50 protein-coding genes, 2 tRNA genes and 4 pseudogenes (1 of these 56 running past the window's edge) are annotated in these 57,671 nt (G+C 43.8%); 36 read left to right on the forward strand and 20 right to left on the reverse strand.

Annotated features, from left to right (window positions below; all coding sequences use genetic code 11):
• Positions 1-75: 75 nt before the first annotated feature.
• Together gloA and ACED42_RS02855 are read left to right on the forward strand one after the other, a co-directional pair.
• Positions 76-492, forward strand: coding sequence for a lactoylglutathione lyase (gloA, locus tag ACED42_RS02850; RefSeq protein WP_004734046.1), 417 nt, complete (start codon positions 76-78; stop codon positions 490-492).
• Between the two features lie 189 nt (positions 493-681).
• Positions 682-1,116: a DUF2753 domain-containing protein gene (locus ACED42_RS02855; protein ID WP_012603530.1), complete on the forward strand. Its 435-nt coding sequence runs from the start codon at positions 682-684 to the stop codon at positions 1,114-1,116.
• Between the two features lie 98 nt (positions 1,117-1,214).
• On the opposite strand, the gene ACED42_RS02860 is transcribed toward ACED42_RS02855, so the two are convergent.
• Entirely contained in the window at positions 1,215-2,096 is an 882-nt protein-coding gene (locus ACED42_RS02860; protein ID WP_012603529.1) for an OmpA family protein, read from the reverse strand.
• Positions 2,097-2,284: 188 nt separating this feature from the next.
• Here ACED42_RS02860 and rnt point away from each other — a divergent pair, with 188 nt between their 5' ends.
• Both rnt and ACED42_RS02870 read left to right on the forward strand, forming a co-directional pair.
• On the forward strand, positions 2,285-2,929 hold the full coding sequence (gene rnt, locus ACED42_RS02865) for a ribonuclease T (RefSeq protein ID WP_029222960.1): 645 nt from the start codon (positions 2,285-2,287) through the stop codon (positions 2,927-2,929).
• A 65-nt stretch (positions 2,930-2,994) separates the two neighbouring features.
• Positions 2,995-4,320: a Na+/H+ antiporter family protein gene (locus ACED42_RS02870; RefSeq protein WP_017079305.1), complete on the forward strand. Its 1,326-nt coding sequence runs from the start codon at positions 2,995-2,997 to the stop codon at positions 4,318-4,320.
• A 243-nt stretch (positions 4,321-4,563) separates the two neighbouring features.
• Here ACED42_RS02870 and ACED42_RS02875 read toward each other — a convergent pair whose 3' ends face one another.
• Complete coding sequence (locus tag ACED42_RS02875; protein WP_017079304.1) at positions 4,564-5,193, reverse strand: DsbA family protein; 630 nt, start codon at positions 5,191-5,193, stop codon at positions 4,564-4,566.
• Between the two features lie 97 nt (positions 5,194-5,290).
• Entirely contained in the window at positions 5,291-5,629 is a 339-nt protein-coding gene (locus tag ACED42_RS02880; RefSeq protein WP_017076187.1) for a Grx4 family monothiol glutaredoxin, read from the reverse strand.
• A gap of 269 nt (positions 5,630-5,898) precedes the next feature.
• Here ACED42_RS02880 and sodB point away from each other — a divergent pair, with 269 nt between their 5' ends.
• The 3 genes from sodB (at position 5,899) to ACED42_RS02895 (ending at position 8,252) form a co-directional block, all read left to right on the forward strand.
• The gene (gene sodB / locus ACED42_RS02885) at positions 5,899-6,483 is read left to right on the forward strand and encodes a superoxide dismutase [Fe] (protein ID WP_004734050.1); all 585 of its coding nucleotides are present in this window, start codon (positions 5,899-5,901) and stop codon (positions 6,481-6,483) included.
• Positions 6,484-6,786: 303 nt separating this feature from the next.
• Positions 6,787-7,290, forward strand: coding sequence for a VC2046/SO_2500 family protein (locus ACED42_RS02890; protein ID WP_004734051.1), 504 nt, complete (start codon positions 6,787-6,789; stop codon positions 7,288-7,290).
• Between the two features lie 278 nt (positions 7,291-7,568).
• Positions 7,569-8,252, forward strand: a complete 684-nt coding sequence (locus ACED42_RS02895; protein ID WP_371701332.1) for an SDR family oxidoreductase — start codon at positions 7,569-7,571, stop codon at positions 8,250-8,252.
• A gap of 146 nt (positions 8,253-8,398) precedes the next feature.
• Here the strand turns inward: ACED42_RS02895 and adhE are convergent, their stop codons facing one another.
• Complete coding sequence (gene adhE, locus ACED42_RS02900; RefSeq protein ID WP_017098217.1) at positions 8,399-11,107, reverse strand: bifunctional acetaldehyde-CoA/alcohol dehydrogenase; 2,709 nt, start codon at positions 11,105-11,107, stop codon at positions 8,399-8,401.
• 640 nt (positions 11,108-11,747) lie between these two features.
• Between adhE and ACED42_RS02905 the strand changes: the two genes are divergently transcribed.
• Together ACED42_RS02905 and ACED42_RS02910 are read left to right on the forward strand one after the other, a co-directional pair.
• Positions 11,748-12,386, forward strand: coding sequence for a YchE family NAAT transporter (locus tag ACED42_RS02905; protein ID WP_004734056.1), 639 nt, complete (start codon positions 11,748-11,750; stop codon positions 12,384-12,386).
• Between the two features lie 148 nt (positions 12,387-12,534).
• The gene (locus tag ACED42_RS02910; protein WP_032500845.1) at positions 12,535-13,377 is read left to right on the forward strand and encodes an ion transporter; all 843 of its coding nucleotides are present in this window, start codon (positions 12,535-12,537) and stop codon (positions 13,375-13,377) included.
• A gap of 138 nt (positions 13,378-13,515) precedes the next feature.
• Here ACED42_RS02910 and asd read toward each other — a convergent pair whose 3' ends face one another.
• Positions 13,516-14,634: an aspartate-semialdehyde dehydrogenase gene (gene asd, locus ACED42_RS02915; protein ID WP_012603520.1), complete on the reverse strand. Its 1,119-nt coding sequence runs from the start codon at positions 14,632-14,634 to the stop codon at positions 13,516-13,518.
• A 479-nt stretch (positions 14,635-15,113) separates the two neighbouring features.
• On the opposite strand from asd, the pseudogene nhaC reads away from it, so the two are divergent.
• Positions 15,114-16,571, forward strand: a pseudogene (gene nhaC / locus ACED42_RS02920) (Na+/H+ antiporter NhaC); the annotation flags it as partial.
• Between the two features lie 96 nt (positions 16,572-16,667).
• Here the strand turns inward: nhaC and ACED42_RS02925 are convergent.
• The 4 genes and pseudogenes from ACED42_RS02925 to yejK all read right to left on the reverse strand — a co-directional run bounded on the left by ACED42_RS02925 (position 16,668) and on the right by yejK (position 20,394).
• Positions 16,668-17,846: a chemotaxis protein gene (locus tag ACED42_RS02925; protein ID WP_371701333.1), complete on the reverse strand. Its 1,179-nt coding sequence runs from the start codon at positions 17,844-17,846 to the stop codon at positions 16,668-16,670.
• Positions 17,847-17,922: 76 nt separating this feature from the next.
• Positions 17,923-18,288, reverse strand: a pseudogene (locus ACED42_RS02930) (Hpt domain-containing protein); the annotation flags it as partial.
• Positions 18,289-18,510: 222 nt separating this feature from the next.
• Positions 18,511-19,293, reverse strand: a pseudogene (locus tag ACED42_RS02935) (Hpt domain-containing protein); the annotation flags it as partial.
• 96 nt (positions 19,294-19,389) lie between these two features.
• Complete coding sequence (yejK, locus tag ACED42_RS02940; protein WP_009848690.1) at positions 19,390-20,394, reverse strand: nucleoid-associated protein YejK; 1,005 nt, start codon at positions 20,392-20,394, stop codon at positions 19,390-19,392.
• Between the two features lie 84 nt (positions 20,395-20,478).
• On the opposite strand from yejK, the gene ACED42_RS02945 reads away from it, so the two are divergent.
• The 6 genes from ACED42_RS02945 (at position 20,479) to ACED42_RS02970 (ending at position 25,759) form a co-directional block, all read left to right on the forward strand.
• On the forward strand, positions 20,479-20,706 hold the full coding sequence (locus tag ACED42_RS02945; RefSeq protein WP_004734063.1) for a YejL family protein: 228 nt from the start codon (positions 20,479-20,481) through the stop codon (positions 20,704-20,706).
• A 27-nt stretch (positions 20,707-20,733) separates the two neighbouring features.
• Entirely contained in the window at positions 20,734-22,530 is a 1,797-nt protein-coding gene (locus ACED42_RS02950; protein WP_065677925.1) for a DUF3413 domain-containing protein, read from the forward strand.
• Between the two features lie 138 nt (positions 22,531-22,668).
• Positions 22,669-22,759, forward strand: a tRNA-Ser gene (locus tag ACED42_RS02955).
• Positions 22,760-23,173: 414 nt separating this feature from the next.
• Positions 23,174-23,264, forward strand: a tRNA-Ser gene (locus ACED42_RS02960).
• Between the two features lie 85 nt (positions 23,265-23,349).
• The gene (locus tag ACED42_RS02965) at positions 23,350-24,606 is read left to right on the forward strand and encodes a tyrosine-type recombinase/integrase (RefSeq protein ID WP_371701334.1); all 1,257 of its coding nucleotides are present in this window, start codon (positions 23,350-23,352) and stop codon (positions 24,604-24,606) included.
• A 385-nt stretch (positions 24,607-24,991) separates the two neighbouring features.
• Positions 24,992-25,759, forward strand: a complete 768-nt coding sequence (locus tag ACED42_RS02970; RefSeq protein WP_371701336.1) for an alpha/beta hydrolase family protein — start codon at positions 24,992-24,994, stop codon at positions 25,757-25,759.
• Positions 25,760-25,898: 139 nt separating this feature from the next.
• On the opposite strand, the pseudogene ACED42_RS02975 reads toward ACED42_RS02970, so the two are convergent.
• A pseudogene (locus ACED42_RS02975) lies at positions 25,899-26,042 on the reverse strand (IS110 family transposase); the annotation flags it as partial.
• A 153-nt stretch (positions 26,043-26,195) separates the two neighbouring features.
• Here ACED42_RS02975 and ACED42_RS02980 point away from each other — a divergent pair.
• Positions 26,196-26,621 (forward strand): hypothetical protein, encoded by a 426-nt coding sequence (locus ACED42_RS02980; protein WP_371701338.1) that lies wholly within the window; start codon positions 26,196-26,198, stop codon positions 26,619-26,621.
• Positions 26,622-26,997: 376 nt separating this feature from the next.
• On the opposite strand, the gene ACED42_RS02985 is transcribed toward ACED42_RS02980, so the two are convergent.
• The gene (locus ACED42_RS02985; RefSeq protein WP_371701340.1) at positions 26,998-27,918 is read right to left on the reverse strand and encodes a histone deacetylase; all 921 of its coding nucleotides are present in this window, start codon (positions 27,916-27,918) and stop codon (positions 26,998-27,000) included.
• A 111-nt stretch (positions 27,919-28,029) separates the two neighbouring features.
• On the opposite strand from ACED42_RS02985, the gene ACED42_RS02990 reads away from it, so the two are divergent.
• The 3 genes from ACED42_RS02990 to ACED42_RS03000 are packed head-to-tail and all read left to right on the forward strand — an operon-like array spanning position 28,030 to position 29,876.
• Positions 28,030-28,155: a hypothetical protein gene (locus ACED42_RS02990; protein WP_371701342.1), complete on the forward strand. Its 126-nt coding sequence runs from the start codon at positions 28,030-28,032 to the stop codon at positions 28,153-28,155.
• Between the two features lie 25 nt (positions 28,156-28,180).
• Positions 28,181-28,867 (forward strand): SDR family oxidoreductase, encoded by a 687-nt coding sequence (locus ACED42_RS02995; protein ID WP_371701343.1) that lies wholly within the window; start codon positions 28,181-28,183, stop codon positions 28,865-28,867.
• A gap of 7 nt (positions 28,868-28,874) precedes the next feature.
• Complete coding sequence (locus tag ACED42_RS03000; RefSeq protein ID WP_371701345.1) at positions 28,875-29,876, forward strand: DUF3080 domain-containing protein; 1,002 nt, start codon at positions 28,875-28,877, stop codon at positions 29,874-29,876.
• A 39-nt stretch (positions 29,877-29,915) separates the two neighbouring features.
• Here the strand turns inward: ACED42_RS03000 and ACED42_RS03005 are convergent, their stop codons facing one another.
• The 3 genes from ACED42_RS03005 to ACED42_RS03015 form a co-directional block, all read right to left on the reverse strand.
• The gene (locus tag ACED42_RS03005) at positions 29,916-31,907 is read right to left on the reverse strand and encodes a DNA topoisomerase III (RefSeq protein ID WP_371701347.1); all 1,992 of its coding nucleotides are present in this window, start codon (positions 31,905-31,907) and stop codon (positions 29,916-29,918) included.
• 115 nt (positions 31,908-32,022) lie between these two features.
• On the reverse strand, positions 32,023-32,571 hold the full coding sequence (locus tag ACED42_RS03010; protein ID WP_012603510.1) for an NAD(P)H nitroreductase: 549 nt from the start codon (positions 32,569-32,571) through the stop codon (positions 32,023-32,025).
• Positions 32,572-32,770: 199 nt separating this feature from the next.
• Positions 32,771-34,780: an NADPH-dependent 2,4-dienoyl-CoA reductase gene (locus ACED42_RS03015; RefSeq protein ID WP_029224084.1), complete on the reverse strand. Its 2,010-nt coding sequence runs from the start codon at positions 34,778-34,780 to the stop codon at positions 32,771-32,773.
• A 279-nt stretch (positions 34,781-35,059) separates the two neighbouring features.
• Here ACED42_RS03015 and sppA point away from each other — a divergent pair, with 279 nt between their 5' ends.
• The gene (gene sppA, locus ACED42_RS03020; protein WP_371701350.1) at positions 35,060-36,910 is read left to right on the forward strand and encodes a signal peptide peptidase SppA; all 1,851 of its coding nucleotides are present in this window, start codon (positions 35,060-35,062) and stop codon (positions 36,908-36,910) included.
• Positions 36,911-37,028: 118 nt separating this feature from the next.
• The gene (gene ansA / locus ACED42_RS03025) at positions 37,029-38,045 is read left to right on the forward strand and encodes an asparaginase (RefSeq protein WP_012603507.1); all 1,017 of its coding nucleotides are present in this window, start codon (positions 37,029-37,031) and stop codon (positions 38,043-38,045) included.
• Positions 38,046-38,193: 148 nt separating this feature from the next.
• Here the strand turns inward: ansA and ACED42_RS03030 are convergent, their stop codons facing one another.
• A complete protein-coding gene (locus ACED42_RS03030) occupies positions 38,194-38,475 on the reverse strand; it encodes a YeaC family protein (RefSeq protein ID WP_009848655.1) in 282 nt (93 codons plus the stop codon).
• 113 nt (positions 38,476-38,588) lie between these two features.
• On the opposite strand from ACED42_RS03030, the gene ACED42_RS03035 reads away from it, so the two are divergent.
• Positions 38,589-39,395: a DUF2989 domain-containing protein gene (locus ACED42_RS03035; RefSeq protein ID WP_371701384.1), complete on the forward strand. Its 807-nt coding sequence runs from the start codon at positions 38,589-38,591 to the stop codon at positions 39,393-39,395.
• 179 nt (positions 39,396-39,574) lie between these two features.
• On the opposite strand, the gene msrB is transcribed toward ACED42_RS03035, so the two are convergent.
• On the reverse strand, positions 39,575-39,973 hold the full coding sequence (gene msrB, locus ACED42_RS03040) for a peptide-methionine (R)-S-oxide reductase MsrB (protein ID WP_009848657.1): 399 nt from the start codon (positions 39,971-39,973) through the stop codon (positions 39,575-39,577).
• A gap of 358 nt (positions 39,974-40,331) precedes the next feature.
• Between msrB and gap the strand changes: the two genes are divergently transcribed.
• The 11 genes from gap to ACED42_RS03095 all read left to right on the forward strand — a co-directional run bounded on the left by gap (position 40,332) and on the right by ACED42_RS03095 (position 53,428).
• The gene (gene gap / locus ACED42_RS03045; protein WP_009848658.1) at positions 40,332-41,327 is read left to right on the forward strand and encodes a type I glyceraldehyde-3-phosphate dehydrogenase; all 996 of its coding nucleotides are present in this window, start codon (positions 40,332-40,334) and stop codon (positions 41,325-41,327) included.
• A gap of 242 nt (positions 41,328-41,569) precedes the next feature.
• Positions 41,570-42,454: a D-hexose-6-phosphate mutarotase gene (locus ACED42_RS03050; RefSeq protein ID WP_371701352.1), complete on the forward strand. Its 885-nt coding sequence runs from the start codon at positions 41,570-41,572 to the stop codon at positions 42,452-42,454.
• 313 nt (positions 42,455-42,767) lie between these two features.
• Positions 42,768-44,804 carry a methyl-accepting chemotaxis protein gene (locus tag ACED42_RS03055; RefSeq protein WP_371701354.1) on the forward strand — a complete coding sequence of 679 codons (2,037 nt, stop codon included), beginning with the start codon at positions 42,768-42,770 and terminating at the stop codon, positions 44,802-44,804.
• Between the two features lie 192 nt (positions 44,805-44,996).
• A complete protein-coding gene (gene rlmA / locus ACED42_RS03060; protein WP_371701356.1) occupies positions 44,997-45,812 on the forward strand; it encodes a 23S rRNA (guanine(745)-N(1))-methyltransferase in 816 nt (271 codons plus the stop codon).
• 75 nt (positions 45,813-45,887) lie between these two features.
• Positions 45,888-46,847, forward strand: a complete 960-nt coding sequence (locus ACED42_RS03065) for a ChaN family lipoprotein (RefSeq protein WP_371701358.1) — start codon at positions 45,888-45,890, stop codon at positions 46,845-46,847.
• A gap of 274 nt (positions 46,848-47,121) precedes the next feature.
• Entirely contained in the window at positions 47,122-47,475 is a 354-nt protein-coding gene (locus ACED42_RS03070; protein ID WP_371701360.1) for a hypothetical protein, read from the forward strand.
• 128 nt (positions 47,476-47,603) lie between these two features.
• On the forward strand, positions 47,604-49,490 hold the full coding sequence (locus tag ACED42_RS03075) for a BCCT family transporter (RefSeq protein ID WP_065678625.1): 1,887 nt from the start codon (positions 47,604-47,606) through the stop codon (positions 49,488-49,490).
• A 615-nt stretch (positions 49,491-50,105) separates the two neighbouring features.
• Positions 50,106-51,146, forward strand: coding sequence for a hypothetical protein (locus ACED42_RS03080; RefSeq protein WP_102249317.1), 1,041 nt, complete (start codon positions 50,106-50,108; stop codon positions 51,144-51,146).
• A 1-nt stretch (position 51,147) separates the two neighbouring features.
• Positions 51,148-51,576 carry a hypothetical protein gene (locus tag ACED42_RS03085; protein WP_102249316.1) on the forward strand — a complete coding sequence of 143 codons (429 nt, stop codon included), beginning with the start codon at positions 51,148-51,150 and terminating at the stop codon, positions 51,574-51,576.
• Positions 51,573-52,394: a hypothetical protein gene (locus tag ACED42_RS03090; protein ID WP_102249315.1), complete on the forward strand. Its 822-nt coding sequence runs from the start codon at positions 51,573-51,575 to the stop codon at positions 52,392-52,394. Before ACED42_RS03085 ends, ACED42_RS03090 begins: the two co-directional genes overlap by 4 nt.
• A 209-nt stretch (positions 52,395-52,603) precedes the next feature.
• A complete protein-coding gene (locus ACED42_RS03095) occupies positions 52,604-53,428 on the forward strand; it encodes a tyrosine-type recombinase/integrase (RefSeq protein WP_371701363.1) in 825 nt (274 codons plus the stop codon).
• A gap of 104 nt (positions 53,429-53,532) precedes the next feature.
• Here the strand turns inward: ACED42_RS03095 and ACED42_RS03100 are convergent, their stop codons facing one another.
• Positions 53,533-53,973: a YcgN family cysteine cluster protein gene (locus ACED42_RS03100; RefSeq protein WP_371701365.1), complete on the reverse strand. Its 441-nt coding sequence runs from the start codon at positions 53,971-53,973 to the stop codon at positions 53,533-53,535.
• 159 nt (positions 53,974-54,132) lie between these two features.
• Between ACED42_RS03100 and ACED42_RS03105 the strand changes: the two genes are divergently transcribed.
• Both ACED42_RS03105 and aqpZ read left to right on the forward strand, forming a co-directional pair.
• On the forward strand, positions 54,133-54,381 hold the full coding sequence (locus ACED42_RS03105; RefSeq protein WP_371701367.1) for a YkgJ family cysteine cluster protein: 249 nt from the start codon (positions 54,133-54,135) through the stop codon (positions 54,379-54,381).
• A 93-nt stretch (positions 54,382-54,474) separates the two neighbouring features.
• Entirely contained in the window at positions 54,475-55,164 is a 690-nt protein-coding gene (gene aqpZ, locus ACED42_RS03110) for an aquaporin Z (protein WP_371701369.1), read from the forward strand.
• A 95-nt stretch (positions 55,165-55,259) separates the two neighbouring features.
• Here the strand turns inward: aqpZ and recR are convergent, their stop codons facing one another.
• The 3 genes from recR to dnaX form a co-directional block, all read right to left on the reverse strand.
• Positions 55,260-55,859, reverse strand: a complete 600-nt coding sequence (gene recR / locus ACED42_RS03115; protein WP_017079504.1) for a recombination mediator RecR — start codon at positions 55,857-55,859, stop codon at positions 55,260-55,262.
• A gap of 81 nt (positions 55,860-55,940) precedes the next feature.
• A complete protein-coding gene (locus ACED42_RS03120; protein WP_004734156.1) occupies positions 55,941-56,270 on the reverse strand; it encodes a YbaB/EbfC family nucleoid-associated protein in 330 nt (109 codons plus the stop codon).
• 168 nt (positions 56,271-56,438) lie between these two features.
• On the reverse strand, positions 56,439-57,671 hold the 3' portion of the coding sequence (gene dnaX / locus ACED42_RS03125; protein ID WP_371701371.1) for a DNA polymerase III subunit gamma/tau. Its footprint extends 1,044 nt past the window's final position; only the last 1,233 of its 2,277 coding nucleotides appear in the window; its start codon lies beyond the right edge, outside the window; the stop codon is at positions 56,439-56,441.

The following is a 57,671-nucleotide window of genomic DNA, read 5'->3' on the forward strand; positions in this document are numbered from 1 at the left end:
AACAATGCCGCATTTTTCTAGCGGCATAAAACAGAATTACAAAAACGTATACATAATTAAAGCTAGGAGCAAATCATGTCAAACGGCCGTATTTTACACACCATGCTACGCGTTGGTGATCTAGACAAGTCTATCGAGTTCTACACCAATGTAATGGGCATGCAGCTGTTACGTAAGAACGAGAATAAAGAGTACGAATACACACTGGCTTTCGTTGGCTTTGGTGACGAATCTCAAGGCGCTGTGATTGAGCTGACTTACAACTGGGGCACGACTGAATATGACCTTGGCTCAGCTTTTGGTCACGTTGCTATCGGAGTTGATGACATCTACACAACGTGTGACGCGATTAAAGCAGCAGGCGGTAATGTGACACGTGAAGCGGGCCCTGTAAAAGGCGGCTCTACTCACATCGCATTCGTTAAAGATCCTGACGGCTACATGATTGAGCTTATTCAGAACAAACAAGCAAGTGCTGGTCTAGAAGGTTAACCCTTCGTAGCCTCTGCAATATTTGGCTATGGAATAAACACTATAAGCGAGCATAAAGCTCGCTTTTTTTGTAGCTCTATTAATAATCGATATTCTTTACTAATTATTACAACATTCTCACTGATGAAACTTTACATGATAATAATTATCATTTAAATTAAGTCCCCTATTGATTAGTGAGGTAACACAATGATTAGCGAATGGGAAAAACACACGTTACTTGCCGATACGGCATTGCAGCTCGACGATCCTGTACAAAGTATTCTTCACTATCAGCAAGCATTGAGTTTAAGCGAAAAAATTACTGAACGTACCGATATCCAAGCGGACGAGCGCTTACTTATCTCTGTGATTTCTTGTCACAACCTCGCTCAGTTTTGGCGATGGGCCGGCGATACTGAATATGAACTCAAGTATCTCCAATTGGCTTCAGAAAAAGTACTGACACTGATCCCGCAATGTCCCAATACGCAATGTTCAAGCTTCATTGACTCAATTGGTTGCTGTAAGAAAGCCCTTATCGATTTCATGAAACGCCATCCCAACCCTAAAATTGCTTCTATGGTGGAAAAGATCGATACCGCGACCAACTGTGAAATGATCGCACGCTTCCGCTTGAACTAAACAAATTACGTTTAAACAACGACTCAAATTTAAAATATAAAAAAGCCCGTCATCAGTGAAAACGGGCTTTGCCATTTCAAAACGAGCTATTATTCAGCTTACACCTGTGTGCGACCTAAAGAGATAACAACACGTCGGTTTTTGTCTTTACCAATTGGCGAGTTGTTGTCAGCAATTGGACGACGCTTACCATAACCTTGTACTTGAATACGGTCTTCTGGCAAGCCTAGAGATTTAAAGTACTCTCTTAATGATTCCGCTCTGCGCTCTGAAAGATTCTGGCTAATACCTTTGCTATCGACGGAATCGGTGTATGTAGCCACCAGCACAAGGTCGATGTCTTGGTTATAGCGAACATAGTCGGCAATCTGGCTGAGTCTCTTACGTGAAGACTTATTCAACTGATCGCTGTTACGATCGTAGTGCAAGATAGTAAAAGAGATATCTTCGAAGCTGTAAGGCAATAAGTTGGCGATACAGTCACTGAACACATTATACTTTTCTTGGAATAATACCGATGATAGTGCAACTTCGATTCGCTGATCTCGGCTCTGCCACTCTTGATAGCTGAATGTCGGGTAACGCCCTTTCTCCAACTCACTCAAAATACCCCAAGCGGTTTGACCACCAACATAGCCATCAAATTGTTGGAAGAACTTAATGGTCGTCATGCGGTCAGCACTTTCGCCCGGACGCCAAGCTGGTGGCATAGAGATCAAGCTTACATTGCGTGTCGCCCCCATTGGGCGACGCATTTTAAGCTCAAAATCCAAAATGATTTTTTTACTCGCGCGAGATGAAAACTCAGCATCACCAAAGTTGGGGATAGGGTGAACCAAGCGACATTCTAGTGGCGTGTTAGCCACCATCTCCCACGTCGACTGTAGAGGAGATGCTCCGTAACGCTTTTCTTGTGCCAATACCGATGACGACATAAGTAGCGAAAATAGCATTGAACCTGTTATGAGTTGTTTCTTCATAAAGTGGAGTATCTCTTAAGCAATTCGTTTAACAATGCAGCCAATTGCCGCATTTTTCCATCACGTTTGAATATGCAATTATCAAGCCGAAATAGGTTGGCTAATTTATGATTTATTGCCCTTCCCTAGTTTTTATCACTGCTATTATCTGCAATAATGCTGCCTTAATCACACATATTTGGGCTAACATGACTGTAGAAAACGAAGCTCTGACCCTTAAAAAACGCTTTCGTGGCTATTTCCCAGTGGTCATCGACGTGGAAACCGCAGGGTTTAACGCTGAAACCGATGCATTATTAGAAATCTGTGCCATTACACTAAGAATGGATGAGAACGGAGATCTGCACCCTGCATCAACGCTTCATTTTCACATTGAGCCTTTTGAAGGCGCAAATATAGAGCAGGCAGCATTAGACTTTAACGGAATTAAAGACCCATTTAGCCCATTACGTGGTGCTGTGTCGGAACAAGAAGCCCTTAAAGAAATCTACAAGCTAGTGAGAAAAGAACAAAAAGCTTCAGATTGCAGTCGCGCAATCATGGTTGCTCACAACGCTACATTCGATTTGAACTTTGTTAATGCAGCAAGTGAGCGCTGTAAGCTTAAACGCGTCCCTTTCCATCCATTTGCTACTTTTGACACTGCAGCTCTTAGTGGTCTTGCCTACGGTCAAACCGTTTTGGCTAAAGCTTGCCGCACTGCAGGGATGGAATTTGACAACAAAGAAGCACACTCTGCTTTGTATGATACGCAAAAAACCACAGAGTTATTTTGCGGCATTGTAAACAAATGGAAAGCCCTTGGTGGTTGGCCTCTTGTTGACGAAGAATAAAAAATAGAGTCGGTAAACGTTCACTCGTATTGCCTTCATAAAAAACACAACATCCCGAGAATAATATGAATCCTGTTGTAATTTCAGTTTGCATCATGCTTGTTTTAGCTTTGATGCGCGTAAACGTAGTCGTTGCTCTCACGTTCAGCGCAATTATCGGTGGCGTAGCCTCTGGTATGGGCTTGAACGACGCAGTCGCGGCTTTCGAAAGTGGATTAGGTGGTGGTGCAACTATCGCACTTAGCTACGCTATGCTTGGTACATTCGCTGTTGCTATCTCACGTTCTGGTATCACAGACCTGCTTGCTCAAAGCGTCATTAAGCGTATTCACGGTAAAGAGAACAGTGCAGCATCTAATGGTCTAAAATATGGCATCCTAGCGTCTTTGATCCTAGTGACCATGTCTTCGCAAAATGTAATCCCTGTACATATCGCCTTTATCCCAATCTTAATCCCACCTCTATTAGGCGTATTCGCAAAAATGAACCTAGACCGTCGTCTGGTTGCGTGTGTGCTGACTTTTGGTCTGATTACACCTTACATGGTGTTACCGATTGGTTTTGGTGGCATCTTCCTAAACAACATCCTGCTAAAAAACCTTCACGACAACGGTCTTGAAAACGTAGTAGCAAGCCAAGTACCAATGGCGATGTTGTTACCGGCTGCAGGCATGATCTTTGGCCTTCTTACGGCCGTGTTCTTTACTTACCGTAAGCCACGTCAATACAAAGAAACGTCTCATACTGTTGTTTCAACCGAAGTGAAAGAGATCAACAAGAAGCACATCCTAGTGGCTGCTGCGGGTATTGTTGCTGCGCTAACGGTTCAACTATCGACAGGTTCTATGATCATCGGTGCTTTGGCTGGTTTCATGGTATTCACCTTCGGTGGTGTAATCGCTTGGAAAGAGACACACGATGTCTTCACTAAAGGCGTTCACATGATGGCAATGATCGGTTTCATCATGATCGCAGCGGCAGGTTTTGCGGCAGTTATGAAGCAAACAGGTGGCGTTGAATCTCTGGTTGAAGCACTTTCAACCAGCATTGGTGACAACAAACCTCTAGCGGCACTGCTTATGCTAATCGTTGGCCTATTGGTAACAATGGGTATCGGCTCTTCGTTCTCTACGATTCCAATCCTTGCGACTATCTACGTTCCTCTAGCGGCAGCATTTGGTTTCTCACCAATGGCAACGATCGCTTTAGTAGGTACAGCTGCAGCGCTAGGTGATGCGGGCTCTCCTGCTTCTGACTCAACATTAGGTCCAACATCGGGTCTTAATGCTGATGGACAGCATGAGCACGTTTGGGAAACCGTTGTACCGACATTCTTACACTACAACATCCCACTGATCGTATTCGGTTGGGTTGCGGCTATGGTTCTGTAATTGGGTTCTTTAGCTAAGAATCAATACGCAATAAACCGTAAGTAGTAAGCTGTAAGCTGTAAGCTGTAAGCTAAAGAAAGACATTATAAAGACCGCCTTGTGCGGTCTTTTTTGTTCCAGGGATTCATTCCACTCTTCCTTCCCCCTCACTCTCAATGAACCAGCGACGCCAAACAAAAAAAGCTTACTCTGATGAGTAAGCCTTGGACATAATTTACGTTAATACAGACAACTCTCGCAGAATTATGCCGCGGGAGCGTTATTCACCAATACTTCGCGAATAGACTTAAGCGTCGCTTCCGTTGAATGGTAATCCAGTTCTACTGCCGTAAAAATACCATTTACTTCAAGCATTAACGTCGGGTAAGAATGCACACCGATCGCTTCTTTAAAGCCTAACTGGTCATCTAATTCGCTTTCCAATAACTTACTAGAAAGATCATTTTCAAACTGTTGTACATTCATCCCTAGCTCTTCAGCTAACTGCAAATGCGTTTCTTGACTGTGTGGCAACATCGCACGAAGGTAGTAAGCGTGTTGAATTGCTTCAAGCATCGCTTCGTAATGGTCTTGAAAACCAGCAGCGATCACGGCACGACAAGCAGGGTAAGTGCTGCGAACTGGTTGGCATTCAGTCCAGAATTCGTGGTTGAACTCAGTACCCAACTTAGCTTCAATCTGCTTCCAGATAGCTTGCAGTTTACCTTTCATCTCTTCTGACATTGGATCTTCAGAATCAGGGGCCAAACCACCGACTACGTAGTTAAACTCAATACTCGCAGGTAGCTGCTGTTTTAAGAGTTCTAATGTTGGCTTATAACCCCAGCACCAACTGCACATTGGGTCATGCACATAATGAAGTTTTACGTCCATTGTTCATTCCTTATCGAGTCTTTCAAACCATTCAAACAAAAAAGGAGCCTCATTAAGGGCCCCTTCCATTCAATATTTAAGCGCAAAGGCTTAAAGCTTACTCAGCGTCGTCGCCAGCTACTTTAGCAGCCGCTTCTTTAACGATTGGCTGAAGTTCGCCTTTTTGGAACATCTCAAGAATGATGTCACAACCACCGATCAGCTCACCGTCAACCCAAAGTTGTGGGAACGTTGGCCATTGTGCGTAAGCTGGAAGCTCTGCACGGATGTCAGGGTTTTGTAGGATATCTACGTAAGCAAATTTTTCACCACATGCCATTAGAGCTTGAGATGCTTGAGAAGAAAAACCACAGCTTGGCAGCTTAGGAGAACCTTTCATGTAAAGTAGAATGGTGTTTTCTTCAATTTGCTGTTTGATTTTATCGATAGTTTCCATTGCTTCCTCGTTAATGGATTACGGCTTTTATTGCCTTTATTCTACCCCAAACCAAAAGAATAAAAACCATATAAAAAAAGCGGTTTACGAGCTAAGCTAACAATTCACACAAAAGTGATGAATTAAGCTTTTAATAAAGTAAAAACTTGCTAAACTATATCGCAAGTCAGCAAATTGACCATGGTTGGCTGTAAAGCGAACCATGAATAATAATATCACTGGAAGCAATCGAAAGAGTTAACTCTTTCATATCAATGGAGAATTGAGCAATGGCATTTGAACTACCGGCTCTTCCTTACGCGAAAGACGCGCTAGAACCACACATCTCAGCAGAAACGCTAGATTTCCACCACGGTAAGCACCACAACACTTACGTTGTTAAGCTAAACGGTCTTATCCCAGGTACTGAGTTTGAAGGCAAAACACTAGAAGAGATCGTTAAGACTTCTACTGGTGGTGTTTTCAATAACGCTGCTCAAATCTGGAACCACACGTTTTACTGGCACTGTCTTGCTCCTAAAGCAGGCGGCGAACCAACTGGCGCTGTTGCAGAAGCTATCAACGCTGCATTCGGTTCTTTCGAAGAATTCAAAGCGAAATTCACTGATTCAGCAATCAACAACTTCGGTTCTTCTTGGACTTGGTTAGTTAAGAAAGCTGACGGTTCTCTAGACATCGTTAATACTTCTAACGCTGCTACTCCTCTAACAGAAGAAGGTGTTACTCCACTTCTAACTGTTGACCTATGGGAACACGCTTACTACATCGATTTCCGCAATGTTCGCCCTGACTACATGGCTGCATTCTGGAACCTAGTAAACTGGTCTTTCGTAGAAGAGAACCTAGCTAAGTAATTATTACTTACGCTGCGCTATTTATAGCGAGTTATCTATTGAAAGCTCATGCCTCGGCGTGAGCTTTTTTGTATCTGTCGTATTCCACAAAATCTAGACCTTTCTTAGCCTATTAACCAATTAACCAGTTAACCAGTTAACCAGTTAACCAGTTAGCCAGTTAGCCAGTTAGCCAAGAGAGCTTACTTCTCGACCAACTCCTAGCACTCTTCCCCGCCCTGCATAAATTCTCTATTTGCCTGTAATTAAACACTAAAGTTTGCCGACTCCATGCCGTTAAAGGTGTATCCAATGAGAGGCAGCATGCAAATACATACTTTAGACAAAGCAGGAATCATCAACGAACTGAAGTTCGGCATCGGGATCAGCCAAGCGGTTGAGCAAGGTCGCCGTGCAGATTTCGCGTTGCTGTTGTCTATGTTTTCTAATGACGTTCGTGATTGCACGCCGATTGACACCATTGAAGTCACAGAGACAACTGAAGATCGCCTGCGTAAACACTTCGGCGTTGCAGAACCGCAGCAGCTGCGTTCGAACCAATCTTCGTATGAGATTTCAGCTCAGCAATCTAATCATTTTCATCAAGCTAGCCTTGCCAGCGCAAAACTCAGCCATTACTTGAAACCGGAAGCGCTTGCCTTCATGCCTGAAGATACAGCCGACTTACCCGAAGAGGTTTACCAAAACCTTTCTGGTCATGACCGACGTAAATTGGCAAACAAACAGGTACCTGATTTGCCACTTGCTACGCTCTACAATGAACTATCAACTGCCCAGCGTCAGTACCAAATTCAAGCTCAAGTATAGCGGTCACTTACCTTTCCTCTTTTTCGTTCTCTATCCACTGCTATTCTTGATTAGTTCGCGCATTTCAAATCATTCACATGCGTGATATGAACCACCAGCCTTGGGTGAACATGAAATACGAGTTGTCGATTACTACTTGAAGTTACTGCGAAATGTGAGCTGCCACTAAGTTCATAAAAACTTATCAATTGGCACGCCTTAGTTTGAACCTCTTCACACCCATTGTATGAAATTTAACCCATCCTTATCCGACATGGACGATTTATTTAGGTGCTGGGATGGAAATAAAAAGCTCAATCATATTGGTGACATCTGCAGGCTCGCAACTCGGAGGGACGATTGCGAACCACTTTGTTAACCTTGGAGCCACAGTCATCCTTTGTGATAAAGACACGGAAGCACTTCAAGCGACCTATTTACAATGTGCTCGTTTTTCTGACTCGGTTTACCACTACACGCTCAAAAGTAATGACAACCAAGCAATTCTCAGCGTGTTTGATTTTATTCAAACCACCTTCAACACTACGCCCGATGTACTGGTCAATAATTGGATAAGCTCCCCGATGCCAAGCCTAATTGGCGATCAGCCTGTCAGTAGCTTTATCAATGATCTCTCAGCTATGGCATCGACCCTTTTCGCATTTGGGCAAATCAGTGCAGAGAGGTTACGTGAACAGGATAAAGAAGGCGTGATTGTGAATGTAATATCTCATGATGACTTTCATGATGTGTCCGGCTTAGAGAGCGCAAACTCCATGATTACCGGCTTTACCCATAGCTGGGCGAAAGAGCTGACGCCATTTGGTATTCGAGTCGGCGGTGTTGTCCCTGCCGTTCATAACTCCGAAGGCAAACTCAATGGGTGTCACTGGGCACAACTGCAAGACGAACTGACCAGAACAACGGAATACATTGTCTCTAATGATTACTTTAGTGGACGGGTTGTAGCTGCGGAGGTTTAAGCGTCTGCATAGGTGTAAATGGATAATAAAAACAAACCTATTTCAATTCACATAAAAAAAGCCCCAACCTTTCGGTTGGGGCTTTGAATTTCCCGATAGATAAGTATCGTGCTAGCGAAAACCTATCTCAAACTAATGCTTACTTATTATGCGTTAGCTTTTTCTTTTTTAGCTTTTGGTGCTGCTTTTTCTTCAGCTGGCTTTTGGTCAGCTTTCTTCAAAATTACAGTCGTACCTTCAAAAGTTTCACCTTCAACGTATGCTTTACCGAAGTAAGACGTTGTTAGAACTTCTTTAAGCTCAGTGATTAGAGGGTAACGTGGGTTAGCACCTGTACACTGGTCATCGAACGCTTCAACAGCTAGCTCGTCTAGTTTAGCGATGAAGTCAGACTCGTTAACACCCGCAGCCTGGATAGACAGTGGGATGTCTAGGTCAACTTTAAGCTCTTCTAACCAAGTCAGTAGACGTTCAATCTTCTGAGCAGTACGGTCACCAGCTTGGCTTAGGCCTAGGTGGTCAGCAACTTCAGCATAACGACGACGTGCTTGTGGGCGGTCGTACTGAGAGAATGCAGTCTGCTTAGTTGGGTTATCGTTCGCGTTGTAACGTACAACGTTTGAGATAAGTAGTGCGTTTGCAAGACCGTGTGGTAGGTGGAACTCAGCACCAATTTTGTGAGCCATTGAGTGACATACACCTAGGAATGCGTTCGCAAAGGCAATACCAGCAATCGTTGCAGCGTTGTGTACTTTCTCACGAGCGATTGGGTCTGCTGAACCGTTTTTGTAGCTTGATGGTAGGTATTCTTTAAGCATCTTAAGAGCTTGTAGAGCTTGACCATCTGAGTATTCGTTCGCAAGAACTGATACGTAAGCTTCAAGAGCGTGAGTTACTGCATCGTAACCACCGAACGCTGTTAGAGACTTAGGCATGTTCATTACTAGGTTAGCATCAACAACAGCCATGTTTGGCGTGATTTCGTAATCCGCTAGCGGGTACTTAGCACCTGTTTTGTCGTCAGTAACAACCGCGAATGGCGTAACTTCTGAACCCGTACCTGAAGTAGTAGTGATACATACTAGCTCAGCTTTTTTACCCATTTTAGGGAACTTGTAGATACGTTTACGGATATCCATAAAGCGCATTGCTAGTTCTTCGAAGTGAGTTTCTGGGTGCTCGTACATAACCCACATGATCTTAGCAGCATCCATTGGAGAACCGCCACCTAGAGCAAGGATTACGTCAGGTTGGAAGCTCTTCATTGCTTCAGCGCCTTTCTCAACAACAGACAGTGTTGGATCCGCTTCTACATCGAAGAATACTTGAACTTCAATACCTTGCGCTTTCAGAATTTGTACTACATCGTCTGCGTAACCGTTGTTGAATAGGAAACGGTCCGTTACTAGGAATGCGCGTTTCTTACCTTCTAGGTCGCTCATAGCGATTGGAAGGCTGCCACGACGGAAGTAGATAGACTTAGGTAGTTTGTGCCACAACATATTTTCAGCTCGCTTCGCTACAGTTTTCTTGTTGATAAGGTGCTTAGGACCTACGTTCTCAGAGATAGAGTTACCACCCCATGAACCACAACCAAGAGTTAGAGAAGGTGCAACGTTAAAGTTGTACAGGTCACCGATACCACCGTGAGTAGTCGGGATGTTGATTAGGATACGAGCCGTCTTCATCTTGTCACCGAAGTAACGGATGCGATCTGCGTTTACGTCTTGGTTAGTGTAAAGACCAGATGTGTGACCGATACCACCGATTTCAACCATAGTTACTGCTTGAGCAACAGCGTCTTCGAAATCGTCTGCGCGGAATAGACCTAGAGTTGGAGACAGTTTCTCGTGAGCAAATTCGTCATCGTAAGAAACTTTACCAAGGCCTTCACCTACAAGTACTTTTGTATCAGCAGGAACTTTAACACCCGCCATTTCAGCGATTGCAGGAGCAGGTTGACCTACGATTTTAGCGTTTAGGTTGCCGTCGATAAGAAGAACTTTACGTACTTTATCTGCGTCAGCTTTAGATAAAACGTGAGCTTTGTGAGAAGCAAAACGCTCTTTAACTTCGTCATATACTTCGCTAACTACGATTGCAGCTTGCTCAGAAGCACATACAACACCGTTATCGAATGTTTTAGACATAAGGATAGATGCTACTGCACGTTTGATGTCAGCTGTTTCATCGATAACTACAGGAACGTTACCAGCACCAACACCGATAGCAGGCTTACCAGAAGAGTATGCTGCTTTAACCATGCCTGGACCACCAGTAGCAAGGATAAGTGCGATACCGTCGTGCTTCATCAGCGCGTTAGAAAGCTCTACAGATGGTTGGTCGATCCAACCGATGATGTCTTTTGGTGCACCCGCTGCTACAGCTGCGTCTAGAACAAGCTTCGCTGCGTCGTTAGTTGAGTTCTTTGCACGTGGGTGTGGCGAGAAGATGATGCCGTTACGTGTTTTAAGAGAGATTAGAGATTTGAAGATTGCTGTAGAAGTTGGGTTCGTTGTTGGAACGATACCACAGATGATACCTACAGGCTCAGCGATAGTCATTGTGCCTAGGCTTTCATCTTCATCAAGAATGCCACATGTTTTTTCGTCTTTGTATTTGTTGTAGATAAATTCAGATGCAAAGTGGTTTTTGATAACCTTATCTTCAACAATACCCATTCCAGATTCAGCAACTGCTTGTTGTGCAAGTGGGATACGAGCGTGGTTAGCAGCAAGAGAAGCTGCGCGGAAGATTGCGTCTACTTTCTCTTGAGAGAATGTTGCAAACTCTTCTTGTGCTGCTTTAACGCGTGCTACTAGAGCATCAAGTTCCGCTAAGTTAGTTACAGGCATGGTGGATCTCCTAAAATAATAAATATTAAAAACTTTTTATTAATTTCGCTGCTTGCTTTTAACCTCAAACAACAACGTTCTTAGTAAATTGCTTTCAGGACTGAGTATATTATTTCACAGTGTGAAAAAAATTGACCCAGATCAGTTACCCAAAAAGAATTAACCAAAAAGTAGTAAGGCAATCGCAAAAACACACTTAAGATGATGATTTATATAGATTAAAATCACATTTTTCGTTAGTTCAAAAAACAAGCAAACAGACAAACTTTTTCTACATAGAGTCATAAACTGTAAAAAAGTTTCATTTTTAGTCAGTTAAATTACATGTATACAGCTATATTCGTGCTACTGAGAGTATATCCATACCGTTGCACGGGCTAGATTTTGACATAATTTTTATTAAATTCGTGCAGCAGTTAACAGTTACTCGATAATAAATTACAAAATGAAACACTAACAACCAACTCGCAACACCGCCAATACAAAAGTGATATTCAATTAGTTTTTCTAAAAATAATCCCCTATTTCAGGTTAGTTTTTTTCATTCGTGCAAATCCGATTTGTCCCTTACATTACGCGCTCAGACTATTCACCGAATCAAACCTTCAACCTTAAAATTCGCTAACTGGAGATCGCTCTCATGCAAGGCTTAGAACTCGCAATTTTTATGCAATTCTTCCTTGGGCTTGTTGCTGCCGTAAACCCAATCGGCATCATGCCTGTTTTTGTTTCTCTTACTGCACATATGCCACCAGAAGAGAGGAACAGGACCGCATTACAAGCCAACATTGCTGTTGCCGTTATCCTGATTGTGTCGCTTGTCGCGGGGCAAATGCTGCTTGATATGTTTAGCATCTCGCTGGATTCATTTCGTGTTGCAGGTGGTTTGCTATTACTGAGCATCGCATTTTCGATGATGAGCGGTAAGCTCGGTGAAGATAAGCAGAATAAACAAGAGAAATCTGAATACATCAGCAAGGAGCAAATCGGTGTTGTTCCTTTGGCGATGCCGTTAATGGCGGGCCCAGGTGCAATCAGCTCGACCATTGTTTACGGATCTCGTTACCCTGCTGCTATTGATACGGTCGGCATCGGTATTAGTATCATTGCGTTTGCAACCTGCTCTTGGCTCTTGTTCCGTTCAGCGCCGGTTATCGTTCGCTTTTTAGGTCAAACGGGTATCAACGTGATCACGCGTATCATGGGCTTGATTCTTGGCGCATTGGGCATCGAGTTCATCGCCAATGGCCTACGTAATTTGTTCCCAGGTTTGGCATAACGTTTAACGGTAATCCGTTGCTCTATAAAGGGCAACAATATTGCAATATAGATGAGGCGAGTAAAGCAATTGGGCTTTCACTCGCCTCGTTATTATGAAGCTTGTATAATGACTGTTAATGCATTTAACAAAAGATGAATCTCTCCTTATGTCACGCAAGCCACTCAAGCATCATTTGTACGTCATTATCTTTGGTACTCACACGCCAGCCGGACGTGCATTTGATATTTCTCTGATCGTTGCAATCTTGGCTTCGCTATTGGTTCTGATCTTAGAGTCCATCCCTAATGTCATGACCGAATGGTCACAGCAGCTGCGTTATATTGAATACACTTTTACTGCTCTCTTCACTCTTGAGTATTTGTTAAGGCTCTATTGTTCTCCGAAACCAAAATCTTATGCCACCAGCTTTTATGGTGTCGTGGACCTATTGGCGATTCTTCCGACCTACTTAGCGATCATCTTCCCAGGCGCTTCATTTATGGGTGTGGTAAGACTGCTACGTGTGATGCGTATCTTCCGAATCCTAAAACTGGTTCGCTACCTGCAAGATTCAAACATTCTGTTACGTTCACTGTTAATGGCAAGACGAAAGATACTGATCTTTTTCAGCACAGTTGGCATCTTAGTTGTTATCTTCGGCGCGCTTATCTTTGTTATTGAAGGGCCAGAAAATGGCTTTACAAGTATTCCCCACAGTATTTATTGGGCAATCGTAACCATTACGACGGTTGGCTACGGTGACATGATCCCTCAAACCGCGTTAGGGAAAGCGATCGCTTCTCTGACCATGCTATTGGGTTACTCTATTTTAGCGGTACCGACAGGGATTATTACTGCAGAGCTCAGCAATGAGATGAACTCGCACAAAGAGTTGGTAAAGTGTCCGAACTGTAACCGCGCCGGCCATGATTCGGATGCTATGTATTGCAAACACTGTGCGAGTGAATTGGCAGACCCCGACAAGCGTGTCGTTACAGAAGAGAAATAAAAGCAGACTCGAGATGCGAAGAGGTTTAAGGGCAGTTTCGAAGGCCGAATAACGAGATATCAATAAACTAAAAAGGGTTGACGTTTATCGTCAACCCTTTCGGTTTATCAGCTAATAGAATTTAAGCAATCTTGCCGATTACGCTTTCTCAGCAAGGATAATGCGTAAAGTACGGCGTAGTGGTTCTGCAGCACCCCAAAGTAGTTGGTCACCTACCGTGAACGCATTCAGGAAATCGTTACCCATCGACATCTTACGCAGACGACCGACTGGTACAGACATTGTGCCTGTTACTTTCGCTGGTGTTAGCTCCTGCGCAGTGATGTCTCGGTCATTAGGAATCACTTTAACCCAATCATTGTGCGTCGCGATGATCTCTTCGATCTCGTCCATAGGCACATCTTGCTTAAGCTTAATCGTTAGTGCTTGAGCATGACAACGCATTGCACCGATTCGTACACAAGTGCCATCAATTGGGATTGGCTGACCATCTAGGCCAAGAATCTTGTTCGCTTCAACGCCGGCTTTCCACTCTTCTTTGCTTTGACCGTTTTCACGCTTCACATCGATCCAAGGAATCAGTGAGCCCGCAAGCGGAGCACCGAACTGATCGGTTGGAAATGAAGATGAACGAATGGTATCAGCGACTTTCTTATCGATATCAAGAATTGAACTTGAAGGGTTCGCTAACTCAGAACTTACGCTGTCGTTGATCACACCCATTTGTGAGATCAGTTCACGCATGTTCTTAGCGCCCGCACCTGAAGCGGCTTGGTAAGTCATGGCACTCATCCACTCAACCATGCCTTTCTCGTATAGACCACCCAAAGCCATAAGCATTAAGCTCACAGTACAGTTACCGCCTACGAAAGTGTTAGTCCCGCCGTGGATGCCTTGTTGGATTTGAGCCAAGTTAACAGGATCAAGAGTGATGATTGAATCCGCGTCCATACGTAAGGTAGAAGCCGCATCAATCCAGTAGCCTTTCCAACCTGCTTGACGCAGTGCTGGGTATACTTTTGAGGTGTAATCTCCGCCTTGACAGGTAATCACCGCATCAAGCTGTTTTAGGCTATCAATATCAAAAGCGTCTTGAAGTAGACCCGCATCTTTACCACCCAAAACAGGGGCAGGAATACCAATCTGAGACGTACTGTAATAAACAGGTTCAATCAAGTCGAAATCTTTCTCTTCAACCATACGTTGCATCAATACAGAACCAACCATACCGCGCCAACCAACTAGACCTACTCTCATCGCTCACTCTCCATGTATAAATTAAAAATTGCTCTCCCCCATCTATAAGTTTTTCAGAAACAGAACTCAAGTGCTTTTTGTCAAAAAGTGTAACTTTTTCGTTTCTTTTAAGTGAACGCAATGAATCGTGCAGTTATCCCTGTATCGACATTTAATATCCACCTCATTGATAAAACGCCCATTATCCTCAAATTCAAACATTTGCATCGCCAAAGCAGCTTAATCCTACTCGCGTCACAAACAGTAAATCCCTCTTTTTAATCAATACTATCTAGAATAATACTTCACAAAACGAAAACAACGTGCGACAAGTTTCAACATGTAACAACCATGAACTTAACAATATTTCAGATAATGAAACCATAATTGACTGCGTTAACAGTCAAATATCACAACTTGGACGTATTTTTTCGATATAATAAACTAATTACTGTAGTGTCCGTTTTGCACCACACACCAAAACGAAGCACTATAAATGCTCGAAATCACAAGAGGCTTTTATGAAGCAGAGTAAAACTCGCCTACCGAACCTATTGCAGGTATTCATCGCGTTAGGACTATTTCTATCCCTTGCTTTTTCCTTTACTGCAAAACTTGACCTTCCAATTCAACTTGCCTTGTATATTGGCTGGTTCATTATCATGGTTCTCGGTATTCGCCTTGGCCACGAATACAAAGACTTAGAAAAAGCGGCACTCAAAGGAATATCCAATGGCTTAGGCGCGGTTTTAATACTTTTAGCCGTTGGCGCTCTTGTTGGTACTTGGATCTCAGGCGGGATCGTACCTACTATCATTTACTATGGTCTGAAAGCTATCCACCCTTCTATCTTCCTTTTAGCGACCATGATTATCTGTTCTCTAACCGCATTGGCAACTGGTACTTCTTGGGGCGCTGCGGGTACAGCAGGTATCGCGATGATGGGTATTGGCCAAGGCCTAGGTGTTCCAGCACCGATTACTGCAGGTGCAGTGCTGTCAGGTTGTTACTTCGGCGACAAGATGTCTCCACTTTCTGATTCAGTGATTCTGGCTTCTTCAATGTCTGGTGTTGAAGTGGTTGAGCACATCAAGGGCATGCTGCCAGTTGCGTTAATCAGCTACGTGATTACTGGTATCATGTTTACTGCGTTTGGTTTTCACTACGCAGGTAACGTTGACATGAGCCAAGTAGATTCTGTCATTAAAGCAATGGAAGTTCAGTTCTACATCACGCCTTACTCATTTGTCCCAGTACTGATCGTGCTTGGTCTGTTGGCTTTCCGCATGCCTTCATTCCCGGTAATCAGCTTCGGTTCTCTGCTAGGTATTATCTGGGCAGTCATGATCCAAGATATCGATTTCCTAACGGCATTCAATACTGCTTGGGCACCGTTCTCTATCTCCTCTGGCGTAGAGTTTATTGACTCGATTCTTAACCGTGGCGGCATGTCTTCAATGCTTGGTTCGGTAGCGGTAATTGTGTTTGGTTTAGGTTTTGGTGGCTTACTGGATAAAGTGGGCGTATTAGAGACGATTGCTAAGGTGTTCGAGCGCCGAGTAAATAGCGCAGGCTCTCTAGCAACAAGCACGATCGGCACGGCCTTCATGGGTAACGTATTCGGTTCTGCAATGTACGTATCGTTAATCCTAACGCCAAAAATCTGTGCGAAAAACTACGACCGATTAGGTTACCAACGTAAAAATCTATCTCGTAACGCTGAGTTCGGTGGCACGTTAACTTCAGGCATGGTTCCTTGGAGTGACAACGGCATCTACATGGCGAGTATTCTTGGTGTCGCAACGCTCTCTTATGCTCCGTTCATGTGGTTGAGCTTCATCTGTATCCTCGTGACTATCGTAACGTCTTACATGGGTTGGTTCGTTGATAAATGTGAACCAACAGCACCAGCGCTTGAAACTGAAGAAGCCGCTGAACTGAGCAAGCAACAAGCTTAAGCTAAGGCTTTAGTGCGTAAGCACAAAAATGTTGATGATATAAATGCCAAAAGAGCGCTCTAGAGCGCTCTTTTTTGATCTACTTAATTACTGAATTTATTTGCTAGCGGTTCGTTTACCCAACCAATAACCGATGCCTAACGGTGCAAAGAACACCACCAAGATAAACAGGATGAAGTAAATAATCACACCTTTGATCAAGTCCATCAGTTTATCAATAGCGAGTACCACCACCTCTTGAGAGACGCGATCAAGATCTTGTGTAAACAGTTCCCTTTCAGAAGTCACAATGCCTGCAATTTCAATACGCTCTTTCGCAATCATCGCGACCAGAGCTTCTCTCTCTCGTGTCACCATTTTTTCTAAGGCTACACGTTCTTCAGTGAGCATCGCCAATTTTTGATCTGTCTTATCACTTAGGTCGTTGAGCAGAGGCTGCATTTCTGTCGACATAATAGAAGCCAATGTTTGCATGTACTCAGGGTTATTCTCAATGAAGTCCTGCATGCTTGCTGATGTTTGACGAAGGCTTTCCAGCGTCATAGATAGGTCTTCACCCGTTAGCGAGCTATTCATCGCCACCAACTCAGCTTTCCACGTCATCAATTTCGGTGTTTGGTCAGCCATTAGGCTTAAACGGTCTGATGCATCGCCCATCGCCTCCGGCATGGTACCTAGGCTTTGAACGATTTGAGATTCGTCTTTACCAAGGTAACTTAGCCATTCACGGTAAGCGGGTGTGCTTCTGAAGGTAAGATCTTTAAAAGGATTACTCGCGGCAAACTCTTCGACGAACGCTTTGCTGTTCTTGAAATCACTCGAGCTCAATACACCCTTTGCTAGCTTCTCAGCTTCTTGGTCAAGAGAACGAGCAGTCTCTACCGCATTATCCGTCACGAACAGATCCGCGCCATCGCCTTGGCTATAAAACTGATTCATTTGTGTTGTGAAAACCCATGAGTCAATTAATGCTGACATTGGGGAAGTTTGGTACGCCGCTTGTTGTAAGCCCTGCTCAGCATGGATCTTCCAAAGCAACACATAAGATTGATGTAAGGTGTCATCAGCAGGGTAAGATTGCGCAATGAGATCGGCCGAGTCTTCTACTCGTGTAAAAAAAATCTTGGCGTATTCACGCGTCATGATCCGAGCCTGTAACTCTTGCTGAGTAAGAGGCGTCGTTTGACTGTCTAGCTTAACTTCCAAGAGAGAACAACCACTTAGCACAATGCTAAGCACCAACACGATCCAATTTCGACTCGAAACTCGTGACATATAAACCTCTGACAAAGACTAAGGGCGCGGATTGTATGAGCGCTTCGTCAGAGTATTGTCAAAAAACCTGTAAAAGTTAACGTTGGGTATTTAAATAGTCATGAGCAGAATCTACAGAGGCTTTTATCGCTAGCTCTAGTTCAGCTAAATCGTGCTCACTGATGGCTCTGGACTGCTTCATTGTCATTTCAATAGTCGCTGCAATGATCGCTAACCGAGACGCTTTGATGCTGCCAGCCACGCCTTTTAAGCTGTGCACAATGCGAGCAGCAGAGGTTTCATCCTTGGTGAGCAGAGATTTGAATCTGGTGTAGTCATCTGCGTGATCTTCGACAAAGACCCCTAGCAACAATTCAACAGACTCGGTATCGCCATCAAGAGTCTCTAGCATCTCTTCAATATCAATCGCTGGCTTTGAATCCGTAACACTGGCAATGTGCATCTCTGGCTCTTGCACTTGTTCTGGTGTTCGCTGAGTTGGGGGTTGCTGAATAGAGTTTTGCTGAACCGGAACTTGTGGAATAGGTTCTTGCAAAATCGGTTTTTGTGAAATAGCTTGCGGGCTTGTCGTGCAAGCACTCTGCTGAGGTTGAGCCTCTTCCTGACTTGAAGCGATAACTGGTTCCGATCTGAGTTCTTGTCCTACTTCTTTCTTCGATTTTTGGGACCTAACACTCCACAACACTAACGCAATCATTGCCACTAAGCTTAAACCTAGCATGAACAATAATAGGTTGTATTGACGATCATGGAACTCAGCTTCAAGTTTAATGATCTGTTCGTTTACTGAATTCTTCTTAATTTTATCGACTAAATAATTGAGCTGAGCGTAATCACTCAGCAATGCTGAAGCATCAGCCAGTAATTGTTGGAGTGCATCTTGCTCTTCGGATTTTAATGAATAAGATTTTTCAAGAATAGAATCAAAGGCGCGATAAGTTGCTGATGAACTTTGGTTATCGGAATACATCGCTTCAAAAACGACGACACCAAATTCGTTGAGTAGCGGCTTTAACTTAGGGGAAAGTTCAGTATCTGTGCGTAACACTTTGATGTTATCGACGATATATTGCACCTGACTTTCTATCGGAATGAATTCATCAAATTTTTCTAAAAATTGATCGGCAACGTAAAGCAGTTGGTTCACATCAGGGCGAAACAAGGCGTGTTGGAAATCAGATTCTATCTGCAGTCGGATCGAATAAACTAACTGAGCATCGAGTGCTAAATCATTAATACGAGAGACTCGCAGCGGCTCAGAGAAATAAAGCGATTGCCTCAGTTCATTAACGCGAATACCGAGCTCTTCAATTTGAGCGAGCGAGTGAGAGTAAGAACGGCTTAGATTAAGGAGTGCCAGTGAAGGAAGTAGCCACAGAGCCAAGAGTGCAACCAAAAAAGTGGCTGGTCTTTTAAAGCGATTGGGCTTTGCTACTGATTGTTCCATCGATATTCCTTGTTCATGCGAACTCTAAACCATTATGTTGCTAAACATAAACAAGCGACAACAACCGGCTGTCGCTTACTACCTAATAACTTCGGACTATGACTTATTGCGAGTCAGTTGATCACGTAGGTTCGGTGGCGTCCCTTTAATGGTTAGCGTGTCTGTCTCTGGATCGTAGAAGATACGCTCACCTAAAAGCAGACTATCAAAACTAACATTCAAACCGCCACCAGCACCAACAAATTTTGTTAGTTTACGCATAGTTGCGCGGTCTGCAGGGAAGCTGTCTTCCAACTCGTAGCCTTGCTCACTAGTATAGTCAAAGAAGCTTGTACCATCTGTGCTTGCTGGCAATTCTCCAGAAAGTTCACGAACTTGAACTTCATCACCCGCTTTAAGCTGTTCGTTACAGTAATCCGCAACTTGTTTTTTATAGCTGATCGCTTCTTCTTTCTCTAACTTAGAGTCAGAAACAAAGTCTTCTACCGCTTGCATCAATACTTGGTTTTGCTGCTTAGCATCCAAGCCTACTTCTGCTTGAAGGAAGTCTAAGAAGAAGTCAGCGACTTTACGACCAACGCGCCCTTTAATATAAGTAAGGTAACGGTTTGACTCTTTGTCTGTGTCGTATGTTGAAAGATCAAGGCGCGCAACAATATCCATCTTCGAGATATCCAGGTAATCCGTCGCACTAATATCTAGCCCTTCGGTCACTTTCAAACTTTGGTTAGAAGGCAGTAGTCCGATGAAAAGGTAGTCTGTCGCCAGTGATTGATATTCAGCCAGTACCAAAGTGCCTTCATCAGCAAAAGGATACTTTGAAAGCTCATCTTTTAGACGTAGCGCACTTTTTTGAGAGAAATCATAAAAACTTTGTTCTCCAGCTCGAAATTCATGCAACGACTGCTGGAATTCGCTGTCGGATTTGAAAGAACCAAATCCTTTACCTGCTTTTGAATTAAAAACTCGGTGAAGTTCCGCGACTAGGTTTTCAGATGCAGTATCGTTTTCTAGAGATTCAGCACGATAGTTAACAATCAGCTCTTCCTGATCGTTCTTGCTTAGCTGGTGTAAAATTACGTTGGAAAGGTGAAGGCTCATAGTGAAAATATTACCGTTCAGGTTTCAGTTGTTGTGCATAGTAGGTTATCATAAGCCGCTTTTACTATCATTATTAGAGTCCTTATGCCGATTATATCTAAATACACAGATGATCAAGTTGAAAAAATCCTAGCTGAAGTAGGTGCTGTACTGACTAAGCACAAAGCTTCACCTGAGCTTTCATTGATGATCGCTGGAAATATCGCAACCAATGTCTTAAATCAGAACGTTGCTGCTTCACAACGCAAAGGAATTGCTGAAAAATTTGCCGAAGCTTTAATTTCTTCTCTTGAAGATAAAAAGTCTCACTAAGTTTGATTGACGGAAAAAGAATTATAAATGGTAGACAGCGCAAACTCATATAGCGATCGTGTATCTCGACTGGTAGGTTGGGGCCACTGGTTTGCATTTTTCAACATCATTGCTGCGATGTTGATTGGTACTCGTTATATTACTCAATCTGCTTGGCCAGAAACCCTATTGGGTCAATTCTATTTGGCTGCATCATGGGTTGGTCATTTTGGATTTTTGGTGTTCGCGCTCTATCTATTAGTGCTGTTCCCACTCACTTTTATTCTTCCGTCGAGGAAGTTATTACGTTTGGTTGCCGTTATCTTCGCAACCATAGGTTTAACTGTCCTACTGATTGATACCCAAACGTATCAAAATATAAACCTCCACCTGACACCTGTCGTGTGGGAGGTTTTATTCAGTGGAGAGGAGTCTGCACTCACTTCTGATTTGCAGCACCTCTTCATTGTAATGCCACTAATTTTCTTATTGCAGTTAGGTCTGTCTGAGTGGGTTTGGCGTAAGCAACGTAAACTGTCTCATAAACACATTGGCCGTCCTATTACCGCCGTCTTCTTCTTGTGTTTCATCAGCAGCCACTTGACCTACATGTGGGCTGATGCGTATTTCTACAACCCAATTACAAGCCAGAAAGCGAATTTCCCACTGTCTTATCCTATGACAGCAAAAAGCTTTATGGAAAAGCATGGTCTATTAGACCGTGAAGAGTATTTGCAGCGTTTAGAAGCGAACCAAGAGAACGTAAACTTAGTTAGCTACCCACTAGAAAAAATTCAATACAACCGCCGCAGTGCTGATCTTAATATTCTGCTTGTGAGTGTAAATAATCTTCGCGCTGATGCACTCAATAGCACTGCGATGCCAAGCAGCTATGCCTATGCACAACAATCGATCAACTTTACCAATCACTACAGTTCAAGTAACGACATGTTTGGTATTTTCGGATTGTTCTATGGCCTTCCTAGCAGCTACGCAAGCAGCATCAAAGCACAAGGTTCGAGCGCAGTACTGCTCGATGTGCTAGATCATCACAATTATACACTTGCCGCTTTTAGCGGTGATGACTTTGACGACGCCCTTTACCCGGAAGTCATCTTCCGAGGCCGTGATGCGCTCCCAGAGCAAGCAACAGATGATGACCAAAGCGCAATACAAGCTTGGTCTGAATGGGTTCAATCACCACAAGCAAAAAGCCCTTGGTTTAACTTTATTGAACTAACAACGCTCGATAACTTCTCTAGTTACGAAACAGATGTAACGTTGACTACCGCTGAACGTTTTACTGCAGACTACCAAAAATCGACTCAAGCGGCTGATGTTCAGTTAGCGAAAATCTACGCAGAGTTGGAGCGCCTAGATCTTCAAGACAACACAGTGGTTATCATTACCTCTAACCATGGTACTGAATTTAACGAGACGAAAACCAACAGTTGGGGTGCAAACTCCAATTACAGTCGTTACCAACTACAAGTGCCTCTGTTCATCAAATGGCCAGGTAAGTCAGCATCTGAATATACTCACCGTTCTAGTCACCTAGATGTGTCAGTCACGCTAATGCAAGAGCTATTAGGTGTATCTTCGAACCCTACAGATTTTAGTAGTGGACGTAGCCTGTTTGATGAGCGTAGAAGAAAATGGATTCTTGCAGGAGACTCACGTGAACTTGCTCTTGTTACTGACCAACAAACAACGGTGTTAGATAAGTTTGGTAACTACAAATTGTACGATCAGAATTACAAACGTCTGAAAGATGTAAGCCCTCGCTTGCCAGTGTTGATGCAAGGCCTTACTGAGTTACAGCGGTTCTATACCAAAAATGACTAAATGATCATCAAAAAGAAAAGGGAAGCCAATGGCTTCCCTTTTTTATTGCCGTGAATGATTAGAAAACAAGCAACAAAACAAAATTATGAAAATTAAGGGTTTACAAGATCCTCTGCCCCTTATATTATTCACGCCACTGGAGGGATGGCTGAGTGGTCGAAAGCACCGGTCTTGAAAACCGGCAACCGTTAATAGCGGTTCTAGGGTTCAAATCCCTATCCCTCCACCACATTTAAGAAAGCCGCTGAGAAATCAGCGGCTTTTTTGCATCTGAAGCTTATCTAAAATATAAAGCTCATCTAACAAGACTCTCTACAGTCCCAGTTTCAAACTCATTCACTTTATACCTAGTTTTAAATTCCAAGCTCACCGTTCTAAACTAAAAGTTCATGCGCCTAAGCCACTCCCCTCATAACTTTGCCTGCAAACCAATTAGATACTTTTTTATGACACTGAAACACTTCGCGTATAACGAAAGTTGGGAATACTTGGCTTGTTGAATATTAGATTTTGTCTGCCTCTTAATAAACCGAACAACAAATAATCATTCAGAACAAAAACACACAAACTTGTTCATAAAAAAAGCAGTCAGTTAATAAGGGTATTTACAAGCGAATCACACCACTATATTATTTGCGGCACTGGAGGGATGGCTGAGTGGTCGAAAGCACCGGTCTTGAAAACCGGCAACCGTTAATAGCGGTTCTAGGGTTCAAATCCCTATCCCTCCACCACTCTTAAAGATTAAACCGCTGTTTTTACAGCGGTTTTTTCGTATCTAAAGCCTCGAAAATCATCTTGCACAGAAAGGTAGCACAGATGTACTTATTGAGACTTCCAAATAGCGTATACTACACACGCATCGCCACCCCACTTTCACTGCGTAGCAGCGGTTATCCCAAAGAGTTTAAATTCTCTCTTCTAACTCGTGAACGTAAAGTCGCTTACCTGAGAAATATCGAACAGGTTCAATTACTCCATGCTCTTTTCGACAGAGCCAAAGTCACTGCATTAAGTTTTGCCGATTTCAAAGCTGAGCTTACTCATAGTATTAATCAGTTGCGTCAAAGTTATCGTTCTCAACCAGAGACAACGACGAATGCACCAATACTGCGACCTGCCGTAGAAGCAAAGGCAACAGCGCCGAGACTAAGTGTTGGAAAAGAGGCGCTGGTTCAGTTCATTGAATCGAAGCAGCTTGAGAATGTGACCCGATTGACGATTAAACAGCTCCAGCAGCGTTGTAGTGATTTTCTAAACTATCTATTAAGCCAAGGGAAAGAAAAGCCAAGTAACAGCCTTGCCATGGCTTACAGAGATGAGCTGATACAGCGTAAGCTTAGCCATAAGAGCTTAAAAGACTATCTGGCCGCAAATCGGCAGTTCTTTAATTGGTGTGTGGCAAAAGAATTGATAGCAACTAATCCATTTATGGTGGTGAAGCTACCAAAAAATACAAATAGCTCAACTCAGCGTAGGCGTTGGAAAGCGATAGAGCTGAAGAAACTATTCTCTAGTCATGCCTATAGTGAGCAAGGTGAGCAATTTGACTGGATAACCAAGTTACAGATGCATCAAGGCTGCCGCCCTTCAGAGGCTTGTCAACTTCGCATCAAGGACATCACGTTAGGTCATACCCCTTGTATCCACTTTTCCGATGATGCGGAAAACCAACACCTAAAAAATGCGGCTTCCAACAGAGTTGTGCCAATACACCAGAAGTTGCTTCAATCACGCTTTCTTGATTATGTAGAGCAACGAAAACAACAAGGTGCTATTCAGCTTTTTGACCTAGTTCCCCGTGGAGACGACTTGGATTGGTCAAAAGATTACCGTGACGTTTTTGGTGATGTTCTTGATGCCTGTCATTTCAAAGCGGGACAACGCCCAACAGCCTATTCATTCCGTCATACCGTTGTTGATGAACTGCAAAAGGCGGGCATCGAAGAGCATGTGGTCGCTCAGATAATTGGGCATAAACACAATACGATGACCTACGGACATTATGCGAAACGGCTATCCCCAGAAGAGTTGGTTGATGCTGTGAATAGCTTTCAGTTGAGCACATCTCAGTAAAATAAGCTTGGCAGTAAACCGACAAAAACCGTGTCACTAAAAAGTGAGACGGTATAGCAACCCGTTGCGCTCCCGTCACACTTTTGCTTCGCAAAAGATGAACGTGAGCTGCGGGCAAGAGGCGAACCTCTTAACTCCCGACCATGGCTAGCCATGAACACCAACATGAAACTAGCCAACCCGACAGACAGCCCTGACTCAGAAATGCCCCATTGTTCGGTAAATCCTTTACTTATTCGCATGCTGTCAATTATGTTGATATAAATTCAGTTGCACAAAAAAGATAAAGAATGATAATTTGCCGTCTAATCAGCTTTAGCTGTTTTCTGAAGCTTAACGGTTTATCGTGCTCATAAACGAATATATTGAAATATAAGGGGCGTTCATGGAAGGTGTTGTAGTAGAAAAAAGTAAGATCGGTAAGGTTACGTATCTGCTCTATTGTAAAAAAGAGTCGGTAAATAATCCTTTAGTCATCATCTGTCACGGTTGGAGCAATGATAAATATGAAGGCTCTAATCTAGCTTTAAATTTGGCTCTTCAGAGTTATTCGGTTATCTGCTTTGATGCAGATAAACACGGCGAAAGAGATGATGGTAATGCTCGAAACGTTAGTAGTCATTCGAGATTTATCAAAAGAATGTCGGGGGTGATCAAGCAGAATTCAGATGACATAAATACACTCATTGAGCATTATCAGAAAGACGTTAGGATTGATCCATCGAGGATTGCGGTTGTGGGTATCTCTATGGGGGCAATGTCCACATTTTATTCTTTGACCAAAAATAAACGGATTAAAGTTGCGGTATCAATTCTCGGCTCTCCTGATTTTGTCGGCTTGGAGAAGTTCGCCTTAGAAGCCGATTCAGTTAATAAGACTCTTAGTGATGATGAGAAGTTAGCTATTAGGTATATGGCAGAGATTGATCCATGTTTGTACCTTATAGAAAATGAAAGCCGCCCTATGCTGATCATAAATGGTGAGAAAGATGATTGGGTTCCTGCTAATTTCGCGAAGGACTTTTATGAAAAAGTGAAGAGTAAATACGATAGAAACAATACTGAAATTGAGTTCAATTTAGTTGAGGAATCGCATTACTTTTCCAACGATATGCGAGATCACACGGTGAAATGGTTGAATAAAAATTTGTAAGCTAAAAAGTACATCTGTAGAAATAAACAGCCATACACAATTTAATGTATCCTAGATACTTTTTCTTATCTGATCGAAACGGTTTGGAGCAACACACCTGAAATACATTTGTCCAAAAATTTCATTTGCTGAGCTCTCACGCACAATGATGTGCACCAGAGTACGCCTCCATACCGATGAGGCAAGGCGGACACTTAGCTAATGTATTTAAGATTTTGTTTCTTTAGATATTTTTGCGTAGGACACACTTGCCATATGCATCGACACAGTGAATACTGAACATATTCTTGGTGAGGTCACGCCAATAGTTTGAATGGTGGACATAGTAACCTCCAGTTCTTCAGCGTTTACTGAGTAAGTATGGCGCGCCGAGTGTCAGGTAGAGGGAGTCCATATCATTTGTTATGCGTTACTCCAACTTGAGAAGGTAGTACAAGTGGAAAGTAGAGTTAAAAAATCAGTCCAGTATCTTGCCTTGGGTATTCTTATATATCCGTGTCTTTATATGCTACTCAATTTTATTATCCCGATACTAATGGCGACTTTGGGTGAAGGTGGTAGCTCATTGGTTGAAATTTTTGAGTCTTTCACCTGGTTTATAATGCCTTTTTTTTCGGTGCTCTACTTGTTAGCTTTCCACCATTTTTCGCCAGTGTTAGGTAAATGGCATCAACGGATTGGGTATACTTTGGTTTTAGCCGCTGTGCTAATCGAAATAGCGACGCCTTGGATGGAAACTGGTCTGGTGTTTAAGGTGGCATCTTTTCTATGTCAGCTTTTTGAGTTAGGCATTTTAGTTAGTTGTATGTTCGTTTTTAGTAGTAAGTTGGGGCCAGATTCTGAGCTTGGAAGAAATGCATAACAAATTAGGATTGAGCGCTGCGTAGTCAGCGTTAAGTCCCGAGAGTTGACAGGCCGAGCCTCTCTATAAGTAAATTTTGTGTTTTACTCTAGAAGGACGTATGCCTGAGTGTTTTTCTCCAAGCAAGGGCAACGTTAATAACGTTCCGCCCTAACTTACTAACATGTCAATCTGATATATCTTGACGTTAAACGGTGAAGTAAGGTTTAATCTGTACAAGACAAACGATTAAAATGATTTTCGATAACTCGATTAACCAATTGTAAAATAAGCATTTAATTTTTTGGTGGTTGGGTTCAAATCCCTATCCCTCCACCACATTAAAGAAAGCCGCTGAGAAATCAGCGGCTTTTTTGTATCTGGAGATCACACAAGTTCAGCTATTCACAGCCAATGCAGCGTTGAGTAACTGCATGTGAATCGGCACCAGATCTTGATGTTCAGTTCGATATCCACCACCGACTACACACGCCATCGGAATAGACTCTGATTTCGCTAATTCAATCATCAAACAGTCGCGTTCAAATATCCCTTTTGTCGAAACATTCAAGTAACCCAATTCATCGTCTTGATGGATATCGATCCCCGCATCATAAATAATCAGATCAGGTTGATGGTGAGCAATCGCTAACTTAGTAACTTGTTCAAAACAAAGTAAGAACTCTTCATCCTCTGTTTCACGACTTAACGGCACATCTAAATCAGATAACGGTTTACGCGCAGGGAAGTTCTTATCGCAGTGGAATGACAAAGTAATAATCTCATCGCTCTCTTGGCAAAGTGTCGCTGTACCATCGCCATGGTGAACATCACTGTCGACGATCAGCACTTTATCTATATGCTCAAAGGTTAATGCGTGCTTGGCCGCCAAGACCAGATCATTCAACAAACAGAAGCCACTGCCAAAATCTCGGTGCGCATGATGATAGCCACCGCTGAGATGAATCGCTAAACCACTCTCGATGGCCATTTCAGCGGCCAAGCAGGTTCCACCACTTGAATAGAGTGTCCTTTCTATAAGCTGTTCACTCCACGGAAAGCCGATACGTCTCATTTTTGCTGCTGGCAAATTTCCAGAAACTAGCAAATCGACATATTCACCATCGTGTACCTGCTTTACTTGTTCTACCGAAACAGGCATTGGCTGGAACATTTCGAATGCATTACCCCATTTTGGATCGCTATCCATGTGGTGCTTCACAGCACTGTGCAACAGTTGATATTTATTGATTGGATAACGATGCCCTTCTGGTAAAGGCAACTGAGAATAAATTGGATGGTAAATTAAAGGAGTCATAGATCGGGCGTATTACGTATCAATCTCAAAATCATAACAGTCTCAGACTTGGCGACAACCTTAATTAATGATAATAGTTATCATTACCTTTAATTAATTCCAGAGACAACAATGAAAAACGTAATACTCACCTGTGGTGTGATCTGTGGTTCGATGGCAGCAGTAATGATTTTTGTAGGTATGCTAATAGCCAGTTGGTGGAGCGTTGATTTTCTCGTGTTAAGCCATCAAACTTAACTAATTGAACTGAAAAGGAATCACCATGAGCGTTATTTTTATTACTGGAGCGAACCGCGGCATTGGCTTAAGTCTGACTCAACAATACTTGAAAGGTAATCACAAGGTGTACGCAACTTACCGTGACGCCAATTCAGCAAAAGAACTGCTCTCTCTCGCAGACCACAGTAGCAACCTGACCTGCATTCAATTAGAGATCACCGATTACCAAGCGGTGAGCCACCTCACTTCGCAAATAGAGTCGATTGATATCTTGATCAACAACGCTGGCTACTATGGCCCTAAAGGTTATGGTCTGGGTAATACCGATGTCGAAGAGTGGCGTCGTGTATTTGAAATCAACACAATTGCCCCATTGAAGCTTGTCGAGACTCTATTACCTCTTATAGAAAGTAGTGACGTCAAAAAGATCGCCTGTCTTTCATCTAGAGTCGGCAGCATGACCGAGAACACCTCAGGCGGCGGTTATATCTATCGTTCATCTAAAGCCGCTTTAAACTCCGTTGTGAAGAGCTTAAGTAACGACTTAACCGATAATGGCTTTACAGTGTTGGCGTTACATCCAGGGTGGGTACAGACCGAAATGGGCGGACCTAATGCTCTTATTGATACAGAGACTTCAGCTAAAGGCCTTGTGACTGTAATAGAGTCATCGAATACTGAAGTGAGTGGTCACTTCTTTAATTTCGATGGTAGCGAAATAGACTGGTAGCGATCACATGGATCGTCACGCTATCTCAAGCTTAATCGTACGTTCAACACTGTTGTGTCTGACCGTGGTGATCACTGGATGTTTCGATGACAGCCCACAGAACTACTTCGACGACTATCAGGCCAAAATCGCCAACGTGCAAGATGCTGACGAGATACAGGAAGACTGGGAGCTCGACAGCTTACCGAGAAAGCGAGAACTGTTTATTGAAGTTCCTTCGCTCTCTATCGGGCTTATCGACAGCTATCAACTTCGACAATGCGGATTATTCAACCTGATTGCAGAAAGAAACTCAGTACTTGGAAAAGTCGCCGACGAGTTCCGAAATTACGATTATCAAGTCGCTCTACTGGAAGGTGTTGGTCAATGTTTATCTAATAACGAATTAGATCCAGAGATCGTAGAATTACTCAAAGAAATCGAGCAGCAGAAGCTCGCACAATTTCCACTGCACCAATGGAATCTCATCTATGCCAGTGAAGCGATGCAGTCTCAAATGCGTGGAAGTCAGTGGTTGCGTGCTGATATCGGCGAACAAGTCCGACAGACAAGGGACGCCCTAGAGCATATTAACCGAGCGTTAAACACACCGCTCGTTTCGGGAAAGACTACTGAGGTTCAAGAAGTATTAGAAAAGAGCTCTACGCTCGGGGATTTATACTACTCGCTCACGCGAGCGTCGGCCGAACTTGATACCATCACCAAACAGCTGACAACTTTTAATCACAATATCATCTGTGGTAAACAACGAGACACGACCAAGTTTCGTTATCTCAACAATGTGTTCGAGCAGCAATATATAGGCAAAGTTCAGCCGTACATAGCGCAATTAGATGGCTACTATCAGCAGTTAGCCCCGCAACTTGGTATGTTTGACGCGCAACCTGACCTACACAGTTATTACTTTCCCATCAAAGATGCGCATAACGCCTTTCGATCATCCACTCGCCGCCATGTGGACTATTGGCAACAGCTGTTTAAGCGCTGCGGACGCAAGGTCGGACGTTAATTCCATTTTGGCAAAGAATCAGCCATTTACTCTCAGTTCCTAGCTTTTAGCGCCTTTCTTAGCATAGGTACCTTTCTTGGCATACGTACCTTTGTTGGCATAAGACTTCGCACCACCGCCTTTACGACGTTTAAAAGCCGGTCTTTCGACTTTAGGAAGATGACGCAGAGATTCAGGAACTTCACCTGTTTTTACCTTGCCCATCAAGCCATCAATCTTGCTTTCTAGTTCTTGCATGAAGGGTTGATACGCTTGGTTTCGTTCAGCCATACCTTGCAACTGATGCTCCCAGTGAGCGGTCATGTCTGGAAAGGTCGAGTCCTCAGGTAAGGCATGAATCAAACCTCTCCCCGCAGGGCTGCTATGAATGCTTTTACCTTGTCGAGTTAGTAGCTGTCTTTTGAACAGAGTATCGAGAATCCCCGCACGGGTTGCTTCTGTGCCGAGGCCATCAGTCTCTTTCAAGATCGCTTTGAGGTCTTTATTTGCCACAAAGCGTGCAATACCGGTCATCGCTTGTAACAAGGTCGCTTCGGTAAAGTGTTTTGGTGGCTCGGTTTTCTTATCGCCAATCACGCCTTCACGACAAGTCAGCACAGTCCCTTTATCTAGCGGTGGAACAGTGTCAGTACCATCACCTTTATCTTCGGTGTCCGTTTTCCCCATCAACACCTTCCAACCTGGGTTGATAAGCTGACGCCCTTTTGCGATGAACACACCACCAGCAATATCAAAGACCAGCTTGGCATCGGCAAAAATAGCAGGTGGGTAGAATTGCATTAGATACTGGCGAGCGATTTGCTGATAGATTTTCATCTCGTTGGCAGACAGGCCGTTCACCGATGACTTTTTCGGAGTAGGAATTATCGCGTGGTGAGCATCGACCTTGCTGTCGTTCCATGCTTTGGATTTAAGAGAAAGATCCGCACCTTGAGCACCACTTTGCAGCTCTTTCGCATTGTTAGCGATGGCATCCACGACCAACTCTCTTTGCGAGTAGTGATCCTTAGGTAGATAGCGGCTATCAGAACGTGGGTAAGTGATGAGTTTGTGTTTCTCGTACAACGACTGACAAGTGTCGAGAACCTGCTGAGCACTCATACCAAAACGCTTAGACGCATCAATCTGCAAAGCTGACAACGAATAAGGCAGTGGCGCAGCTTGTTTACTTTGCTTTTGCTCTGATTCCGTCACCGTTGCAGGTTGATTCGCAATTCGCTGAGCCACGTTCTCAACCAGTTTTCGATTGAGCACCCGGCCTTCTTCATCTTGCCATGGCTTACATGCTTCGCTTGGTTTCCAACGCGCTCGAATATCAAAGCTCTGCCCGTTGTTTTGGTAAGGGATCAGCGCATGCAGAGTGAAGTAATCTTTCGGAATGAAGTTTTCGATCTCTTCATCACGCCTTACGACCAAACCAAGTACAGGCGTTTGCACTCGCCCTACCGACAACACGCCTTGGTAACCCGCCTTTTGACCAAGCAAGGTATACGCGCGAGTCATGTTCATGCCATACAGCCAATCGGCTCTAGAGCGCGCCAATGCAGAAATAGAAAGTGGAATAAAATCGCGGTTACTCCGCATCTGAGAGAGCGCACGCTTTACCGCTGGTAAGTTCAAATCGCTGATCAGCAGCCTGTCCATCGACTCTTTCTTGGCCTTAGACACCTTGCAGTAATCAATCACTTCATCCACCAGCAGCTGCCCTTCTCTATCCGGGTCTCCCGCATGGACAATTTGGGTCGCGTCCTTCAATAGCTTTCGGATCACCGTGAGCTGTTTGCTTGACGTTTTACGCGGTCTTAGCTGCCATTGCTCTGGCACAATAGGGAGATCGGCTAGGTTCCACTTCTTATAACGGTCGTCATAAGCGTCCGGCTCAACTTGCTCCAATAAGTGTCCAATACACCAAGTCACCACATCCCCATTGCCACATTTGATAAACCCTTGGTCTTTCTTCTGTGGATTAGGCAATGCAGCGGCGATCGCACGGCCTAGGCTTGGTTTTTCAGCAATAATAAGGCGAGACATGTTTTTCCAGATGCTACAAACAATTAGAGCCACATTATCTAATGTGGCCCTAATAAATCAAGAAAAACTGGTTGTTTATACAGTTAGCATTCCACTATTCACGATTCTATTTGCTCTATAAGAATTCGACGAACTTTGAGAAGTCGCGCTCTGGCACTTTCATTGGTGTGCAGCCCGGAGTGCCTAGGTATAGGAAACCAACAATTTCATCGTCGCCTTCTAGGCCGAAAGCTTGGTGTACTTCAGGGTGGAACATCCATTTACCTGAACGCCAAAAACCTTGGAAACCTTGAGCGACGGCTGCCATTTGCATTGCTTGCGCAGCACAACCCGCAGAAAGGTGTTGTTCGAATGCTGGCACTTTTTCGTGCTCAGTTACCTTTGCGATGATAGTGATCACCATTGGAGCTCGAAACGGCGCTTTTTTTACTTTCTCGATAACCGCTTCTTCGCTTTTATCCGCTTCGGCAGCACGAACCAAGATGTCTGAGAGTTTCTGTAGCCCTGAACCTTGTGCGATAACAAAGCGCCATGGTGTCAGTGCGCCATGGTCTGGAGCTCGTAAACCCGCTTTGATGATGTTTTCTAACGCGACACCTTCAGGTGCTGGATCAGAGAGTTTTGCGATAGAGCGTCTGTTGAGCAATAGATCCAAAGCATCCATTTGAAGTCCTTACTAATTTTTATTGTTTGTATAGTTGAACTGTAGCACAGAATACAAACGATAATAAATCTCAACGGCTGTCCAATTGACACAATAGTTCAAACGGTATTGGAAACAATAAAGGCTCCTAAATCTATGACTTAGGAGCCTTATTTACAGGTTTCGTTCAAGTTTATAAGCGAATGTATTCTGTTTGTTGTTAGAGCTTAATCGCTAACTCAACACCTTGGCGAATAGCACGTACCGCATCAAGTTCACCCGCGTAATCAGCACCACCGATCACGTGAAGTTTGCCACCAAACTCTTGCCACATATCTTCAAACGGGCGAACAGAAACTTGACCCGCACACACGATAACGGAATCGGCATCGAGTACCTGATCTTTCTTACCAACGCTAATATGCAGACCTTGGTCGTCAATCTTGTTGTAGCTCACGCCACCAAGTAAGTTCACACCACGTTTTTCTAATGTGCGTTTATGAATCCAACCTGTAGTCTTACCCGGGCCTTTACCCACTCGACCGGCTTTACGCTGCATCACCCAAACCGTTTTATCACTGAACGAATCAGGGTAAGGATAAAGTCCACCTGGGTGCTCCATATTCTTATCAATGCCCCACTCATGCAGCCAGTCGTCCAAGCTATGAGAAGTCGGCTCTGTCAGCATAGTTGCCACATCAATACCAATACCACCGGCACCAACAATCGCGACTTTTTCGCCTACTGGTGTCTTTTCACGAATCAAGGTTTGGTAGTCGACTACGTTTTCTTGATCTATCCCTTCAATATCAAGCTTTCTGGGTTCAACACCAGCAGCCATCACGACTTCATCGTACTTCAACAACATCTCAAACGTCGCTTCAGTATCCAGTTTTAAGTTCACGCCTGATGCATCTATTTGGTTAGCAAAGTAACGAATCGTTTCTCTGAACTCTTCTTTACCCGGAATCTGCATTGCCAATCTAAATTGTCCACCGATGCGGTCATTTTTCTCTATCAGATCAACCTTATGCCCACGCTGTGCCAACGTTGTTGCACAAGCTAAACCTGCTGGCCCAGCACCGACGACGGCAATGGTTTTGGTTGCTTGAGCTGGTTGCACAACAATTTCAGTTTCGTAACAAGCGCGAGGGTTCACCAAGCAGCTCGCTCGTTTGCCTTTGAATACGTTATCAAGACACGCTTGGTTACAACCGATACAGGTGTTAATGAACTGCGCTTGGTCTTGAGCGGCTTTATTAACAAAGTCAGGGTCAGCCAAGAATGGACGAGCCATTGATACCATGTCGGCCTGTCCTGAACTGAGGATACGTTCGGCCTCTTCTGGCGTGTTGATTCGGTTACACGTCACCACTGGGATCGACACGTATGGTTTTACTTTTTCCGTCACCCAAGAGAATGCCCCTCTTGGAACTTGTGTCGCAATAGTTGGGACACGAGCTTCATGCCAACCAATACCGGTATTAATAATGGTCACGCCCGCTTCTTCTAGCTTCTGAGCCAGAAGTACAACATCTTCGAATGTGCTGCCTTGCTCAACCAAATCCAGCATCGATAAACGGAAAATAATGATGAAATCTTTACCCACCGCTTCGCGAATCGATTTAACGATCTCTAGCGGGAAACGCATACGCTTCTCATAAGAACCGCCCCATTCGTCATAACGCATGTTGGTACGTTTACAGATAAATTGGTTAATCAAGTAGCCTTCAGAGCCCATAATCTCGATGCCGTCATAGCCAGCAACCTGAGCTAGCTCTGCACTGTTGGCAAAGGCACCTATGGTCTTTTTAATTTGACGAGGGCTCATCTCACTCGGTGCAAACTTAGCGATTGGCGCTTTGATGCCCGAAGCACTTTGCGCGAATGGGTGCATGGCATAGCGGCCAGCATGCAGCAACTGAAGGGCAATTTTACCGCCATGCTTATGCACGGCCTCGGTAACAACTTGGTGAGCTTTTGCGTGCTTAACTTTACTGAACTCAGCACTAAATGGGGTCAATCTACCACGTAAATTAGGAGAGAAACCACCGGTAACAATAAGGCCAACGCCTCCTTTTGCTCGCTCTTCATAAAACGCGGCAAGCTTGTGGAGGCCTTCTTTATTTTCTTCTAAACCCGTGTGCATTGATCCCATCAATACACGGTTACGTAACTGAGTAAATCCAAGATCGAGTGGTTCGAGTAAATGTGGGTACATGGCAGACATCACTTCTATTATTATATCCTTGTGGTCAGACCACAATATAACTCAATTACCAAAAGTTCAAACAACCGTTTACATTTTTGTAACACCGATCATAATGCAGGACGCATTAAACCTTCAAAAGTCCTTAATATGACTACACTTAATGAGAATATATATCGATTAGCAATTCTTGGTGTAGTTTGAGCTAGGGAATTATCGTAGGATATCAAGCAGTTCATATTATTGAGATTAATGGTACTACAGCTTGTTAAAGCGACGTGATCTCACTGCGGAGACAGAATGAAAAAAATATTCAAATTTATAGGCATCATCTTTAAAGGGATTTGGAAGCTCATCACGTTTGTGCGTCTTGCGCTGGTTAACCTTTTCTTTTTACTCAGTATCGCCATCATCTACTTTGTATACTTCCACTCAGACACAACTCAACCCACTATTCCACAGGAATCGGCTTTAGTGCTTAACCTGTCTGGTCCTATCGTGGAGCAAAGTCGCTATATCAATCCGATGGATTCAGTCACGGGTTCACTGCTTGGCAAAGACCTTCCAAAAGAGAACGTCCTGTTTGATATTGTTGAAACGATTCGCTACGCCAAAGACGATGACAAGGTAACTGGTATCGTTTTAGCACTCAAAGAACTGCCAGAAACCAATCTGACCAAGCTGCGCTACATAGCTAAAGCACTTAACGAGTTCAAAGCAACTGGCAAACCAATTTATGCGGTGGGTGACTTTTATAACCAAAGCCAATACTACCTAGCCAGCTACGCAACTAAAGTCTTCTTATCGCCTGACGGCGGCGTGCTGCTTAAAGGCTACAGTGCTTACTCGCTGTTCTACAAAACGTTATTAGAGAAGCTGGACGTAAATACACATGTATTCCGCGTCGGTACTTATAAGTCTGCAATCGAACCTTTCATTCGCGACGATATGTCAGACGCAGCGAAAGAGTCAGCTTCTCGTTGGTTGGGTCAACTGTGGGGAGCATACGTTGATGACGTAAGCAACAACCGCCAGATCGATGCTAAAACCTTGAACCCAAGCATGGACTCTTTCTTAAAAGACCTTGAGTCGGTTGATGGCGATATCGCAAAACTGGCAGAGAAGCTTGGTTTAGTTGACGAACTGGCAACTCGCCAACAAGTTCGTCTAGAGCTCGCAGACGTCTTCGGCAGTGACGGTCAAGACAGCTATAACGCGTTGGGGTACTACGAGTACCGTACAACTATGCTTCCAGACCTAACAAGTGAATCGCACGATGTCGCTGTAATTGTTGCTAGCGGCGCAATTATGGATGGCAAACAGCCACGTGGCACCGTTGGTGGTGATACCACGGCCGCACTACTTCGCCAAGCGCGCAACGACGACAAAGTAAAAGCGGTTGTACTTCGTGTAGACAGCCCAGGTGGTAGCGCATTTGCTTCAGAAGTTATCCGCAATGAAATAGAAGCGATCAAGCAAGCAGGTAAACCTGTTGTGGTTTCTATGTCTAGCCTGGCTGCTTCTGGTGGTTATTGGATCTCGATGGGCGCAGACAAGATTTTGGCTCAACCAACCACACTAACAGGCTCGATCGGTATCTTCAGTGTTATCACGACCTTTGAGAAAGGCTTGAACGATATCGGCGTTTACACCGATGGCGTTGGTACGTCGCCTTTCTCTGGTCTTGGTATTACAACTGGACTAAGCGAAGGTGCGAAAGACGCTTTCCAAATGGGCATTGAAAACGGTTACCGCCGATTCATCAGCCTAGTTGGAGAAAACCGTGGCATGGAAGTCGATGCTGTCGACAAGATTGCTCAAGGCCGAGTATGGACAGGGCAAGATGCAATCGAGAAAGGTCTAGTCGATGAAATTGGTGATTTTGATGATGCGATTACAGCTGCAGCTTCACTTGCAGAGCTTGAAACCTACAACATTTACTGGGTAGAAGAGCCTCTTTCAGCCACTGAACTATTTATTCAAGAATTTATGAACCAAGTTCAGATGTCGATAGGCCTTGATATTCAGTCAATGATTCCAAGCAGTTTACAGCCTGTTACTCAACAGTTAGCTCAAGATAGCCAACTGTTAGGTAACTTTAACGACCCACAAGGTCGATATGCTTTTTGCTTAAACTGCCAAGTTCAATAAGATAAGCTCAACGCTTTGTTATCAAGAGGCGCCTCTGTGTGAGGCGCCTCTTTTTATTGCATGATAATTCGCTATAATCGCCCCCCTGTTCCCTATATCACACTAAGTATTAATCGCCATGGAAAGAAAACACATCTATATCGCGTATACCGGCGGCACAATTGGCATGCAGAAGTCTTTGGACCACGGCTATGTCCCAGTCGCAGGTTTTATGGATAAGCAGCTAGCTGGCATGCCTGAATTCCATCGCCCAGAAATGCCTGAGTACACCATTCATGAATACTCTCCATTAATGGACTCTTCAGATATGACGCCACTTGATTGGCAGACTATCGCTGATGATATTCGCGCTAACTACGATAAGTACGATGGTTTCGTTATCCTACACGGTACAGACACAATGGCTTACACCGCCTCTGCTCTGTCTTTCATGCTGGAAAACCTCGGCAAACCTGTGATTGTTACGGGCTCTCAGATCCCATTGGCAGAGTTACGTTCAGACGGACAAGCAAACCTGCTAAATGCTCTGCACATTGCAGCGAACTACCCGATCAACGAAGTGACACTGTTCTTCAACAACAAGTTGATGCGCGGTAACCGCAGTACAAAATCACACGCTGATGGCTTCAATGCGTTTACCTCTCCAAACCTAACTCCATTGCTAGAAGCGGGTATCAATATCCAGATCAGCAATAACGTTAAGGTAAACGAACAACCCGAAGGTGCTTTCAAGGTTCATAACATTACTCCGCAACCCATCGGTGTAATTACAATGTACCCAGGAATCTCGCATGAGGTGATTCGCAACACGCTACTACAGCCTGTAAATGCAATGATTCTGCTTACTTTTGGTGTTGGCAACGCACCGCAAAATCAAGAACTACTTCAACACTTAAAAGATGCCTCAGAACGAGGTGTGATTGTGGTGAACCTAACTCAGTGTTTGGCAGGTAAAGTCAACATGGGTGGTTACGCGACGGGTTGTGCACTAGCAGAATCGGGCGTTATCAGTGGTTACGATATGACACCAGAAGCGGCACTGGCGAAATTACATTATCTATTGAGCCAAGATTTAAGCTACGAAGAAGTGAAAGCTCAAATGCAACAAGTGTTACGCGGTGAGATGAGCTTATAAGCCTATCCTGCGATTCGTTTAGCCGAGGGCTTACCTTTAATCAAGCCCCTCACGTAAACCTGAACTAAATCGTATTATTGTTTATAAATAAACAGCTTAACTGTAAAAAAGGGGTGGCACTGTGCCACCCCTTTGTTGTAATTTAAGCCTAATGATTAGGATTAACTCTAACAATATCTTCTTGGTCGGACTTAAACTGCTTCTTTAGTTCAGACTTTGATTTAAAGCTAATTTCTCCGCCGGCTGCAATTGTCATATGTTGAGCTTCAGAGTTATGTTTCGATTGATACAACATAACCGCCTGCATACACGAGTCGCGCTGTTCTTTAGAGAGCGCCGTTCCTTCTGGCCATTTCCCCGTTTCAACTGCATAGTTTAAACGTTCGTAGACCTCGGGGGTCATTGCGCTAAGAAGTTGTTCTGCATCCATGGTAAGGCCTTAGTTTTAACAATTTTCACCAGAAAATAACCCGTATCAGAATTGAGTCAAGAACCTGACTGAAAATAAGTGTATTTGATCACAAGTGAAGGAATATGAAAATTATGAAATGGTTGGTACTAAGCCTATTGCCTTTCACTCTGGTTGGGTGTTTTGACGGGAACAAAAATACCGCTCAATTGTGCGAAAGCAACCCGTGGCTTCAGTGTGAAAAGTTAAATATGAACGACGGACAGTGCCGTGTCGCACGTACCGACCTCGTCTGGCATCGATTTGAAGCAAAAGAAAACCCCAGCGATACCAATAAGATTAAAGAGTTCGAATTAGTCTCTGCCTACAAAAAGTGTCTAGAGCTTGCAGCACAGATCGAAACGATTGATCAATCCAAACTTCAAGAACGTCGCTTCATCTCCTTAATGAATAGTATCGAAGAGTCTGAACGTATTGTTGACGAACTCTCGCGATCAAATACCCCGGAAACGCTTTATTTTATGTGGTCACAAACTGGGGATACCAACGCAAGACGCAGCTTCCTGCAATTAGAAGGGACAGAAGCATTAAACACAGCAGAGATGCAATATGCGCTAGCCACTTTTTATACTACCCGTGACCATGAAAAGACGCTTAAGCTACTCAACAATGCGTTAACGCTTTCTAATGGTTCGAAGGTCAACACCGAGATCTTCAAATCGATGGCGAGTATCAACCACAGCCTAGGTCATATGGAAAAAGCGTACGTCTGGGCAATGGTTGCCAAGAACTTTGATGTGCCTATTGCTTCTGAAGCAGAACTTACCGTGTTGTACCGTTTCGATGAGTCAACATACGAACAACTGAATCAAGACGCGGACAATATAGTAGAAGCTATTGAAGATGAGGTTTACAGCGCTTCAATCGTCCCTCGTTATTGATCGCACTGTTCTCGTTTTCTAGTCCAAACGTTCTATTCACGAGCTTTCAAAAAAACAGCTACCATGATGGTAGCTGTTTTTGTTTGTGCTAGAAATAACTCTGAAATACTGATCTATTGGGCGGTTCAGTACCACTCAATCAACAAATACGCCTGTAAGGATTAGACAATTGTGACAAGTTATTTGGTAGTTTCGTCATTTTTGTTGAAAATTAACGACACAGAATTAACACAGAACCGTTCACCGGTTGTCTTCGGACCATCAGGAAAAACGTGACCTAAATGGCTATCACAAGCGGTACAACGGATCTCTACACGCTTCATTCCGTGACTTAGATCTTCTATATAGCGTACTGCTTCATCATTCACTGGGGCATCAAAGCTTGGCCAACCGCACCCTGAATCATATTTGTTATCCGACAGAAACAAAGGGCTTTCACAGCATGTGCAGCTATAGACACCCGTCTTATGGTTGTGCAGTAACTTACCGCTATATGGGGCTTCGGTACCACGTTGACGACACACAGAAAATTCATCGTCCGTTAGGCGTTCACGCCAGTATTCATCAGGCTTTATCATATTTCCTCCCTTTTGAATCACGTTAATATCTCTCCACATTATCAGTTATTATATTTACTTTTTTCTATAAAGGCTTGCATATGAGTCGTTTTGTAGCACATACTTTCTCACCAGGAAACATTGTACATATACACTCATAAGTGAATCATCATTTAGAGGTATTTTACCCAACTGGAAGGGTACAGAGCCACTCGCAATGGTCAATTTTCAACCACTTACACCCAATTGTTAAGAAAAGCGTCGCTTTTTTTTGACATTAAACAAGTTAAGTCGGATTATCTATTGCAGATGTATACTGGATTCTGTAATTTTACTACCAGTTATCTTTAATCAGAAATTAAGTTGTGGAGCAACTACAATGACTATCAAAGTAGGTATTAACGGTTTTGGCCGTATCGGCCGTTTCGTATTCCGCGCAGCTCAAGAGCGTGCAGACATCGAAGTAGTAGGTATTAACGATCTAATCGACGTAGAGTACATGGCATACATGCTTAAGTACGACTCAACTCACGGCCGTTTCAACGGTACTGTTGAAGTTGAAGGCGGTAACCTAATCGTTAACGGTAAAACTGTACGTGTTACAGCTGAGCGTAACCCAGAAGACCTTAAGTGGGATGCTATCGAAGTAGACGTAGTTGCTGAAGCAACTGGTCTTTTCCTAACTGACGAGACTGCACGTAAGCACATCACTGCTGGCGCTAAGAAAGTAGTTCTTACTGGTCCTTCTAAAGATGCAACTCCAATGTTCGTAATGGGCGTTAACCAAGCATCTTACGCTGGTCAAGACATCGTTTCTAACGCTTCTTGTACTACTAACTGTCTTGCACCTATCGCTAAAGTACTTAACGATAAGTGGGGCATTGAGTCTGGTCTTATGACTACAGTTCACGCTACTACAGCAACTCAAAAAACTGTAGATGGCCCTTCTGCTAAAGACTGGCGCGGTGGCCGTGGTGCTTCTCAAAACATCATCCCATCTTCAACTGGTGCTGCTAAAGCTGTAGGCGTTGTTCTTCCAGAACTAAACGGCCTTCTAACTGGTATGGCTTTCCGTGTACCAACTGCTAACGTATCTGTAGTTGACCTAACTGTTAACCTAAAAGAAGCTGCATCTTACGAAGAAATTTGTGCTGCAATGAAAGAAGCTTCTGAAGGCGAAATGGCTGGCGTTCTTGGTTACACTGAAGACCAAGTAGTATCACAAGATTTCATCGGTGAAGTTCAAACTTCAGTATTCGATGCTAAAGCTGGTGTTGCTCTAACTGACAAATTCGTTAAAGTTGTATCCTGGTACGACAACGAAATCGGTTACTCAAACAAAGTTCTAGACCTAATCGCTCACATCTCTAAGTAATTTCTTTTTAGAAATAGCTTTAGATAAGCATTAGCGAAGACTGTTTTGAGCAGACTTTGAAAAAGGCGACCTTAGTGTCGCCTTTTTAATACCTGCTATCTTTTAAACCGCGTCTGTCTAAGCTCATCAAGATAGCCCACACGTAAAATTCAATTCTAATACTGACTCTGCTTGTTACTCATGAAAAATCAAGCATCACTCTAGTCAGCATTTGAATTCAATTTCCTTAGAAGGATCATGTAATGGATTTATCTACTCTACCTGCACTGTCGGTACTTTCTGACAACGTCACTATCGTTGAGCACGAAGGTGTAAAACTAGTTCGTGTTATCCACGATAAAGCAAACGCAGCGATTTCGTTGTTTGGTGGTCATGTCGTGTCATTCCAACCGCAAGGTCAAGAAGACCTAATTTGGATGAGCCAACAAGCTAAATTCGATGGCAAAACGGCTCTGCGTGGTGGTATTCCAGTATGTTGGCCTTGGTTTGGTCGCATTGCAGCCCCAGCACATGGTTTTGCACGTTCAAGCGAATGGCAATTGGTTGAGCACCGTGAAAGCGAAGCTGGCGTGATTGTTAGCTTAGGTCTGAAGCCAAGCGAAGAGACGCTAGCAGTATGGCCTCATCAGTTTGATGCACGTTTGAATGTTGAGATCGGCGAGCAGCTAAAAGTAACGCTGGACGTGAAGAACACTGATTCTCAGCCATGGACTTTCTCTGGTGCACTGCACACTTACCTAAACGTTGGCGATATTCACAACACAACCACAACGGGTATGGGTGCTGAGTACATTGATAGCCTACAAGGTGGCAAGATCTGCCAAGGTGGTGCTGAACTGGTACTGACTGACACGATTGACCGCGTTTACACGCAACCAGAAACGCAAATCTTTGTTGCTGACAAAAAGCTGGATCGCACACTAACGGTTGAAAACCACGGTCATAACTCTGCGGTACTTTGGAACCCGTGGGCGGAAGGGGCTGCAAGTATGGGCGACATGCAAGACGACGGTTATCTAACCATGATGTGTGTCGAGTCAACACTGCACGCACCAAGCCTAGAAGCAGGCAAAACGTTACAGCCTAGCGAAAGCCACCAGCTGATTACAGTGATTGCTTCGAAATAAACTTAAAGCTACGCCAGTTAGATACGAAAATGCAGCCCATGAGCTGCATTTTTATTGCCCCTAACCCTCTCTATCTCTATCTCTATTCCCATGACCAGTTTGTAAGTTAACGCAGACAAAGCTTACCTACTCAGATTTAATACATTCCAAATTTCATTTCATATCTCATACGCCATAATTTATAAATATAACTATCAATTCATTAATTCTTATCAATTACTGCCTATGAATAAGTTCTTATGATAGGAGGCTCAATAACAAACTTATCTAAAACCACTTAACAACACCTCAATGAAGACAGGATAATGAATTCATGTTCGAGAAATACAAAAATCAAAGTGTTGGCTTCCAACTTAAGTTGGTCATTTTGCTGTGCTTACTTATCGCCTTTGGCTCTATCGCAACGCTCGTGTATCGCAATGCCTCACAAGTATTATTAGACAACACGTTAAGGGAACACCAATCCAAAGTAGAAGCGATGGCCAAAACCATATCTGGCCAATTCGATGCCTACCTGCATACCGCCAAAGTTTTAGAATCCACCTTTCGTAACGGTTACCTAGCAGGTGTTTATGTTGAGAATTACGACGTTGAGTTCAACGGTCATTCCATTCCTAACCTGACTCAATATGGTGAGAGCCTAATCAACGACACTAAACTCGTTGATAGCTTTACTCGCGACACCGGCGCTGTAGCAACCCTATTTGCCCCATTTGGCGATGACTTTATTCGCGTGTCTACTTCTCTTAAAAAACCGTCAGGGGAACGTGTTGTTGCCACAACGTTAGGCAAGGATCATCCTGGCTATAACAAACTCAAAAATGGCGAAGCTTATTACGCGCAAGTGAAGCTCTTCGGCCAACGCTACATTACCTACTACGCGCCTTTAACGAATGCACAAGGCAAAGTTAACGGTGTCTCTTTCATTGGTCTACCCGTAGAAGAGGCGACACAAAACCTGTTCGAGTCATTGCGTTCTGTCTCATGGGGCTATACTGGCTATACCATCATCGTTGACAATGAAGAAGAGCATCAAGGCCAGTACTTACTGCACCCTACTAATGCTGGAGGTGATAAATCTATTGTGGATGTTGCCGACTACGACGGTAACAAACCTTTCTATCAGCTCTTTGAGCAGCCATCCGGCTTGATTCTCTACCCTTTTGAGTATCAAGGAACAGTGGGCGAAAAATACCTCGTCTATACCGAAGTCCCGGGGTGGAATTGGAAACTACTTGGCGGCACATTTATTAATGAAGTCACTAAAAGCAGCGACGAACTGCTGAAACTTATCGCGATAATCGCGACCTTGATTGCCGCCGCTACCATCGTCGTATTAACGCTCGTATTGAACCGTACGTTGACGCCGTTAACGACTTTAAACGAATACATGATGCGCTTAGGAAAAGGCGAAGTCAGCTTACATATTCCAAACAACGGCAAACAGACTAAGAATGAAATCAGCAACCTAAATACCGGCGTTGCGAATATGGCTGCTCAATTGAATACACTCGTTGGAGAAATTCGTACGACCAGTGATCAAGTACAAAACAGCTCTAGCAGTGTGTCACAGGATGCTAGCCACAATCTGAGCCAATCTGACCGCCAGCAAGCACAGGTTGAGCAAGTCGTTACCGCTATTGAAGAGATGGCTACCTCGGCAGAATCTGTAGCGCAGCAAGTGAATAGCATTGCTGAAAATGTTCGCCTTGCCAATGAAGACAGCCAGAAAGGTTTAGAAGTCGTTGAAGGTGTGTGTATTGATGTTGCCCAGCTAAATGATCAATTAGACAAATCAGCATCGGCCATCGAGCAAGTGAGTTCTGATAGCGAAAGCATTCAAACCGTCACCAAGATGATTGATGACATCGCAGAACAAACCAACTTACTTGCGTTGAACGCTGCAATAGAAGCAGCGCGAGCGGGGGATCAGGGTCGTGGTTTTGCCGTGGTCGCTGACGAAGTAAGAACATTGGCTCATCGTACACAAACGTCAGTACAAGACGTAGTGAGCATCATCGAGAAGTTGAAATCTTCCACTAACAATGCCGTGAACCTGATGACCCAAAGCCAATCGAATGCCAACCAAGTACTTGATAAAGCGCAAGAAGCAGGCACCGCACTAGAGTCGATTGCTTCTCAAGTTGAATCTATTGCTTCTCAAGCTGAAACCATTGCTGCGACATCAGAAGAGCAAGCTCAGGTTTCTCAAGAGATAGCAGCGAACGCGCATGCGATCAGCGACTTGAACCAACAAAGCCGTGAAACCAGCGCTAAGACCTCACACAGTGCTGATGAACTTCAGAAACAAGCGGAATCGTTGAAGAATCAAGTTAACTTCTTTAGCTAAAAGCTGAGTTCTCTGTTTTATCAGCGACTCGCTCATAACTAATAGAGCCAACCATTCGTTGGCTCTATCTCTTCACTGACTGGTTCTATCTACTCTCGGATTGCCGTTAACCAACACAGCTGCGTTTATTCTAGCGCCCCACTATGCTTCCTGTTAAAATTTTGGACTTGAAATTTCTACCTCGAGTTCGCAATGACTTACCAATGCCCTTTGTGTCACCAACCTTTATCTCAAAACGATCGTACGTTTAAGTGTGAAAAGAACCATCAGTTCGACCTAGCGAAAGAAGGCTATGTCAATTTGATGCCTGCGCACCACAAACGCTCAAAAGATCCAGGTGACAACAAAGAGATGATGCAGGCACGTCGTCGTTTCCTTGAAGGTAACCACTATGACCCAATGCGCCATGCGGTGGTGACATTGTGTTCTCGCTATCTACCAGCTGAGGCACCTAGCCTATTGGATATTGGTTGTGGCGAAGGGTATTACACCAACGAAATTGCTGTGAATCTTCAAGAAAAGAATGGTGCGACTTTTGGCCTAGACATTTCTAAGATTGCTATCAAATACGCCGCTAAACGCTACCCTGCTGTCGACTTCTCAGTTGCATCAAGTCATCGCCTACCCTTTGCTGAAAGCAGCTTAGACGGCATTCTACGCATTTATGCGCCTTGCAAGGCTGAAGAGTTACAACGCACCATCAAAGATAATGGTGTGGTGATCACCGTGACACCAGCTAGCCGACACCTGTATCAACTGCGTGATGTAATTTATGATGGCGTTCGTTTGCACGATGAAAATCCAGAAGTGATCGAAGGTTTTACGCTTGAGCACCAAGAGCAACTAAACTATATGATGGAACTATCGGGGTCAGATGCATTCGACCTGCTACAGATGACGCCGTTTGCTTGGAAGGCGAGTGAAGAGTTTAAACAACAACTCACCGAGGCAGAGCAATTCAACTGTGAAGCTGACTTTATGCTACGAGTGTACCGCAAACAAATTTAATTGATATTGATTATCGTTTGCATTGAAATCTTATCTTGCCTCCTTTAGTATGCGTGTTCTTCAAGGAGGCATTTCATGCAACGTATTATTCTTATCGGATTAGCTACTCTTCTCACGGCTTGTGCTAATCAACCTTCAAACAGCACTTCTCAACAAGTGGCTAACACGCCAACGGAAAACGTTTCCACATTCTATGACTACCAGTTTGCTTCTCCACAAGGCAAAACGCTTTCTCTCGATGCATTACCTAAACAGCTGATTGACGCTGATGTGGTTCTTATTGGCGAATGGCACACTCACTCGGCAATCCATCGCTTCCAAACCGATTTCTTAAAAGCACGTCGCAACGCCACATCAAACATCGCGCTTTCAATGGAACAATTCACTCGAGAACATCAAGACACATTAAACCAATATCTCAATGATGAAATTGGCGAACAAATTCTTATGTCTCAAGCGGCTGCTTGGCCAAACTACGAAAGTGATTATCGCGCACTGGTTGAGTTTGCTAAAGCCAATGACGTCGATATCATTGCGGCAAACGCACCAAAACCCTTCGTACAATGCATTGGCCGTAAGGGATTAGCCTATCTAGATCAGCTAACGACGGAACAACGTCAATGGATTGCTTCAGAAGTGGATACTGGCGATAGCCCTTACAAAGAAAAATTCATGGCTTCGATGCATCACGGTACGCCAGAGCAAACAGAAAAGCAGTTTGCCGCTCAAGTAACATGGGATGAAACCATGGCGGAGTCGATTGTCGGTTACCTAACATCAAACCCAGATCAGCAAGTGATTCATGTTGCTGGCAAGTTCCACACAGAAGATGGTTTAGGCACAGCTGCATCGATTCTACGTCGTAATCCCGATCTGAAAATTGCGATTATCAGCCCAGTAAAGGAAATATCTTCAGATAGCAGTGACTACCAGCTAAAAGTGCTTTCTCCACCCGCTCGCTTTATTAAAAAAGAGAACAGAATGAAGGCATACAAACACCTATCTAAGCGCGGCGCTAGCCTAGAGTGCGACTAAACCATCCTTATCCATTCTTATAAGAGAACGAAACGATGGGCTAATTCTAGATAACTAGCCCATCGACAGAGCTTCATTGGCTCCTATCATCCACTCTAACTCTATATAACATTCAAATTCCTTATCGGCACAAGATTTGCTTAATAACTAGACGGTTTGACTAAGCAGACGAAAAAACAATGTGCGAATAAAAAAACATCACCACGGTGATTAAATGCACAAGTTTTTCACACCTCTGCCGATACTATATTTAAGGATAGGTAAGGAGAGCGATATGACACCAGTAGGAACGAGTAATACTCAGCTGTATTCACCTGCGAAAATGAACGCACAGAATAAAAGCACCGAGGCTGAAAAGCCTGCTCCACTCAAGGTGGAACAAAATACCGTTAAGCTTTCCGATGAAGGAAAAGCGCTATTATCTGCTCTTAAACAAATCGATAAAGAATCAAAAAAATTCGAAGCGGAAAATGCAACCGTTACCGATAAAGTTGAATCGTTCGCTCACGGCGCATTAGGTATGGATCACCCAGATAAGATTGAAGAAGAGGACGATGGTTCTTATTCAGCTGGGCAATACTTATCCGCAGCGGCAACCGTTGGTGGCATTCTACTTGCCTTAATCTAACTTTCCCCTCTGTTACTGCACTTTCCTCTCTGCATTAAAGCGATTTGTCGTCACGACAACAGACCCGATTTGGTCTAAAAAACGAGTTCATTCCATAATTCCGCTCTCATTTTAATGGAATAATACTCGTGAAAAACACTTTTGAGCTTATTGATAAGCCTACTTTCTTTGGTGCGATTGCACTCCTACTCACGATAGTTTTCCCGCTCATTTTGTTCCCTGCACAGGGCGCAGACTGGATTGCGGTTGCGAAAACATTCATGACGGATCAACTTGGATTTCTATATCTTGCTCTAGGCCTAGCTGCTTGTGCCTTCATGGTTTACGTTGTGTTCAGTGATATGGGACAAATTAAACTGGGTGAAGCTGATGAAGAACCTGAGTTCAAAACTGCATCATGGGCAGCAATGCTTTTCTGTGGTGGTATCGGCGCAAGTATCTTGTACTGGGGCTGTATTGAGTGGGCTTACTACTACCAATCACCGCCTTTCCAACTAGAACCCGGAAGTGAAGAAGCGGTTCGTTGGGCGGCAACTTATGGTTTGTTTCACTGGGGACCAATCGCTTGGTCTATCTACCTGATCCCAGCGATTCCTATCGCTTACTTCTTTTATGTGCGTAAACAGCCTGTTCTAAAGATCTCTAGTGCGTTAATGCCTGTTCTTGGTGAACACCGCAGTAAAGGCGTACCTGGAAAAATCGTCGATATCCTATTCATTTTCGGTCTACTGGGTGGCGCCGCGACAACACTAGGTTTAGCAGCACCTCTCATCACTGAAGGTCTGAATCACCTATTCGGTCTACCTAAAAACAACCTTACGCAAGCAATGGTGCTTTTAGTTTGTACGGCAATTTTTGCTTACTCTTCTTATGCTGGCTTGGAAAAAGGCATCAAGATCCTGAGTAACATCAATTTCTGGGGTGCAATGGGTTTACTGACTTTCGTTCTGATCGCCGGTCCAACAATCTTCATGCTAGAAACAGGTTTAGACTCTATTGGTCGTCTACTGTCTAACTTCTTCGTGATGGCAACGTGGGCTGAACCATTTGGTGGTTACGGTACCTTTGAGAACACGCACTTCCCACAAGACTGGACCATTTTCTACTGGGCGTGGTGGCTAGTATTTGCACCAAGTATGGGCCTGTTTGTTGCGCGAATCTCTCGCGGAAGAACCATCAAACAAATGGTGTCAGGTTCAATTTTCTTTGGCTCTCTAGGTTGTTTCTTGTTCTTCATGATCCTAGGTAACTATGGCCTATCACTGCAACTTTCTGGTGAACTGGATGTAGTAGCGATTTTGAATGCAGAAGGCGCAACCAAAGCTATCTTCTCGATGCTTGCGCAACTACCAATGAGTACACTAGTTATCGCGGTATTTACGCTGCTGTGTATTATTTTCACTGCAACGACATTTGACTCAATCTCATACATCCTAGCGTCTGTTGTGCAAAATAACGTGACCGAAGAGCCAATGCGTTGGAACCGTATGTTCTGGGCATTCACACTGTCGTTCTTGCCAACGATTCTGATGTTCTTGGGTGGTCTAAGTACGCTACAAACGGCAGCAATAGTTGGTGGCTTACCGCTACTGGTGATCTCTGTGATGCTGATGATTTCAGCGGTTCGTGCAACTAGCCTCGACCTACGCCATCAAGACGCGTACATCGAGCCAACGATCAACATCGAAGAACTACCAGATATGGACCCTTGGTCTGCAGAAGGTATGGCGCTGGCTCAATTTGAGAAAGAAAAAGATGCTGCGCAAGAGGCCGCAGAACTTGAGCGAGTTGCTTACACAGAACTTGCCGCAGTGAAGAAAGAAATTCGCGCTTATGTGTTAGAACAAGGTTCACAAATGGAAACTCACGAGTTACCAGAGAACCTACAACAAGCACTTGAGCAGGCCGAGAGTAATCTTAGTGCCGCACAAGCGAAAAAAATCGAGTTATCTGAGCAAGCTCAGAATGCTCGTATCACGTTCAACCAGGTGGTTGCAGACTTACCGCTTGCTTGACATTAGCCATGACGCAGTCCATTGATTTGGACCCTCCTAAATACGACAAAGGCTCACAGAAATGTGAGCCTTTTTTTATTCGGGTCATTTGCTACTAATAAGCAACTAACGGTTCGGGTGGTTCAGGATGTCTTCTCTCCTCTTTTTTTCTTAAGCTGTTTAGGCTAAGTCGGGGATAGGCGCACCATTAGCCAAAAGTCTGTACCCATTTGTACAAATGGCTGGCTGTAGGATTAGTTTTACGTGGTATGCACAGCATGCAAACATTGGTCGAAACATAGGCAAATCACAATGTTACTAAAACTGCTCAACATAATTGGCATCACAAGTTCGCTCACAAACACTTGAATGACCCGGTCAGTTGGAACGCTTTCACTAGACGCTGCAATCTTTCTAAAAAAGAGCAGATGCAGTGGCGCGATAGGCTTAACCTAGACCACCATTTTGATGGGGAATTTAGGAGGTAAAAATTGTTTGGTCGGGTAGTTCCATAATATGTTCACTACCATCCGAGTTTGCACCTCATAACCTCTCAATACTCATCATGGTGCATTTATTTACATTGCAAACCATTGTAGAATCTGACCAGACATAATTTACTAAAAAGAATACTTAATGGGCATTGTCAACAATCAAAATTCACCGAGCCAAGCTAAAAACCACTTAATGGACAAGCTAATAGGTTCATTAGGCGATACTGATGGCTTAACATACTTTTGCTACTTAGCATCGCAATATGGATTCAGCACCGCTGGCCGATGGAGTAGTCTTCAGAACATAATCGCCTGTGATATCGAATCAACTGATCAAGGTAAAATTCAATGTACCGTTGATAGACTTGAGACAGCTATTGACCGTTTTATATGTCAGTCTGACCATACTTATCAAATAGTAGAACTGAGTAAAAAGGATGCGACTAATATAAGAAAAAAAATCGTACCTCTAGGCGGTACACCAAGAACATCAGAGGCATATAAATTATACCCAGGTAAATTTAAGTTTGTTGATGGGCAATCTTACCCACAGGGGTTCAGTCTATGTAAAGTGACGGACTTAGGGGATGGGTATGCAATGATATACTCATCGGTAAAAGTAAAGCATTCATACAAAGGCTTTGATGATTACTCGCAAACATTCCACAATGTATTCATTCCTCACACCAAAGACCGTGTTGAATATCGAGTATCATCTGCTGCTGGTAAGCGTTTTTTAAATGAAGAGCTAAAAGAACTTCAAAAATCGTTTATAAATGATATCGCCATCCGTCATTCTGGAGTCGATGCAGAACCAGTAAACGTCTTCAAGGCCATTAAAAACCTATTTAACGATGTCAACGCAGGACGCATGAGCTGGGGAAGAATAGCAACATTTACAGAACGACCTTATTTATCTTCAAGTGCATCTTCAGATCCGGGCCATTGTGGAAGATCCGAGTTAGCTATCCACAAGAAAAGTAAAAATGGCAATGATTATCATCCTTGGCAGATTGTTATCCAGTTTAAGTATTCACCGAGTGAAGATGAAGAAATGCAAGTCGAGTTTTTGCCTCATCGTTTTGACTGGAAAGAGGAGCGGTGTTTTAGCTTTAATGTAAAAGAACCTAAGAACAGTATGGAATTAACAAAAACTATCAATGACATAATATTTAGGTCTTAGTATGAGTTACGAAACTGGGCGCGTAGACAAAGAGCTATTGTGTGAGCGAATAAACATTGTTCGAGAATTGTCATCGACACATGAAAACTCCGAGCCTATTGACAGTATCCTTGATTTTATACAATCACACCCAAGTCAGACATATTACACAATCGTTGATTTGATCGATGCATCTAAAACAACAGATCTTGCGAGTTTAATGGATAGCGTAATCTTCCTATCATCGAAACCGATTTGGATATTTTCTCTTCAATTTTGTTACTTCCCTCAAGGTAACGACGAAACAATTGAAATTACTGCCGAGTCATATTTCGAAGCAAAAATGCACGGTCTTGCCCCTGTAGATACAAAAGGTAGAGAGTTAGAAGATTTCGATAACAAAAGGCTTGGTTTCTCTTGCTTCATTCATCCGAGGTTACGACACGGATGAACCTAGGTGATGTTTTTGAAAAATTAGACGATGAAGTACCGAGAGAGAAACAAGCTAAAGCTGCGTTACCATTTGCGAACTATCTTGAATACAAAGATTTTATTTATGTACTTTACGAAAAACTCGATAAGTATATTCAAGCTATAGAAAACGACGCAGACCAGATGCTTGGGAAGGACGAAGACGCACTTACATCAGAGATCATACGACAGCTTAACGCTAGTGAGTTATTTGATGCAGAATCTCAAGTAAAAAGAGGTGGTGGGGCAGTAGATTTAGTTGTAAAAGGTTTCGGACATGAGTGGATAGCTGAAGCAAAAAAACTTACGACTAATGATAAAGTATTTGAAGGTATTTTGCAGTTGGTCACCCGTTATGTAAGACAGGACCAAAAAGCTGGTTTGTTGGTATACATTCAAAGTGGCAACTTTGCTGATAAAGTAAAAAATTGGAAAAATTTCCTATCTGAGCAAGGATCTTGGAAAACATATGTTGAACAACGGGTTGAGGTAGAGTATCGAGATGATATAACCAAGTTGTTTGAATCCCACGATTTCCTAGAACACCAACCCTATACTTCTGATGCTAAAATTGCTTTAGATAGAGGAACTGACCTTAATATACGTCACTTCTTTTGTAATTTAGTCTATAAACCGATGGATAAAAGTGCAACTCAGGCAAAAAAAGTCAGGGAGGGGTTAGCGATGGAATCTCTAAGAGAAATCTACGACCACAGCACATCTGTTACGCCTAAGGCAATAGATGTAACTGAAGTTCAAAACGCTCTTTCACTCCTATTTAGAGAAGTCAAGAAGTAGAATTTGTCTTTCCACGACAAAGAAGAGTTCCCACAAGAGTGTCTGTCAGAAAGCTAGAGCGTGACAACAAAAAACCATGGCTCTGCGAATGTAACCCACAAGGCCGAAAAGGTAGCGTATTCGTAAACGTGTCGCTACCAAAGCCGAAGCACTTGCGTTCGAAAAGTTCACAATGAACGAAGTAGACGACAAACCGTAGCTTATTAGACATGATTGACCTATGGCAAGAACGCCACGGTCAATCTTTAGCGCATTCAAAATACACCTATAACAAATTAAAGGTTCTAGCGTTGGCAATGGGCGACCCGCTTTACGACAAACTCACCTCATCAATGTTCACAGAATATCGAACCCGCCGCCTTGCAGATGAAGTGGCCGATCTTCAAGGAAATAAAGCCAAGGTTACGTTTCGCACTTGCAACAATGAACAAGATTTATTGAACGCGGTAATTGTTGAACTGAAACGAATGGGCGAATGGAAAGGCGAAAACCCATTGCAACAGGTTCGCCAATTCAGATTGCACGAACAAGAAATGGAGTTTCTTACTGTTGAAGAGATGCAGCATCTAATCGAAGCGGCAGAAGCTCATCCGTACCATGACGATTTACACAAAGTAATTAAGCTATGTTTGGCTGCTGGCGGGCGATTTAGAGAGTCTGTAACTTTAACTGGGGCGCAGTTGACTAAATACAAAGTTACATTCACACAGACCAAAAGCAAAAAGAATCGCTCGGTACCCATAAGCCCAGAGCTTTATGATGGGATTTATAAGGAAGGTTCAGGGCCATTGTTTAGTATTGGCTATTCCACGGTGTATCGTTTCATCGTGAAACACATACCACGCTTAAGCCAGCAAGCTGCCCACGTTCTGCGCCACACTTTCGCGTCTTACTACATGATGAACGGCGGCAACATTATCGCCCTGCAAAGAATCCTTGGTCACAGCGACATAAAACAAACTATGCGCTACGCTCACCTAGCCCCCGATCACCTAGAAGATGTGGTCACAAAAAAAACTCTAGCCAACCTTTAAGTGTCGCCATAAATATGGCGACAAAATGGCGCCGGATTTTCGCAATATAGACAAATATTGGCATTTATTGACAAACCCATAAGCCCCACCAAGCCTTATGCAGCCTACCCCCTGCTAGGGTGGTTTAAAATGTGGTCTTCCCAATCGACAACATCAATTTCGTATACCACTTTATTACGAACGCTTTCACCTGCTGCATGCATCTCTGTTTTTGATCCAGTAATCAATGGGTGCCATTCTGGGATCGGCTTAGATTCTGATAGAAGACGGTAAGCACAAGTGTCTGGTAGCCAATGGAATTCATGAATCTTGTCACGAGTCAGCTTCAAACACTCTTCACCTGAAGTGAAGCGGTTCGGGTAGTCTTTACAAGAACATGTTTTGTCGTTTAACCAGCTGCACGCCACGTTGGTGTAGTAAACTTCATCGCTATCTTCATCCATTAGTTTATGCAGGCAACACTTACCACAACCGTCACACAGTGATTCCCACTCGTTCTCGGTCATTTGCTCTAGTGTCTTTTCTTGCCAAAATGGATTCGTCATAGGATTACTTCTTACTCTTTTACTGGGGTGCGTGTTATACCGCTAGCCCATAAAAAGTTCAAGGATAATAATTGTTCATTCTTTGATTCAATCAACAGCTGTCACTCTCATCATTTTTTGCTACTATCGCGCACCCTGTTATTTAGTGAGTTTAATTTGATGGAATGTCGCCTAGGTTGTGGAGCTTGTTGTATCGCTCCAAGTATTACATCTGCTATTCCTGGAATGCCTAATGGTAAGCCTGCTGGCGTACGCTGCATTCAATTAAATGAGCAAGATCTATGCAAATTATTTGGTCAACCTTCACGCCCGATGGTATGTCACCAGTTCAAAGCCTGCCCTATCATCTGTGGTAAAACAGACCAAGAAGCGCTTGATAACCTGATTGAGCTCGAAGCAATAACCTAACAATACTTTTCTTCTTATATATGCCCAAGATTTCACAACTTTGATAGATCTAAACTATCTTATTGATACTGGTAAAGATTAATAAGGATAGTTATGAATAAGTATATCGCAGAAATGTTCGGTACGTTTTGGTTGGTGTTAGGTGGTTGTGGTAGTGCCGTCTTAGCCGCGGCTTTCCCTGATGTGGGAATTGGTCTACTCGGAGTTTCCCTTGCCTTTGGTTTAACCGTACTCACCATGGCTTTTGCTATTGGCCATATATCCGGTTGCCACCTTAACCCTGCTGTCACCATCGGTCTATGGAGTGGTGGTCGCTTTGATGGCAAGGATGTTGCGCCTTATATTATTGCCCAAGTGATTGGCGGTATTATCGCGGGCGGCGTGCTATTTGTGATTGCTTCTGGTCAAGCAGGTTTTGACGTTGTCTCATCAGGATTTGCTTCGAATGGTTACGGTGAACACTCACCGGGTGGCTATTCGCTAACAGCAGCACTCGTGTGTGAAGTGGTCATGACTATGGTGTTCCTATTCGTGATCATGGGGGCAACCGATTCGAAAGCACCGGCTGGATTTGCACCTATCGCGATTGGTCTTTGTTTAACCTTGATTCACCTTATCAGTATCCCTGTCACTAACACCTCTGTGAACCCTGCTCGAAGTACTGGTGTAGGCGTATTTGTTGGGGACTGGGCTGTTTCACAATTATGGCTATTCTGGATTGCACCGATTATTGGTGCCGTGATTGGCGCTGCGATTTACAAAGCTGTGCGTGGCTCTGATTAATCGTTTGAAAAGGTTTTAGAGTAGACGCATTTCAGAATAGAGCTTTAAAACAAAAAAGAAAAAGCCGCTTAGTGATGATTCACCAAGCGGCTTTTTTAGATCTTATGACGACCGAGTAAGGAGTGCGAAAGCGTGGTGCCATCCACCAGCTCTAGCTCACCACCGACGGGAACACCATGGGCGATACGGCTAGCGTTCACTTCATGGGCATTACATAGCTCAGCAATGTAATGCGCTGTTGCTTCCCCTTCTACTGTCGGGTTAGTCGCTAGAATTACTTCAGTGATATCACCACGACGTAAACGGTAATCCAAAACATCGAGACCGATATCACTTGGACCGATACCATCAAGTGGTGAAAGATGCCCCATAAGCACAAAGTAACGACCTGAATATTGGCCAGTTGCTTCAATGGCTGCAATGTCTGCAGGGCTCTCTACTACACAAATTTGACCATTTTCCTGACGTTTAGGATTGGTACAAATGTGGCAAGTATCTTCTTCAGTAAAAGTACGGCACTCATTACAATGACCAATTTCGGTCATTGCTTGACTAAGAGCTTCAGCCAACTGTAGGCCGCCTTTTCTATCGCGCTGTAACAAATGAAAGGCCATACGCTGCGCCGACTTGGGGCCAACCCCAGGTAGACAACGTAAGGCCTCCATCAAATGCTCCAGCATATGACTGGTACGCATATTTAACCGTTCTAACTTTTAAAGTAACGGCCTATTCAAAATAGGCCGTTGATCGAGACAAGTCTCTTATAAATAAGTCGCTTAGAAAGGCATTTTCATACCTGGTGGAAGTTGCATCCCACCAGTTACGCCAGCCATTTTCTCTTTTTGAGTCTCTTCAACACGACGAGCTGCATCGTTGAAAGCGGCTGCGATAAGATCTTCAAGCATCTCTTTATCGTCTTCCATTAGGCTTTCATCGATATCAACGCGACGAACACTGTGACTACCAGTAATCGTAATTTTTACAAGGCCAGCACCTGACTCACCTGTAACTTCCATATTTGCGATTTCTTCTTGAAGCTTTTGCATGCGTTCTTGCATTTGCTGGGCTTGCTTCATCATGTTGCCCATACCGCCTTTACCAAACATGTTATTACTCTCTGGTCTAATTGGTTTATTAAAATCATTTAAGCTACTAAGGGCTTAAATGGGGGTTAAAACACTGTGATTCAACCCCACGAGTTCAGTTCTCTGATTTGCTTTCCAAGGATGATATGTCCATCACTAAATGAAAGGCATATCGATATTGGAGGAACACTATATTGGACGAACGCTGTCTCTATCCAACTCGGCAGCAAAACGTCTTTCGATAAACTGTACGTTGGCATCGTTTTCCAAACTGGTAAACGCGTCTTTCAACTTGCTTTGATACAATCTTTCTCGCAGTTCTAGCGGTGTTTCTCCACCATCACCAATTTCAACACTCAAATGACACTCTTCTCCAAGCACAGTATTGAGAGACTGTAATAGCTCACTCTGTGCACGGTCCGTATTCAAGTGAGCCTGGCTCGCTCTTAACGTTAAGGTGATTGATGTGTCAATCTTAGTAAATACTGAGTTCAATGCTAACTGTTCAACAAGCTTGGCTGTCTCTAGCTTTTGAATCGTGGCGGACCATTCATCTTGAACAATCGACTCTTGAAGCAATTTATCGACCATTTCTGGTGTCTTAATATGCTCTAACGCACGCTTGATCTGAGTAGGTGTAAGCTCTTTGCTCACCTCTTTCACTACAGGTTTAGACGGTTTCCAGCGATAAGGTTCATTATCGTTGGTCACATTTTCTGTCGAAGAGGCGGTTAAAGAAGCTGGCGACACCCGCTCAGAACCACCGTGTTGCTGAGCAACTCGGTCAAGAACTGAAGTTTTAGCTGGTGTCGCTTTAGCCTTTTTTGGCGCCGAACCTTTGTTTTCTGTTGCTGCACCACCTCTACGTTGAGAACGCAATTGGTGACGTAAACCACTCACAGGCGAAGTTGCACGCGCTGGTTGCTCTTGCGAAGCAGAAGGAACAGGTGGAACAGAAGGTGCAACGGGAGCAACATTTGGCTGCTCTTGATTCTGATAATTAGCTTGCTGAGTCATGGGACTCATCGGCTGCTCTGTGCCGTAGCTTGGACGCTCATCATAAGCAGGTGGCGCGTCATACTGACTGTGCGGGTAATCCTGTTCTGGATAACCTTGGTTGCCTGAATGATCAGCGTAACCTTGCGAATCTGAATATTGGTTCTGATTCTGCGGCGGCGGCTTCTGCACAGGCTGCTGCTGAACAGGAGCTTGCTGAGGCACTTGAGGCTGTGAAACCGCTAGAGCCTGAGCTGACGGTCTCGGAGCGGCCATTGGCGCAGCTTGACTCACTGGCTGAGCAACATTCTGAACCTGGTTCTGAGCTGCAGGAGCAGGCGCTGGGCTAGTCGACTCAGTCGAGATAGCCGTAGCAACAGTTTGCTCAGCAGGTCTGAATGCCAACATACGCAGAACCACCATCTC

Source organism: Vibrio sp. FF145, from assembly GCF_041439075.1.
GTDB classification, from domain to species: Bacteria; Pseudomonadota; Gammaproteobacteria; order Enterobacterales; family Vibrionaceae; genus Vibrio; species Vibrio tasmaniensis_A.

Bases quoted from the DNA above. Each gene is read 5' to 3' on its own strand.
- gloA (WP_004734046.1), top strand. From the start codon at position 76: ATGTCAAACGGCCGTATTTTACACACCATGCTACGCGTTGGTGATCTA.
- ACED42_RS03095 (WP_371701363.1), top strand. From the start codon at position 52,604: ATGATTGACCTATGGCAAGAACGCCACGGTCAATCTTTAGCGCATTCA.
- ACED42_RS03090 (WP_102249315.1), top strand. From the start codon at position 51,573: ATGAACCTAGGTGATGTTTTTGAAAAATTAGACGATGAAGTACCGAGA.
- ACED42_RS03085 (WP_102249316.1), top strand. From the start codon at position 51,148: ATGAGTTACGAAACTGGGCGCGTAGACAAAGAGCTATTGTGTGAGCGA.
- ACED42_RS03035 (WP_371701384.1), top strand. From the start codon at position 38,589: ATGAAATGGTTGGTACTAAGCCTATTGCCTTTCACTCTGGTTGGGTGT.
- sppA (WP_371701350.1), top strand. From the start codon at position 35,060: ATGAAAAAAATATTCAAATTTATAGGCATCATCTTTAAAGGGATTTGG.
- ACED42_RS03080 (WP_102249317.1), top strand. From the start codon at position 50,106: ATGGGCATTGTCAACAATCAAAATTCACCGAGCCAAGCTAAAAACCAC.
- ACED42_RS03050 (WP_371701352.1), top strand. From the start codon at position 41,570: ATGGATTTATCTACTCTACCTGCACTGTCGGTACTTTCTGACAACGTC.
- ACED42_RS02905 (WP_004734056.1), top strand. From the start codon at position 11,748: ATGCAAGGCTTAGAACTCGCAATTTTTATGCAATTCTTCCTTGGGCTT.
- ACED42_RS02970 (WP_371701336.1), top strand. From the start codon at position 24,992: ATGGAAGGTGTTGTAGTAGAAAAAAGTAAGATCGGTAAGGTTACGTAT.
- ACED42_RS02990 (WP_371701342.1), top strand. From the start codon at position 28,030: ATGAAAAACGTAATACTCACCTGTGGTGTGATCTGTGGTTCGATGGCA.
- ACED42_RS03000 (WP_371701345.1), top strand. From the start codon at position 28,875: ATGGATCGTCACGCTATCTCAAGCTTAATCGTACGTTCAACACTGTTG.
- ACED42_RS03105 (WP_371701367.1), top strand. From the start codon at position 54,133: ATGGAATGTCGCCTAGGTTGTGGAGCTTGTTGTATCGCTCCAAGTATT.
- msrB (WP_009848657.1), bottom strand. From the start codon at position 39,973: ATGATAAAGCCTGATGAATACTGGCGTGAACGCCTAACGGACGATGAA.
- ACED42_RS03065 (WP_371701358.1), top strand. From the start codon at position 45,888: ATGCAACGTATTATTCTTATCGGATTAGCTACTCTTCTCACGGCTTGT.
- ACED42_RS03070 (WP_371701360.1), top strand. From the start codon at position 47,122: ATGACACCAGTAGGAACGAGTAATACTCAGCTGTATTCACCTGCGAAA.
- ACED42_RS03100 (WP_371701365.1), bottom strand. From the start codon at position 53,973: ATGACGAATCCATTTTGGCAAGAAAAGACACTAGAGCAAATGACCGAG.
- adhE (WP_017098217.1), bottom strand. From the start codon at position 11,107: ATGCCTGTAACTAACTTAGCGGAACTTGATGCTCTAGTAGCACGCGTT.
- ACED42_RS02925 (WP_371701333.1), bottom strand. From the start codon at position 17,846: ATGTCACGAGTTTCGAGTCGAAATTGGATCGTGTTGGTGCTTAGCATT.
- sodB (WP_004734050.1), top strand. From the start codon at position 5,899: ATGGCATTTGAACTACCGGCTCTTCCTTACGCGAAAGACGCGCTAGAA.
- ACED42_RS03120 (WP_004734156.1), bottom strand. From the start codon at position 56,270: ATGTTTGGTAAAGGCGGTATGGGCAACATGATGAAGCAAGCCCAGCAA.
- ACED42_RS02875 (WP_017079304.1), bottom strand. From the start codon at position 5,193: ATGGACGTAAAACTTCATTATGTGCATGACCCAATGTGCAGTTGGTGC.
- ansA (WP_012603507.1), top strand. From the start codon at position 37,029: ATGGAAAGAAAACACATCTATATCGCGTATACCGGCGGCACAATTGGC.
- ACED42_RS03015 (WP_029224084.1), bottom strand. From the start codon at position 34,780: ATGTCTGCCATGTACCCACATTTACTCGAACCACTCGATCTTGGATTT.
- rnt (WP_029222960.1), top strand. From the start codon at position 2,285: ATGACTGTAGAAAACGAAGCTCTGACCCTTAAAAAACGCTTTCGTGGC.
- ACED42_RS03055 (WP_371701354.1), top strand. From the start codon at position 42,768: ATGTTCGAGAAATACAAAAATCAAAGTGTTGGCTTCCAACTTAAGTTG.
- ACED42_RS02950 (WP_065677925.1), top strand. From the start codon at position 20,734: ATGGTAGACAGCGCAAACTCATATAGCGATCGTGTATCTCGACTGGTA.
- ACED42_RS02910 (WP_032500845.1), top strand. From the start codon at position 12,535: ATGTCACGCAAGCCACTCAAGCATCATTTGTACGTCATTATCTTTGGT.
- ACED42_RS02895 (WP_371701332.1), top strand. From the start codon at position 7,569: ATGGAAATAAAAAGCTCAATCATATTGGTGACATCTGCAGGCTCGCAA.
- ACED42_RS02880 (WP_017076187.1), bottom strand. From the start codon at position 5,629: ATGGAAACTATCGATAAAATCAAACAGCAAATTGAAGAAAACACCATT.
- ACED42_RS03030 (WP_009848655.1), bottom strand. From the start codon at position 38,475: ATGGATGCAGAACAACTTCTTAGCGCAATGACCCCCGAGGTCTACGAA.
- recR (WP_017079504.1), bottom strand. From the start codon at position 55,859: ATGCGTACCAGTCATATGCTGGAGCATTTGATGGAGGCCTTACGTTGT.
- ACED42_RS02860 (WP_012603529.1), bottom strand. From the start codon at position 2,096: ATGAAGAAACAACTCATAACAGGTTCAATGCTATTTTCGCTACTTATG.
- ACED42_RS03005 (WP_371701347.1), bottom strand. From the start codon at position 31,907: ATGTCTCGCCTTATTATTGCTGAAAAACCAAGCCTAGGCCGTGCGATC.
- ACED42_RS02945 (WP_004734063.1), top strand. From the start codon at position 20,479: ATGCCGATTATATCTAAATACACAGATGATCAAGTTGAAAAAATCCTA.
- aqpZ (WP_371701369.1), top strand. From the start codon at position 54,475: ATGAATAAGTATATCGCAGAAATGTTCGGTACGTTTTGGTTGGTGTTA.
- rlmA (WP_371701356.1), top strand. From the start codon at position 44,997: ATGACTTACCAATGCCCTTTGTGTCACCAACCTTTATCTCAAAACGAT.
- ACED42_RS02965 (WP_371701334.1), top strand. From the start codon at position 23,350: ATGTACTTATTGAGACTTCCAAATAGCGTATACTACACACGCATCGCC.
- asd (WP_012603520.1), bottom strand. From the start codon at position 14,634: ATGAGAGTAGGTCTAGTTGGTTGGCGCGGTATGGTTGGTTCTGTATTG.
- ACED42_RS03010 (WP_012603510.1), bottom strand. From the start codon at position 32,571: ATGGATGCTTTGGATCTATTGCTCAACAGACGCTCTATCGCAAAACTC.
- ACED42_RS02890 (WP_004734051.1), top strand. From the start codon at position 6,787: ATGCAAATACATACTTTAGACAAAGCAGGAATCATCAACGAACTGAAG.
- ACED42_RS02870 (WP_017079305.1), top strand. From the start codon at position 2,995: ATGAATCCTGTTGTAATTTCAGTTTGCATCATGCTTGTTTTAGCTTTG.
- gap (WP_009848658.1), top strand. From the start codon at position 40,332: ATGACTATCAAAGTAGGTATTAACGGTTTTGGCCGTATCGGCCGTTTC.
- yejK (WP_009848690.1), bottom strand. From the start codon at position 20,394: ATGAGCCTTCACCTTTCCAACGTAATTTTACACCAGCTAAGCAAGAAC.
- ACED42_RS02995 (WP_371701343.1), top strand. From the start codon at position 28,181: ATGAGCGTTATTTTTATTACTGGAGCGAACCGCGGCATTGGCTTAAGT.
- ACED42_RS02855 (WP_012603530.1), top strand. From the start codon at position 682: ATGATTAGCGAATGGGAAAAACACACGTTACTTGCCGATACGGCATTG.
- ACED42_RS02985 (WP_371701340.1), bottom strand. From the start codon at position 27,918: ATGACTCCTTTAATTTACCATCCAATTTATTCTCAGTTGCCTTTACCA.